This is a genomic window from Natronomonas aquatica (assembly GCF_024449025.1).
In the GTDB taxonomy this organism is placed as follows: domain Archaea; phylum Halobacteriota; class Halobacteria; order Halobacteriales; family Haloarculaceae; genus Natronomonas; species Natronomonas aquatica.
The window spans coordinates 31,924-79,030 of the sequence record NZ_JAHLKM010000012.1 but is presented as its reverse complement, the minus strand read 5'-3'; the positions used below and the strand labels follow the sequence as shown (position 1 = coordinate 79,030).

The window sequence follows — 47,107 nt, the reverse complement described above, 5'->3', positions numbered from 1 at the left end:
GAGTGTTGTTTGCCCTTCGGAGCTTACGCGATTCCCGCCCGCCGTGAACGGCGGGACTCCCTCGCTGATTTAGGTGGTCCCGCCTATCAGGCCCGGACCACACGGCCCGGAACCGCCCGGGGAACTGCACCGGGAGGGATCGACGACGGGCAACCGTTGACCTCCTCTCCGCGCTAGAGGGCGAAGATTCCCACGGCACCGCACCGCTTGGTTGGGAGTTTCAGGTTTGCAGGCCGGTCGGCATGACCGGACTGTTGGCGGGGCCAACCGCCGTTACTCCTATCCCGGCATGGGATTCAGAGTTACCGTGTGTGTTCGGGATCCACAGCCAGCGGCCTGAAGGGGATTCCTTCAGACGTGGCGTGGCCCGAATCCCGATATTATCCGTTTACGACGGCGGCGAAAGCCGCCTCGGTGTGATCACGCTGCCGTCTTGATTGAACATAAAACTCCCGTATGGAACTGTCCCGTAGATTGGTTCCTCGGTGGCGGCTTCGTCTCCGCCGGGAACGGCGAGGCTCTCGCCTCGAGTATTCGGTAAATACTGACGGGATACGACCGTCTTTGTGTGTCTGTGGCCGAAGAGCAACCGATGGAACGGCCACGTATCGCGCTGTTGAACGCTGCTCACGGGCCGGAGTCGACCAGCCGGAACTTCCGCCGCGAACTCGATGCGGACATTACCGAATTCCACTGTCCATCGGGGGAGTTCCCGGAGGGGTTCGACTACGACGGCTTCGTCGTGACGGGCTCTCGGGCTTCGGTCTACTGGGACGAGGAGTGGATCGGCCGACTCAAGGTGTGGGTCGGCGACGCGATCGAGGCCGGACTGCCGGGGCTGGGCGTCTGTTACGGCCACCAGCTTTTGGCCGACGTCCTCGGCGGACAGGTCGAGGCGATGGGCGAATACGAGATCGGCTACCGGACCGTCGAACAGGACGGCGAGAACCGCCTGCTCGAGGGGATCGACGCCGAGATGACCGTCTTTACGACCCACTCAGATCACGTCGTCGACGCGCCCCCCGGGGCGACGGTGTTTGCGAAAAACGATTACGGGATCCACGGCTTCCGGAAGGGCCGCGTCTTCGCCGTCCAGTTCCACCCCGAATACGACATGGAGACCGCCGAATCGGTCACCGAGGGCAAAGACGACCGGCTCTCCGAAGAGCGGATCGAGGCGGTACTGGAGGGGATCCACGCGGAGAACTACCGGGCCGCCTGCGAGGCCAAGCGGCTCTTCGATAACTTCCTCACGTACGTCACCGAGGTACGGACCGGGCGGATCGAGGCCGATTGACCGCAGGGACGAACGTCTATGTGCGAGGCCTTCGAAAGGCTGCCCATGACCGATACCGACGAGGCGGTCGAACGTTTCCTCCGGAAAGCCGACTCGACATACGAGGAGTACGAACAGGGCTACGCCGACGCCGACGTGACGCTCCGACGGCTGAAGAGCCACATCGACGCGCTCAGGGATGCGGTCGGCAATTGAGCCCGGGAGGCTCTACGCGCTCCGAATGAGGTCCAACACGCGCTCGTAGTAGCCGCCGAACTCGGCGTCCGATCGCGACCGGGGGCGGGGGAGATCGACCGGGACGGTCTCGCATATCCGTCCCGGCTCTTTGTCCATCACGACGATCCGGTCGGCGAGTTTGACCGCCTCCTCGACGTCGTGAGTGACGAACAGTACGGTCTTTCCGGTTTCCTCCCGGATCTCGAGCAGTTCGGTCTGGAGCATCTCTCTCGTCTGGGCGTCGACCGCGCCGAAGGGCTCGTCCATGAGCAAAAGCGCCGGATCGGCCGCAAGCGCCCGGGCGATCGCGACGCGCTGTTTCATCCCGCCGGAGAGCGCCTTCGGGTAGCTGTCCTCGAACCCCTCCAGCCCGACGAGTTCGACGAGTTCTTCGACGCGCGTTCGGCGCTCGGCCTCCGGGACGCCGCTTTTTTCGAGGCCGAAGGCGACGTTGCCCCGGACGGTTCGCCACGGAAAGAGGTGATACTCCTGAAAGACGACGCCCATGTCGGGGGTCGGGCCCTCGACCCGGTCGCCGCCGAGATACACCGCACCGTCGGTCGCATCGTCCAGCCCGGCGATGATCCGGAACAGCGTCGTCTTGCCACAGCCCGAGGGACCGACGATACAGACGAACTCGCCGTTGTCGACGTCGAAGGAGACGCCCTCCAGGGCCCGAACCACGCCGCCTTCCGCATCGTAGTGTTTCGAAACCCCCTCGATGCGGACGCCCGAGTCGGCGCTGGCGGCGTTCATCGCCACCGCAGCATCCTCCGTTGGACCGCGCGGAACGCCGTATCGACGAGCAGAAACATCAGGCTCAACACGAGGATGTACGCGATGACGACGTCGACCTGGAGGTTCTGACCCGCCCGGAGGATCTGCCGCCCGATGCCGGGGACGCCGAAGATCTCCGATGCGACGACGAGCATCCAACACCGGCCCAGCCCCGTCCGGATCCCGGTCATGATTTCCGGGGAAGCCGCAGGGATGACGACCGACTTGACGAGTTCGAGATCGCCCTCGACGCCGAGGCTGCGCGCGACGTCGAGTAGGTCCTCGGAAACACCTTCCACGCCGCCGTAGGCTGCATAGAAGTTGATCCAGAAGGCGCCGATCGCGATGATGAACGCCGCGCCGGCGTTGTTGATGCCGAACCACGCGATCGCAAAGCCGATGAGCGCCAGGGGTGGAACGGGTCGGAGCAACCGTACGACCGGCGCCGAGAGGTCGTCGAGAAGCGGGCTCCACGCCAGGGCGATCCCGACGGCGACGCCGAGTGTCGTCCCGACGACGGCACCGGGGAGCCAGTGTTGGATGCTCTGTCCGAGCGCCGTGATCATTTCGCCGCTCGCCGCCTCGGCGTAGAACGTCCCGCCGACCGCGAGCGGCGAGGGCAACACGTACGCCGGCTGAAACAGCGAAGCGACGTGCCAGAGACCGAGGAAGGCGACGACGCCGAGGCTACCGAGCAGCGCCCGGGAGCCGTCGACGCCGGCCAGCGGGAGTTCCTCGTCGGTCCTCGCCCGTTCGAGTTCGTTTCTGATGTCAGTCGCCATGTTTATTTTTCACTCTCCGGAAGCGATCACGCTTACAGATCATCGTAAACGCTGTAATCGAAGATCTGATCCATCGAGAGTGTTTCGTCTATCTGCCCGTTGTCGTGTGCGAACTCCGAAAAGATCTCGACACCGCTCTCGATTTCGCGGGGGTCGGTCACGAAGTTCGACAGCGGGCCATCGAGCGCCTGGCGCGCGAGGTCCCGATCCATCCCGATCCCGCTTTCAACGATATCCGCGGTCCCGTCGGGATTGTCGGCGATGAACTCCGTTGCACGGACGTGCTGTTCGAGGAGTTGTCCGGCGAGGTCGGACTCGCGAACCTCGTCGCTCATCAGGGTGACCGCCGCGGGCTGGCCGGGCATGATTTCGCTCGCGGTCCGGAAAGTTCCGACCGGCGAGTCCGCTCCCCCGAGTCTGGTCGGGACCGGTTCCATGATCGAGGTCCCGTCGATCTCGTCGTTGACGATCGCCTGAAACACGGCGTTCGCCCCGCCGATCTCGGTGATCTCGACCGCCGATTCGGGGTCGACGCCGGCGACCGCCGAGAGCCAGTAGCGCAACAGCACGTCCGGAACCGAGCCCTGCGGGAACGTCCCGAAACGGAACTTCCGGCCGTGTTCCTCCTCGAAGACACCGAAGGCGTCGGCGCCGTGTTCTTCCCACAGCGCCTGGAGCTCCTCGTGAGCCATGATCGCCATCGGCTCTCTGATGTTGGCCGCCGTGACCTTCGCGGGCAGTCCCCGATCGATGACGACCATCGACGGGACGATACCGAACATGGCGACGTCGAGTTCGCCGCCGCCGTAGGCCTGAACGATCGCCGGCCCGTCGGTGAACTCCCGGCCGTCGATCTCGGCGTCGACCGCATCGAAGTAGCCCTCGGACTCCATCACGAAGTACTGGAGATCGGGGAAGATCGGCATGTAGGCGACGGTCAGCTCGTCGATACTGCTTTCGCCCCCGCTACCGAAACCGAGACAGCCGGCGAGTCCGGCGACGCCGGCCGAACCCAATCCGCCGAGATACGTCCGTCGAGAAACCGTCAAATCACTCATCAACGGCTGTAGGCCCCAGAGCCATATGCCCGGACAGTTAGCGGTAGGGACGGCTTTGAGGTGTGATGGGGATCGAACCCCTGTGTCGACGGCTTGCCGGTACTCGGTCGGTTCTACGCCGGTTGCGTGAAAACAGTACTGTCTCAGAAAAAAGCAATAATTGCCGGTAAATGCGAGGACGTCGGGTCGACACGGCAGAATTATGCCGCTTCCGAACGGCGACGTGCGTATGGGTGAGTTTTCATCCCGCGTCGAGCGGATTTCGATCAGCGGGATCCGCGAGGTGTTCGAGGCGGCCGGCGAGGACGCGATCAACCTCGGGTTGGGACAGCCGGACTTTCCGACACCGGAGCATGCCCGACAGGCGGCGATCGAGGCGATCGAGGCCGGGAAGACCGACGGCTACACCTCGAACAAGGGAACCGAATCGCTCCGTGAGGCCATCGCCGCGAAACACGAACGCGACAACGGGTTCACGGTCGATCCTTCGAACGTCATCGCCACCGCGGGCGGCAGCGAGGCGCTCCACATCGCGATGGAGGCCCACGTCGATGCGGGCGAGGAAGTCATCATTCCGGACCCCGGATTCGTCTCCTACGAGGCGCTGACGCATCTCGCCGGCGGCGAGCCGAAACCGGTCGAACTGCGGGCGGACCTGACCCTGGATCCCGCGGCCGTCGAGGACGCGATCACCGAGGAGACGGCGCTTTTCGTCGTCAACAGCCCCGCGAATCCCACGGGTGCAGTACAGAGCGAGGCCGACATGCGGGAGTTCGCCCGGATCGCGGACGAACACGACCTCCTCTGTCTCTCCGATGAGGTCTACGAGCCGTTCGTCTTCGACGGCGAACACCACTCGCCGGCCGACTTCGCCGATCCCGACAACGTCGTCGTCGTCAACGCCTGCTCGAAGGCCTATTCGATGACCGGCTGGCGGCTCGGGTGGGTGGCCGGCTCCCACGAACGGATCGAGCGGATGCTCCGGGTCCACCAGTACGCCCAGGCCTGTGCCTCGGCGCCGGCCCAGTACGCCGCCGAGGCGGCGCTATCGGGACCCCAGGACCGCGTCGAGGAGATGCGGTCGGCCTTCGAGGAGCGCCGTGACGTGTTGCTCGAGGGTCTCGAATCGATGGGGCTCGAGGTACCGACGCCGCGGGGGGCCTTCTATGCGATGCCGCGGGTTCCCGAGGGGTGGACCGACGCCGTCATCGACCGCGGCGTCGTCGTCGTCCCCGGCGAGGCCTTCGGTGACGGCGGCGCGGGTCACGCCCGGATCTCGTATGCGACCGATCTCGAGACGCTCAAGGAAGCCATCGGGATCATGCGCGAGGCGACCGCGGCGGTCCGGTAGACGATAGCGTCCCCGGCCGTGGATTTATATAAGCGGGGGAACCAAGCAGAGATATGGCCGCTTACCGCCGGCCGGGACTGCGGAACCTCTTCGACGAATCGCCCACGCCCCACATCGCCCACCCGCCGCGAACCCACCGCCGGGACTTTTATATCGCGACGGACGGCTCCTATCGGGACGGCGACGACGGCGGCCTCGGCGTCGTGATCGAAACGCGCGACGGCGAGCGCGTCGCCCGGCTCTCGATACCGGATACGGTTCCGGACAACAACGTCGCGGAGTACCGGGCGCTCCACCTCGGGTTGGACGTACTCGCCGCGCGGGTGCCGGGCGACGCCAGAGTCGGGGTGCTCGTCGATCACGACGATCTGGCGGCCAACGTCAACCGGGCGACGCTGGCCGGGAAGGGACCGAACCCGCGGCCGCCGCACCCGTTCCGTGTCCCCGGCGAGACCGACCACCACTGGCGGGGGATCCGCGCCCGGGTCGCCGGGTTCGCTGGGCTCCGGGCGGCACGCATCGACAGCGGCGAGAACCCCGCTCACCCGCTGGCGAACGCCCCCGACCGGTACGCCCACGTCAACCGCGAGCCGGACCGGTGTGTTCTCCCCCGCGACGAAGAGCGGTGGCGCGCCCCCGGCGAGGATCGGTACCCGCCGCCGTCCCGGGCCGACCGGGAGCGCTCGAACGGGGTCGGCGGGGAGCCGGCCTCCGACTGACGCCGGCTATACTTCGTCCTCGACGCCCTCGAGGCCGCCGTCGGTGATCCGGAAACGCGCGGTCTCGCCGGCGGCCTTCGAGCCGTGTTTCTCCAGGGTGGCCCGTCGGTTCCCGCCCCGGAACCGCTCGAGTCTGACGACGACGCCCGACCAGTGGGTCAGGGTGTGGCCACCCAGCGCGCGGGCCCGCGAGGAGTCCGCGTCGGGGTCGGTATAAACCTGGTTCGTGATGAGGACGGCCAGTTTGTGTCGGCGGGCGAAGGCGAGCAGCTGGGTCACCTGCTTGGCGACGGCCCGGAGCGTCTCGCCGTCGTCCCCGTCGTCGCGTTCGAGCCGATAAAAACCCGTGGCGCTGTCGAGGACGATCAGATCGACGCTCTCGGCCAGATCGCCGGCGTCCCGGACGGCCTCCCGCTGTTCCTCGAAGTCCAGCGCGTCAGAGACGATAACGCGGCTCGCGATCGGCTCGATATCCTCGCCGTCGGCCGCCGCCCGGGCGAGCGCCTCGAACCGATCGACGGAGATCCCCTCGGTGTCGATGTACAGCGCCTTCCCGCCCGCGGCGGCGGCCTGAACGGACGTAGACAGCGCGAGGTTCGTCTTGCCCGCCGCCGGGGGACCGTACAGCTGTGTGACGACGCCCCGTTCGACGCCGCCGCCGAGCAGCCCGTCGATCGTCTCACACCCCGTCGAGATCGGCTCGTTCACGGTCGACCGTTCGGCGTGTTCGATTAAAAACCCACGCACACCGCCCGGAGAATCCGGTCGAGTTCGGGTTAATTCGCCCGGGTTACAGCGCCGGGTGGCCGGCGGTGGGGATGGGGGTGGAGCCGGGGGCGGCCCACCCGACAGTCCGCGCGGCGGTCCCGGCAACGGTAACTGCGGTCCCAGTAACGGTAACGGCGGTCCCGGCGGGGGCTGAGCGGTGATGCTATATCGGACCGGAGCCAAGCCGTCGGCGTGATCGTCGTCGCGACCGCGGATTTCGAGGTGTATCACGGGGTGGTCGGCGAGCTCCGCGAGCGCGGCGTCGCGTTTACGACGGTCGAGTCCGGCGCGGAACTCCCCGACGACGCGACGGTCGCGATCGTCGGTCCGGAGGACGAACACCCGCCGATCCGGACGGTCCGGGCCGACCCGGAGCAGCCGCGCCGGGCGATCGAGGAGGCGCTTTCGGTGCTCCGCGGCGGGGAGGGTCGCACCGTCGTCGGGATCGACCCCGGCGACCGGCCGGGGATCGCCGTGCTGTCGGGGGAGACGGTCGTGGCAGCGTTTCAGGTGCCGCTTTCGGGAGTCGCCGGCGTCGTCGCCCGCGAGACCGAAGGGACGGCCGACCCGCTGGTCCGGATCGGCGACGGCGCGCGGCTCAAAGGGGCACAGATCGTCGACGACCTCGAGGACGTCCCGGTCGAGCTCGTCGACGAGACGGGGACGACGCCGTATCAGGGGACCGGCGTCCGGGGGATGGGGGACATACTGGCGGCGGTGAACATCGCGCGCCTGGAGGGCGAGCAGATCGAGTCTCGCGAGATCGAGCCGACCGCCGGCGAACTCAGACAGATCAAGGCCCGCTCCCGGGAGCAAAGCGAAGACGACAGGAGCATCGACGAGGCCCTCGCCCGGAAGGTCGCGCTGGGCGAGCTGTCGATGGCCGAGGCGCTGCGGCGACACCGGAGGGAGTGATCGTCGGGCCGCCGTACGGCCGGCTTGGGCGATCCCAACCCGATCCATTCAAGTACGCGCCCGGACACGTTCCCGTATGAACCACGCTCGATCCGCGAAGAAGCGAACGGGTGGTCGCCGCCGGAACGTCCGCAAGAAGCGCAAACACGAACTCGGCTCGTCGCCGACCGAGACGGAGGTCGGTGAGGGGAAACTGAAGGTCGTCGAGACCCACGGCGGCAACCGGAAGGTCCGCGCCATCGCGGCCGACACGGCGAGCGTCGCCACCGACGACGGCGTCGAGAGCGCTACCATCGATGACGTCGTCGAGAACCCCTCGAACCCCAACTACGTCCGCCGGAACATCATCACGAAGGGCGCGGTCGTCGAGACCGACCTCGGGCGAGCGCGCGTCACCTCCCGTCCCGGGCAGGACGGTCTCGTAAACGCGGTGCTCATCGGGGAGTAGCGGCGCCTTTTATCGGCTCATAGCGGACACGCGCTCCGGACGCTCCGGAGTCGCCCCTTCAGGAAGCCGGAGACGGCACGTGTTTTCGAGGGACGGGGGATCCGGTCCATCTCCTCGTCGGTCAACTCGAAATCGAAGACCGCGAGGTTCTCCGAGAGGTGTTCGCGACTCGAGGCCTTCGGGACGGTGAGGACGTTCGGCTGCTGGAGGAGCCACCGGAGTGCGACCTGGGCGGCCGTCTTGTCGTACCGGACGCCGATCTCTTCGAGGACCGGATCCTCGAGGACGCCGCCGTGGGCCAAAGGCGAGTAGGCCGTCAGCGAGATATCGTGGATCCGACAGTAATCCAGTAGCTCCGACTGCGGCCAGTAGGGGTTGTACTGGACCTGGTTCGTCAAGATCCCGTGTTCGGAAAGCTCGCGGGCACGCGAAAGCCGGTCGAGATCGAAGTTCGAGACGCCGACGTGCCGAACCGCCCCGTCGTCGACGAGTTCGTTCATCGCGGCCAGCGTCTCCCGGAGCGGCGTCCGTAGGTTCGGCCAGTGGATCAAGAGTAGATCCACGTACTCGGTGCCGAGTTTCGCGAGGCTCTCCTCGACCGACCGGCGGACGTCGTCGTAGCCGCGACTCCCCCGGCCGAGTTTCGTCGTCACGAAGACGTCCTCCCGGTCGACGTCGCTGGCCCGGAGGGCGCCCCCGACCTGTCGTTCGTTGCCGTACGCCTGGGCGGTATCGACGTGCCGATAGCCGAGTTCCAGCGCCGTCCGGACCGCCCGCCGGCACGCCTCGCCGGTGAGCCGCCACGTTCCCAGCCCGACAGCCGGGATCTCGACGCCGCGAACGGTTGTCGTTTTGGCTTCGACGTCCATACGTCCGGTAGGGGATCGAGCCGGATAACTCCACGCTCAGCGAAAGCCTCTGAGCGACTCGAGGATCGAATCGAGCGAGTCGGTCGTCGTCGCGAGGGAGACGCCGTCGGCGTTCGCCAGAGCCGGGGCGTGCTCCCAGAGGTCCTCGCGCTCGAGGCCGTGGAGGACGACCGCCGAGGGCGTCGGCGTCACGACGCGCAACGCGACCAGCGGCGACTCCCCGCGGGTCACGCCGGTGAACACGAGCGCGCGGTTCGTCGACTGGCCGTAGAGCCGGTAGAACTCTTCGCTGGAGAGCCGTTTGATCGCCTCGACGCTGTTGATGACGGTGTGGCCGGCGATGGCGTCGTCGCCGCCGGTGGCGATCCGCTCGGCGCCGACCGAGGCGTAGAACCGAGAGAGGGGCACCGTCGTCGAGTACTCCCGGAGGTCGTAGACGACGTCCTGATCGAAGCCAGCCGAGATAACGCGGGCGTGCTGGCGGACGCGATCGCCGCCGCGGCGCTCGTCGATCGCCAGAAGTCCCTCGACGAACCGGCGGACGACGCCGATCCCGGGGTTCTCCCGGCGGCCGCTCTCGTAGTCGGAGACGACCGACGCCGACACGTCGAGTTCGCCGGCGAGGGTCGTCTGGGCGACGTCGAACTCCTCGCGCCACTTCCGGAGGGTCGCCCCCGGAGCGTCCGAAAGCGCCACCTCGCCGGCGATCCGCTCGGCGAGTTCCGCGCGTGGTTCGCGCATACCCCCGGGTCGGGGCGCAGACGGTATAAGCGTGCCCTCCGGCGCGACGGGACAACGCTTTGGACATCGAGACCAACGGCCACGTATGCCGCCGACACTGCTCAACGTCGCCGCCGGAACCCTCCTCGGGGTGGCCCTTCTGGGTGCGGCCTTCGATCGGCGGTCGATCGCGGTCGTGGCCCTCGTCGCGGCGCTGCCGGATCTGGACGCCGTCCTCGGACCCGTCGGGATCGGGGCAGCCAACGCGACGCTTCACTCCGTATTCCTCCCGATCGGGGCGGCGGCGTTGCTCTATTACGACACCGCCTACGGCGATCGATCGTGGCTCGCCGACCGCTACGGCTGGTACGGCGTCCGGGTCGCGTGGGTCGCAGTCGCCGCCTACGCCGTCGCGGGGATCGCCCCCGACCTGTTCAGCCCCGAAAGCGCCGCGTTCCTGTATCCGCTTTCGGACCGGTATTACGCCGTCACCGGCGGGTTTTTGCTCTCGACGCAGGAGGGGATCGTCCAGACGTACGTCGGCGTCGGCGACGGGTGGATCGAACTGGCGACGCCCGGTACGATCGAAACACACCACGTCGACACGTGGATCGATCCCGCGGGCGAGGAACGGCGACTCCGTCTCGTCGAATCGGGCTGGCAGGCGGTCCTCGTCGTGACCGCCGCGGTCGCCGTTCCGGTGAAAGGGCTCGTCGAACGGGGCGACCGCGCCGCGTTGGGGGGACGGTAATGCCCTCCTCGGTCGTCCACGGCGCGCTCGCCGCTCTGGTCGCCGTCGGCCTGCTCGGCCGCTTTTACGATCGGCGGGCGCTGTCGATCGTCCTTCTGATCGTCGTCGTACCGGAGGTCGACACTGCTTTCGGGTGGTTCATGGACGGCGCCCACCGGACGGTGCTGCACAACATGGTGTTTCCGGTCGTCATCGGGGGCCTTCTCTACTGGGAGACGGCTAGGGAGGGATCGTGGATCCGAACGCGGTGGGGCGCACGCGGCGTCCGGATGGTGTGGGTCGGGCTCTTCGTCCACACCCTCGTCCACATCTCTCTCGATTGGGCGCACCTGTCGGGAATCAACCTCCTGTGGCCCCTCGAAGACCGGTTTTTCACGCTCGATGGGGAACTCGCGCTGTCGACGACGGAGGGGTTCGTCCAGACGTTCGTCGAGATCAGTCGCGATCCCGAAACGGGAGGCGGGGTGGTCGACGCCGGCCAGGGCGGCACGCGGGCCGACACCCACGTCCCCAATCCCGCCGAGCCCTCCGACGAACCGGAGCCGGGACCGGTCGACAGGCGGTTCCCGATCGCTGTCAACGGCTGGCAGTTGTATCTGCTTTTCACCGGCGCGTTCGCGCTCGTCGCGAAACGGCTCCAGACAGCGCGGCCGCCGGAGGCCGACGGTGGAGGCCGAAAAGAGCGACAATAGCGCGACCCGACCGAACTACCGGTCGCTCGTCACCGCCGCGAGGACGCCACCGATCGAGCCGAAGACGGCGGGATAGACGAGGCCGGCAAGCAAGACCGCGGGAAGCAGCTCCGGCGCGCCGGAGGCACCGCCCACCGAGACGGTAAACAGGAAGACCCCGGCGACGGAGAGGACCAGATATCCCGGCACCACGAGCGCGCCGGTTATCGCCCCGCCGGTCGGCTCCGTGACGCCCCGATACCGGCCGAGTGCGAGCCCGGCGACGAGCAAAAGCGCCGGCGGGACGAGATACAGGAGGGCGGTAAAGCCGCCGTCGCCGCCGATGAAGCTCCGGGGCGGCGTGAAGATGCTGATGCCGGTATAAGAGATATCGACGAGGTGGGCGTTGTAGAACACCCAGCCGACGAGTTCGTATGTCACCGACCTGCCGTCGAAGGCTTCGATCAGGCGGTTCAGCGGCGACGATTCGAGATCAGTCGCGACGAGCAGGTACGTGAAGACGTATCCGAAAAGCCACGCCGCGGCGCCGACGCTGGCGCTTTCGAGAAACGGAGGGCTATCGGAGTCCAGTAGCGGAGACATTCCGTCAAAGGAGTGGCGTCGCGGGCGGAAAGCGCTTGTGTCTGGACCGTCAGCGTTTCGTCACGGCGGCGGTCCCACACACGTCACAGCTCGGATTCGTCGGCGTGCGAGCGGACCCATAGCTCGCCGATACGGGAGAGCCGCGTCCGGTAGGACTTGCCGTGTTCCTCCTGCTCGATGTATCCCTTGCCGCCGGGGCCGAGCCGGTCGACGTTGTAGATGACCTTCGAGCGGAACGAGTCGGTGTACTCCTCGCCGAGTTCGCGGGCGAGCGTCTGGGCCAGCTCGGAGACGGACTCGAACTCGCCGTGTTCGCCCAGCGTAAAGAGGATCAGCTCCTCGAAGGGCTTGACGTTCGAGAAGGAGGCGACCGGGAGTTCGATTATGTGGCTATCGCCGAACCGTTTGGCGCCGATCGTGGTGCCGCGCTCGTCGAACTCCGCGAGCAGATCGCGGGCGACCGAGAGCCGCTCTCCGATGCGGTCGTCGTCGACCTCCCCCTCCAGAAGGTCCTCGAGCAGGCCACACTGGGCCCGCAGTTCCTCGGCGAGTTCGGTCTCGAGGTACTTCTCGGGGACGGTGTAGTAGGTGTGGATCCGGTCGCGGTCGCCCTCGCGTTCGACCATGATCGAGTGGGCGGCGGTCGCGAAGGCAAACGAGACGGTGCGGGGCATCGCCGAGACGTTGACCCACACCTCGCTGCCGGTGTCGAGTTCGCCGTTGATCAGATCGTAGGCCTGCTCGAAGGCCGCATCGTAGTCGTAAACGTCCTCGACGACGTACTCCTCGGTTTCGGCGCCGAGCAGGTTGGTGAAGTCTTTCTGGAGCTTGGCGGCGAGGTTCCGCGAGTACTCGACGTTGGCTTCGCTGCCGACCGCCCCCTCCAGCAGGACGACCCGGTCGACGTCGAGTTGGTCCCGGACGAGCGGCGCGATGAGCCGATCGTAGTCGAACCCGACCGGCACGATGTGGGTCTGCATACGCGAGCAAACGGGACGGCGCGTAAATAAAGCACCACCTCCGGGCACGGTTATCGGACGCGTCGACAGCGACGTTACGGGAGCTTACGGCTCCGTTTCGGCGGTCAAGAGCGTGTTCGTCACCAGCGTGGTGATCCCCCGGCGGAGCCGTTCGGTCACGGCCTGATCCGAGATGTCGAACTCGGCGGCGAGTTCCTTCGTCGACACCTCGCGGGGCAGCGAGTAATACCCGGCCTCGACGGCCTGTGTGAGCGTCTCCCGCTGCGGCGTCGTCAGACCGAACCAGGGGCCGGCGTCCGGCTTCGTGGGGTTGTAGATCCGCAGGATCGTCACCTGAATCCCACGGTCGACGTAGTACTCCTGAAACTCCGAGAGGGTTTTGTGGTTCGGAAACCGGAGTTCGAGTTCCCACGCCTCGGTGGTGCCGGTCGCCCCCAGTACCGCCACGTCCATATCCAACAGCTTCCGGAACAGCGATCCCTCCGAGGGATCCCACTCGAACGCGTACAGCATCTCGTCGTCGTGCGAGCTGACCAGCTGGATATTCTGGACGGACGAGTGCTCACGAACGGTCCCTTCGAACGACTCCCGGCCGTCGTCCTTGAGTCGGATGAACGGCGTGGGCCGCCCGCCCAGCGGGACCAGCGTCTCGAGTCTGAGTTGGGTCGACGCTTCGACCCGTAAGATACGTCCCAGCTCGAACGCGTCCGATGGGAGGGTTAGTTCGATGATGACGCTCATTAGATATCAGGATATTTCATCTCAACTGCGTTAAAAGCTCGGTAGGGTCCCTCTGTCGGCCGAGAATCGAACATGGTGTGTCATGCTATTCGATACTACTATGACCGCCGAGAACATAACCGGCACCGAACGCAACGACGGGATTCCCTCGAGGATCCGGACAGGAGGGCCCACGCGACGACGGTGCCCAGCCGTGTCGGAACGAGTTTCACTACTATGACATCTGATTTCAGCTTCGACGGCGAGATAGAGAGTACCGAAGAGTTCGAAACCGCGATGAAGGAGTTGTTCCTCATGGCCCTTCGAAACGACGTCCAGCCGTGGGGGTCGTGGGTGCTCCGTACCGACGGGGTCGCCCAGGATCTCGAAGTCATGGTGTTCGAGTTGGGAGAGGGGGCCGGCTCTGACGGGATAAGAGAGGAGGAGTAACCGCGACAATCCCTGCGGGACACCGCCCGGCGGGCAGCAAACACTAACTCGAACGGGCGAGAGGGCGGTCCGGCCCGGCCGTTCGTGGGTCAGGTCCGACTACGCGTCGCGACGGCGGCGGCATACAGCTTTACTTGCCAGCCGATAGAAAGGTCTTCCATGGCAAACGAACTCCCCTCAGTCTACGGCGGCGAGGCCCTCCGGATCCACCTCGGGGACGGGGCGACCGAGACCGAAGCGATCGACCCCGGGGATGCCCGGCGTTTCCTCGGGGGCAACGGGTTCGCGGCGAAACAGATCGCCGAACACGTCCCGCCCGAGGCCGATCCGCTCGGCCCCGAAAACGTCCTCGCGATGGCGGTCGGCCCGATGAACGGGACGCCGTTCCAGTCGACCTCCCGGGGCGTTCTCGGGTTCGTCAGCCCGATGACGAACGGCTTTTTTGATTCGACGTTCGGCGGAACCCTTCCCCGCGCCCAGAAGACGACCGGCTTCGAGGTGATCACTCTTCACGGGGCGGCCGAGGAACTCTCGTACGTGTACATCGACGGGGACGGAGCGGAGATCAAGCCCGCCGGGGACCTGGCCGGGCTGGACACCTACGAGACCTGCGAGGCGATCCGCGAAGCCGAGGGCGAGGGCTACGACACCCACGTGTTGGCGATCGGTCCCGCCGGCGAGAACGAGGTCCGCTTTGCGTGTTCGCTGCACGATTCGGAGATCCGGGAGGGCGTCGCGGGCCGCGGCGGCAACGGGGCCGTGCTGGGCTCGAAGAACGTCAAGGCCATCGCGGTCAGCGAGGGGAGCTTCGAGCCCGAACCCGAGGGCGACCTCCGCGGGCGGGCGGTCCAGCAGATGGGCCGGCTGATGGAGGACACCGAGATGCTCCAGGAGTACGGGACCGCGGGGCTCGTCAACCCGATCAACGAGATGGGGAAACTCGGCCAGCGGAACATGCAGACCGAACAGACCGACCCCGAGAACGCCGAGGCGGTAAGCGGCGAAACGCTCAAAACGGAGTACGTCACGGAGGACACCACCTGCGCGAACTGTGCAGTCAAATGCGGCAAACACGTCACCGTCGAAAGCGAGGGGATCACCGACGCGAAGATCCCCGAGTTCGAGTCGCTTTTCGGCACCGCGACGCTACAGGAGGTCTACGAAATCGAGCGCGTGATCGCGGCCAACGACCTCTGTGATCGGCTGGGGATGGACACGATCTCGTGGGGCGTCACGGTCGCCTTCGCCCGGGAGTGTTCCGAGAAGGGCCTCCTAAGCGAGGAGTCGCCGCATCTGTCGTTCGGCGACGCCGACGGTCTCGTCGAACTCGCCGAGAAGACCGCCCACCGGGAGGGCGTCGGCGACCGGATCGCGGAGGGCTCGTTCCGGATGGCCGAGTCGCTCGAAGCGGAAGCCGAAAAGTACCTCTACGGCGCGAAGGGCCTGGAGTTCGCGGCCCACTCGGCCCGCGGGCTGAAGGGGATGAGTATCGGTTACGCGACCGGGACTCGGGGAGGTTCACACCACGACACCCGTCCGACGCTGCAGTACGACGGCAATCACGACGAGACGACCGAAGGAACCCCGGAGTTCGCCGCGCGCAGCCAGCACTTCACGGCACTCGGCGATTCGCTCACCCAGTGTCGGTTCGTCAGCGAGGGCGGCTGGGGCCCCCGCATCAACGAGAACTACACGGAGGCGATCAACCTCGCGACCGGCTGGGACCTCTCCGTCGAGGAGGTCGAGCGGATCGGCGAGCGGGTCTATAACCTCGAGCGGCTCATCAACGTCTCCCGCGGCGTCGCCGACCGGGAGGCGGACACCCTCCCCCACCGCGTGATGAACGAGCCGATCTCCGAGGGTCCCGCCGAGGGGATGTACTGCCCGCCGGAGGAACTGGAGTCGATGCTCGACGAGTATTACGCCGCCCGCGGATGGAACGACAACGGCCACCCGACGACCGACACCGTCGAGCGGCTCGACATCGAGGACGTCGCCGAGACCGTCTGATGGAGGTCGAACTCCGGTACTTCGGGACGGTCCGGGAGGCGGTCGGCGAATCGACGGAACGGCGGTCCGTAGAGGCGGGGACGACCGTCGGGTCGGTGCTGTCCGACCTCGAGGAAGAACATTCCGGGCTGGAGGGACTGTTGCTCGAAGACGGCGGCGTCGCCGGCGGCGTGACCGTCCTCCGGAACGGGACCCACGTGACGCACTTCGAAGGCGTCGAGACGGTTCTCGAAGGGGACGATCGGCTCTCGATCACACCGCCCGTCACCGGCGGCTGAACGAACGTCGGCCGGCGGTTCGGATCAGTCCGCCCGCAATCCGAAGTGGCCGTCGACGTTCGCGTCGGGACTCGGGGTCGTGACCGACGAGACGGCGACGGTCGTCGCGAGCCCCAGGAGCATACAGTAGATCGAGATCCCCCACCCGAGGTAGGCGTCCGAAAAGAGGACGATCGGGCCGGCCGCGGTCTCGGGCAGGAAGTTGAAGGCGAGATAGACGGCCTGTGGGACGACGATCCCGGCGGCCAGGCCCGCGGCGGTCGTCCGGCGCCAGTAGAGCGCGACGACGACCGGGAGGGTGAGCTGGGCGAAGCCGCCGAAGGCGAGATCGCCGATCTCGACGAGGACCGATCCGACAGTCACCGCGCCGAAGGCCTCGGCCTCGGCCCAGACGCTCGCGGCCAGGGCGGCGGTCGCGAAGACGACGACGCCGATCCGGCCGAGCCGGTCCTCCCGCCGTTCGGAGATCGAATCGTCGACGAGCGGCCGGTAGAGATCGCGGGTGAAATACGACGACCCCGAAAGCAGCATCGAATCCGAAGAGGACATCATCGCGGCGATCGCGCCGGCCACGACGAGGGCGGCGAACCACGGCGGGGTGTACTCGGCGAGGATCACCGGGAGGATGCTCTCGCCGGCGCCGATGTTCGCCTCGAGACCGAGCCCGCGGGCCCACGTGCCGAGCAGAAAAGCCGGGACGAAAAGCAAGAGAACGAGGACGGGCCAAAGCGCAAACGAGCGCTTCAGGACGCCCTCGGAGCCGGCGGCGAAGAAACGCTGGTTCACCTGCGGGAACATCGCGACGCCGAAGGCGATCGAGACCGCGAAGGTGAGCATCGTCCCCGGCGTGTAGAAGTCGCTACCGAGCGCGAGAAATTCGGGGTTCGAGGCCGCGAGTCCCGCGTTGATCGTCCCGACCCCGCCGTCGACCGCAGCGAGGACCCACAGGAGCGCGGTCCAGACCATAAGCAGCATGAACGCTCCCTGTAGCGTGTCGGTCCAGGCGATCCCGCGCATCCCCGCCAGCACCACGTAGACGATCATAAATCCCGTGATGAGCGCGGCCCCACCGGCAAAGGGAAGCGCCCCGTCTGTCAGCGCCGCAAGCGCGCCGCCGGCGCCGATCTGTTGGAGCATGACGTACGGGAAGAGCCAGAAAAGCGAGACACCGGCGACGAGCGCCCGGATCGCCCGCGAGCCGAACCGGTCGCCGAGAAGCTCACCGAGCGTGATGTAGCCGTGACGCTGGCCCAACAGCCACTGCTTGTAGCCGACGACGTACCACAGGACGGCGAAGACGATCCCGTCCATGAGCCCCATCACGAGGATCCACTCGGGACCGAACGCGTAGGCCGTATCCGGCCCGCCGAAGAAGGTAAAGGCCGAAAGCAGCGTCGCAAAGACGGTAAAGAGCAACACGACGGTCCCGAACGTCCGGCTCGCCAGATAGAAGTCCTCGGCGGCGCGTTCGGTCACCCGGTAGGCGGCCAGCCCAACACCGAGTGCGACGAACAGGTAGCCGACGACGATTCCGAGCTGTAGCGGCACACTCATGCGGTCTCACCCTCCGATTCGACGATCCACAGCCCCCAGGCCCGCCGAGCGAACAGCCGGAACGCGACCGCGGCAAGGAGCATCCACCCAACGTGCCACCACAGCCACAGCGGCAACCCGAAGGCGGTCCGGCTGTCGCCCCACAGGAACCACGGGATCGCGAACGTAATCAACAAACCAATCAATACCGCCCATCCATAGCGCTCCACCATCGAAGCCATGTCTTGAAGAATAATATTGACCCAGATCACTAAATAATATCGATTGGCAGTGATATCGTTCTATCGAAGATAAATATTCTTCAAAGCATGTCGGCGAGGGACGCGATTTCGCGGGGCGATCGAGGCCGCCGCTGTCGGACGCCGGTCGGTCGTCACACCGGTGACGGTCGGTCGTGGGGGCGTTCGACCCGGAGCCGCGGAGGTCGGGCCGACGGTCATCGCGCCGCATCATTTATACGTCCGAGCGGCCGTATTTAAATTAGCCATGGGAGCGCTCATGGGACGATCACTATCACCACCATCACCGCCCGGAGACGGGCAGATCACTAATGCAAGACACAGCCAAATATCTCGTTCACGCGGACATCACTGCCGACGGAATCGTCGAGCGATCGGACGTCGTGGGGGCCGTCTTCGGACAGACCGAAGGCCTGCTCGGCGACGAACTGGACCTCCGGGAGCTACAGGACGCCTCGAAGGTCGGCCGGATCGACGTCGAGATCGACTCACAGAACGGCCAGTCGTTCGGCCGGATCACGATCGCGACGAGCCTCGATCGCGTCGAGACGGCCATCCTCGGGGCGGCCCTAGAGACCATCGACCGGGTCGGCCCGTGTCGGTCGACGATCGAGGTCAGGAAGATCGAGGACGTCCGGGCCGCGAAACGCCGTGAGGTCGTCGAGCGGGCCAAGGCGCTTCTGACCGAGGGGTTCGCCGAGTCGATGCAATCCAGCCGCGATCTCGTCGAGGAGGTTCGGGAAGAGGTTCGTATCGAGGACATCACCGAATACGAGGGGCTGCCGGCGGGACCACACGTCGAGGACTCGGACGCGATCGTCGTCGTCGAGGGGCGGGCCGACGTCCTCACGCTGTTGCAGTACGGGATCAAGAACGCGATCGCCGTCGAGGGGACCGACGTCCCCGACGCCGTCGCGGAGTTGACCCGCTCTCGGACCGTCACGGCGTTTTTCGACGGCGACCGCGGCGGGGAGTTGATCCGCAAAGAACTCGCACAGGTCGGCGCCATCGACTACGTCGCGTTCGCGCCCGAAGGCGAGTCCGTCGAGGACCTCGATAGACGCGAAGTGATGGAGGCGCTCCGCGAGAAAGTCTCCTACGAGCAACTCGAGGAGGGAACGGCGGACGAGTCGGCCGAAGAAACCGACCCCGCCGACGCCGGAGAGCGAGCCGACGGCGCCGCCGAAACGGTTCCCCAGGAGGGCGCCGAACCGATGCCGACCCGCGAGGACGGGGACCCCCCGACGGAGGGTGCCACAGGGGATACCGCCGATACCCCGGACGTCGAGATCGAGCCGGTGACCGACGAGCCGGCCGACTCGAACGGGCGGGCGAGCGAGGAAGCCGGCGGCGGCGAGACCGACGACGCGCCGGAAACGCTTCGGGGCCACACCCGGGCGATCATCGGGGACGGTACGGGCCGCGTTCGACTCCTCGATTCGGCGTTCGGGACGCTCGCCGAGGGCGATACCGGGGAGGCGTTCGAACTGGTTTCGGACGCCGAGACGGTCCCGACGGCCGTCGTCGTCGACGCCGAACTCGATCAGCGGCTCCTCGATATCGCCGCCCAGCGCGGGATCGACCACGTCGTCGCCGAATCGACCGGCGAGTTCGTCAAACAGCCGACGAGCGTCCGGATCCGGACCGCCGATCAGCTACTCGCGCCGAACGAAGCGTAAGGCGTCGGCCCCGTCGGAATAAAACCCGGGGAGCCGACCGTCCGGTTCGAAGCCGATCGCCGTATAAAAACGTCGCGCCGCCGTGTCGTCGGCCGGCGTCGTAACCGCGATTGTTTCCCCTTCCGCACCGACCGCCACGATCGCTGCCTCGACGAGTGCGCGACCGTGGCCGCAGCGTCTGTGTTCGGGCGCGACAGCGAGTTCGGAGAGATTCGCGGGACTCCCCGGGAAAGCGATCGCGTAGCCGACGGGCCCATCGTCGACCGCGACGCGTCCGTGGAACGGCCCGTCGACGGCGGCCTCGACGAGGTCCGGATCGGCGTACACCAGGTGGGTCTGGAGGGCCCGAACCGCCGGCGTGTCGGCCGCCGTCATCGGGCGGATCATATCACGATCGAGACGACGCCGGCCGTGATCCCGGCGGCGAGCGTCGCCAGCAGATTGACGCCCTGATTGCCGACCCGTCCCCCCTCGAGGGTCGCACCGAGGATACTGTCGACGACCATGCCGACGATTCCGGCGCCGAGTACCGTCGCGACGGCGATCGCCTCGAACCCGAAGAACAGCCCGCCCAGCGCCGCGATGATCACGGCCCCCACGGCTCCGGCGGCGGCTCCCTGCCAGGTGACCCCGCCGTCGGTCCCGGGAGCGACGGGCTCGAACGTCGTGATGAGCCGCGGCGAATCGAAGAGCCCGCCGAACTCGCTGGAGAACGTGTCGGCAAGCGCCGCGGCGACGGCGCCGCCGAACGCGAACTGAAAGACCGTGGGGTCGACCCCGAGGTGATCGGAGGCGGCATAAGAGACGACGGCGACGAGCGCGACCGCCGAGTTCGCCAGGACGTTGCCGCCCCCGCGGGCGCCCTCGTTTTCCTCCGCGATGCCGCGTTCGAGTTTCTCCTCGTAGCGGTACTTCGAGGCGAGGCCGCCGAGCCCGAAGAAGGTCATCAGGAGGACGAACCAGCCGTAGCCGCCGAGGACGACCGCAAAGAGCGCGAGCAAGACGCCGGTGAGCATGCCCGTGACCGAGGCAGTCCCGAGCGCGTAGGCGACGTACCCGAGCGCGACGGTCACTGCGAGTCCGACGGCGATCCGGCCGGTCGTCGGCTCGAGATCGAGACCGAGCAGGAACCACAGCACGAGCGCGCTCAAAAGCAGCACGATCGGATCGTCGCGGGGAGTCAGCGTCGATCGGACGAGCGCCCCGAGGACGCCGCCGCTGGCGGCGACGAAGGCGACGACCGGAAGCGGGGGGACGGCGGCGCCGAGTTCGCCCGCCAGACGGATCGCCGCGATCGCGCCGAGCGTTCCGGTGGCGACGAACACTGCCGCCCCGGCGGCGGCCGTCCGTATCCACGGCCGGGCGAGAGTTCGACCGAGCCTCCCGACGGTCAGGACGAACACGGCGGCGACGAACGCCGCGACCGGGAGCGCGAACGCCACGGCGAGCACCGAAAGCGCCGTCACGGCGAGGGTGAAAGACGCGAGACTGTAGAGCCGTCCCTCCTCCCGGTCGTCGGCGCTGGCGAGGCGATCGAAGACCGGACCGCCCCGCGAACGTAACGCGAGCGCGGCGACGAGCGCGAGCGGAGCAACTGACCCGATGGCGGCCGCCGTATCGCCGACCCGCCCCTCGAGGATCGGCGGGAAGAACGCGAGGCTCCCGACGAGCAGATACCCGACGGCCCGGCTGGTGTCGCGTCTCACGGAGCGGGATTCCCCCGTTGTCCACTTAACCTTCCCGAAGGCCGGACCGATACGTTCACCCGGCCGGCGACGAACGTTCGGCTGTGGGCCTGTACGACCGGTATCTCGGCGCACGGATCCGCCTGAGCGACGCGGCCGTCCCGGAGCGGATCGCGCTCGTGATCACGGAACACGACCTCCTGGAACAGGGCGCCTACGGGACGCTCTCGTCGTTTCTGCGGTGGGCGTTCGACGCCGGAACGAGTACGGTGATGATCTACGTGAGCGTCCTCGACGAGGCCGCGATCCCGACGCTTCGGACGGCGCTGTCGGATCTCGACAGCCCCCGCGAGGTCTCCGTCCGCGGGCCGGACGCCGACTCGGCCGCCGAGACGCCGGTCCAGATCAGCATCGGCCTCGGGGGGCGACGGGAGTTCGCCGCGGCGGTCCGTCGGATCGCGGCCGACGCCGCCGAAGGCGAGCTGGACCCCGAAGAGATCGACGAGGACGAGATCGAACGGCGGCTGGTGTTTCAGTCCTCCCCCGATCTGGTCATCAAGACCGGCGCCGAACGGCTCTCGGATTTCCTCATCTGGCAGTCGGTCTACTCGGAGCTATACTTCACCGACGTCAACTGGCGGGACTTTCGCCGTCGGGACTTCCTGCGGGCAGTCAGGGAGTATCAGGAACGGAAGCGGCGGTTTGGCCGGTAGGCCAAATCTCGAACGGGGGTACCCGATTCACTCAGCCGGCCGGGGAGTTCCCGTCGTCGCGATCGTCGATGTCCTCGCAGTCGGTCTCGTATTCGGGGACCGACCCGCGGAACTGCCCGATGATCCGGGCCGCCTCCTCGAGTTCGACGTCGCTCACCGCGCCGACGAGGGCGGCCGCCCGCTGGACGCGGGTCCGGCGCCACGACTCCTGGCGGGACCTGTAGGTCCGGATCGCTCGGAGGAAATCGATCCGGGAGAACTCCGGCCAGTAGGGCGCACAGAAGTAGACTGCCGCCTCGTTACCGTTGGCGTGCCACGGGAGGAAGTTCGACGTTCGCTCGGCGCCGCCGGTCCGGATGATGAGATCGACCGCCTGCGTCGGCCCGGTCGTGAGCCGTTCCTCGATCTCCGCGACGGTTACGTCACCCGGATCCAGTTCGCCGGCGGCCGCTTCCCGGGCGATCGCCCGGGTAACGCCGAGCAGTTCCGCCCGGCCACCGTAGGCGAGCGCGACGTTCAGGTACAGTTCGTCGTAGTCGGCCGTCTTTCCCTCTGCGTACTCGATAGCGTCCTGAACCCGCTCGGGGAGCCGGTGGGTCTCACCGATGGCCCTGATCCGGACACGCCGGTCGTGAACCTCCGGTCGGTCGGCGAAGTCCCGGAGTTTCTCGGCGATGAGATCGAACAGCGCTTCCCGTTCCCCGTCGGGGCGCTCGAAGTTCTCCGTCGAGAACGCATACAGTGTCAGTTCCTCGACGCCGAGGTCAGAACACCACTCGAGTACCCGTTCGGTCGTGTCCGCGCCCGCCCGGTGGCCCTCGGTCGCCTCCTCGCCGTGCTCTCTCGCGTAGCGGCGGTTACCGTCCTGTATCACCGCGACGTGTGTCGGCGCCCCCGAGATTTCACGCTCTAACAGCCGCTCGTAGATCCCCCACACGGCCGCCCGGAGACGCCCTAGCATCTGTCAGGGCCGACGGGACCGACCTGTATGAGTGTTGCTTTCTTTTCCGGATCCGACCGGCAAGACAGGCCATAAGCTTATTAGTCACAACGTCTTGAGTCCGTCTGTATCGGATGTCATTCACCGAACTCATCGCGGGTGTCGAAGACCACGAGAAGGTGTTGACGGTCTTCAACGCCGACAAAGGGGTCACGTCCGCCCTCCGCGAGCAGTTCCACGACCGGAACATCTCTGTCTCGACCGAGCGGACATCGAGCGGTCGACCGAACGCGTTCGTGGTACTCTCGGACGACGGTGAGTTCGTCACCGCCGCCGACGCGGAGAACATTCTCGAACCCGACGAGGGACGGACCGATCCGGGCTTCGATGGCGACCCCTACCGACCGATCCTCGATCACCTCGACCAAACGATGTTTACCTCCTACGACATCGGCCAGATGGTCGCGGCCTCCCGGGAGATCGAGGACCGGGCCTGGCGGATCGGCAAGGGGTCGCTGCGCTCCGGATTCCAGCGGCTCTCGATCCTTCACGATCAGATGGACATCTACGAGCAGCTGGCCGAGAAGGGCTCTCTCGATGTCCACGCCTACGCCGTGCCCGACACCGAGGTACCGGAACACGACACCGGCCTGACGATCCACGTCGAGCGAAGCGACGAGATCGAGCGGTCGTGGTTCGTCGCCTACGACGGCGCCGGCGTCGACGTGAACAAGTGTGCACTCTTGGCCGAAGAACGCGAGGAGCGTTCGTTTTACGGCTTTTGGACCTACGATCCGGCGACTGTCGACTGGATCATCGACCATCTCGAGTCCACGTACGGACTCATAGAGTCACATTAACATTACCCTACGGCTGAAGCGTGGGTATCCTCGCTTTACTGTATGAGCCGACGGACCACACCGCGGTAGATACAGGCGTCTCCCCAGCCGGGTATCCCGGACGGACCGCCAGTACGGATCGGTTTCCGTCCCGAAAGGTACACTTGACCTCCTCCTGCGCCTGAAGACGCAGGAATCCCGACTGCACCGCAAGCGTTGGGATATTAGGGTTTGCGCATCACTCGGCGGGTGCTCGCGGTTGGAATCCACGAGTCCGGCTGAAGTGAATGACGCGAGGCTGGGCCAAACAGCCGTTACCGCTATCCCCAAGTGGGGGAGTCACGGGTAGCGTTTTCTGTCTGATATTATCGGCTCCATTCACGTCGCCATGCGCGACAACCCCACAGCGACCACACTTCCACAGTCCACGTTCAACACGACTGTCATCATCCTCGTTCCCACACACGCTACACGACGATGACGTACCGCGTTCGTCGGGCATTTCTACCTCGATGCCACGCTCTCGGGCTTTGTAGTCGATGAGGTTCATCAGCCGCTTGTACGCCCAGTTATCGAGGCGTTTGTTGCCGTGCCTGCCCCAGTCATCGTCGTCAACACCGCTCGGGTCGCCCACAACGAGCGTTCCAACGTCGTGGGCAACACATCGTTCAACAATGTCTTTCGACAGAGCGTGCAGGAAGTGGTCTTTCCGCCGTGACAGCTTCTCCCGTGCCCACTGTGCCATCTGACTGGGGCCATGCGGCCCTTCTGTCTGGTATTCTTCTCGCTGGAAGTAGTGCTTGTCTTCGCGCAACGTGTTCCCCGGATACAGTACGGCATCGTCAGGGAACGCGACAGCGGCGGGATTACAGATACCGAGGTCAACACCTGCGGTTTTCTCGCCGGGCGACTCTACGGCGATTTCTTCTTTACAGACGACGTGTAACTCCCATCGTTGTTTGGAGCGACACCAGACAGCACGCACCTGCTGGATGTTCTCCAGTTCGACTTCTGGTGGTGCTTGATACTCACAGAGGATGAAGTCATGTCCGTCTTTGTGGTTTTTTCCTTTGCCCAGACGGATTTTTTCGTGTTTGGTGTCGTGGCGGATACCTTTCTGCTTCCACGTCACCGTGCTTCGTGGGTGTTCTTCGTGGACTCTGTTGCCGTCTTCGTCGTAGTAGTTGGTTTTGCGGTAGCCCGGTGGGTTATCCCGGTTGTCGTCGGAGCCAAACCACGAACTGAACGCCTCAGAAAGCTCTTCTAAAACTTTCTGGCTGGACTGGCTATGCAGTCCTTTGTATTTTGGATACGTTTTCAGTTCGCGTTTGAGTTCATTTTCGTCGGGTATTTCGCCGGTTTCGTCCCACTGTTGGCGGGCGTAGTAGTTGGCGACGTTCCAGAGTTTGGATGCCGACCAGCCGTGTCTGTCGAGCGCACCAGCCACTTGCGTGTGGTTCTGGATGCGGCAGACGTAGGTTCGGCGTGTTGTCGGCATCCGTTACGTATTGTTATGAGCTACTAATTTTTAAATATCGTGGAATATCCAGCGATGGTGTAGCCGGTGGACTGTTTCATGGAGTGACGGCGCGTATCCACGCCCTGAAGGACGTGGTATTGCGCCTGCTCCACCTATAACCAGAAGGGCCCGAAGCTACTTACTGCACTACGGAAGACGTATCAGACATGCAGTCGGAGATCGCCAGCGAAGTGCCAGCCGTGGGGAGGGAGGCCATCGAAACGGTCACCCGACAGCCGGAACTCATCGCGGTGGTCGCGGCGGCGCTGGTTTTCGCGGGCGGGGTATGGTGGTATCTCCGTCCCGACAGCGGCGACCGGTTCGTCGACGCGATCACCGACCACGACCGGATCACCGTGCTCATGCACCCGAACCCCGACCCGGACGCGATGGCCTCCGCGATGGCGGTCGGCGCTCTCGCCAGGGCGGGCGGCACGGCAGCGAGCATCCAGTATCCGGGACAGATACGGCATCCGGAGAACCGCGCCTTCGAGACGGTGCTCGACTGTGAGTTCGAGCACGTCGAGGGGATCGAGGACCTCGCCGCGGAGACGGTCGTGCTGGTCGACCACAACGAGCCGCGGGGGTTTCAGGGGGCGGACGATATCGTTCCCCACGCAGTGGTCGATCACCACCCCGGAAACGGGGAGGGGGCGGTTTTCACCGACATCCGGACGGATCGCGGGTCGTGTGCGAGCATTCTCACCGACTACGTCCGCGAACGGGGCTGGTCGAACCGGCCGGACGCGGACGGTCAGTCCCTGACGCCGGTGCTGGCGACAGGGCTCCTGTACGGCATCCAGTCGGATACGACCTCGTTCACCCGTGGCTGTACGCACGCCGAGTTCGACGCCGCAGCGTACCTGTTTCCGGCCGCAGACCCGGATTCGCTGGACCGTATCGCGAACCCACAGGTCGACAGCGAGACGCTCGAAATCAAGGCCCGGGCTATCACCCGGCGGGAGATCGACGGGTCGTTTCTCGTCAGCCACGTCGGCTCGGTGTCGAACCTCGACGCGCTCCCGATCGCCGCCGAGGAGCTGATACGCCTCGAAGGGATCACGGCGGCCGTGATCACCGGCGAACACGAGGGAACGCTGCACATCTCCGGACGGTCCCGCGACGACCGCGTCCACATGGGAAAATCCGTTTCGACGGCCCTGAACGTCATCCCGGACGCCAGCGCCGGCGGCCACGCCCGGATGGGCGGCGGTCAGGCGATGCTTCCGGCGTCGGCTCCCGACTGCGACGGGCAGGGCGAACTACGGGAGCGATTCTTCGCCGCGATGAGCGGCGAACTATAGGACACCACCGGTCGCCGCCGGCTCGGCCCGCACGGTGGGATCGAGCGAGGGGCTTATTTCGCTGACGTCCCTTGGGACGGTAATGAGCGAAACCGCCGGACTGGATCGGATCGACCGCGCCGTCATCAACGCCTACCAGGGCGGGTTTCCGGTCGTCGAAGAGCCGTTCGGGCCCGCAGCGGCGGCGCTCCGTAACCGCGGGGTCGAGATCACCGCCGGAGAACTCCTCGATCGCGTGCGGACCCTCGAGGAGAACGGCACCCTGACGCGGTTCGGGGCGTTGATCAACGCGGCGGCGATCGGCGGCGCCGCGACGCTGGTGGCGATGCACGCCCCGGAGGACCGCTTCGAGGAGATCAAAGAGCAGGTCAACGGTCACCGGGAAGTCGCCCACAACTATCGGCGCGAGCACCCCCATCTGAACATGTGGTTCGTCGTCTCGGTCGCCGACTCCGACACCATCGGGCGGGTCCTCGGAGAGATAGAGGCCGAAACCGGTCAGGAGACCTACAACCTCCCGAAACGGCAGGAGTTCCGCGTCGAGGCGAAGTTCTACCTCGAGGGGCCGATCCCCGACGGTGACGTCGACCGTTCGGATCTCGGACCGACGGTCGAGCCGACCGAAAGCGAGACGCTGACCCCCGACGAACGCGACCTCGTCGTCGAGATCCAGGACGGCTTGCCGGTCACAGCGACACCGTACGCCGACGTCGCCGAACGGCTCGGCGTCGACACCGGGTGGGTCCTCCGGACGATGAAACGGTTCGACGCCGAGGGGAAGGTCCGCCGCGTCGGCGTCATCCCGAACCACTACGCGCTCGGGTACACCGAAAACGGGATGACGGTCTGGGACGTCCCCGACGAACTGCTCGATGCCGTCGGCCCCGAAGTCGCGTCACTGCCGTTCGTCACCCACTGCTACGAGCGGCCGCGACACGAGGGCGTCTGGCCGTACAACTTCTTTGCGATGACGCATGGCCGAAGCGAGGCCGAAAGCGAACGGCGGATCGGACGGATCGAGGCGGTGATGGAGGAACACTTCGAGGTCGACGGAGACGACTGGGCGACGCTGTTTTCGACGGAGATACTGAAAAAGACCGGCATCAGACTCGGGGAACGAGCCGAGGCCAACACGGGCGAGAGATGATTCCGCTGTACCACGATTTTACCGGTGAAACCGTCCTCGTCTTCGGCGGCGGCCCCGTCGGCGCCCGGAAGGCCCGCCGGTTCGCCCGCGAGGCCACAGTCGTCGTGATCAGCCCGGCGTTCCCCGCCGAGGCGTACGGCGACGCCGAGCGGGTCCGGGCCGCGCCGGCCGCAGAGGGCGTCCCCGGATGGTTCGAGCGGGTCGAACCGGCGCTCGCGATCGCCGCGACGGACGATCCGGGGGTAAACGAGGCGATCGAATCGACAGCCCGGACACGGGGCGTTCTCGTCAACCGGACGGACCGTTCGGGCCGGCGGGACGCCGGCAGCGTCGTCGTCCCGGCGACCGTCCGGGACGAAGACGTGGTGGTCGCCGTCTCGACCGGGGGACGGAGTCCGGCCCTGGCGAAGGAACTCAGAGAACGGATCGAAGACGAGATCGACGGAGCCGACGAACTGGCCGAGTTGACCGCCGAGATACGGACATCGTTACAGGAACGCGGCGTCGATCCGGCGCTCCGTCGGCGGGCTGTCGGGGAGGTCGTGCGATCGAAAGCGGTTTGGAAGGATTTAGGTAAGGGTGACTCAAACCCCCGACAAACAGCCGACGCCGTCGTCGAGGCGGCGCTGGGTGATCGGACGTGAAAACAGGAACAGACATCCTCGCCGGCGTCAGCGTCTCACACAGCGACGCGTCGGTCGAAGCGATCGAGCGGGCGGCGGTCGACTCACAACACGCGGCGATCGAGGACCTCCTCGATCTGCCGTCGGTCTCGGAGGCGCTGGTCCTCCAGACCTGCAACCGGGCGGAGGCGTACGTCGTCACCGAAACGCCCGAGGCGGGAAAGGAAGCCCTCGCGGCGTATCTCGGCGACGTCGATCCCGCCGTCGTCCGGACCCTCGACCACGAGGAGAGCATCCGCCACCTCATGGCCGTCGCCTGCGGTCTCGAATCGCTCGTGGTCGGCGAAGACCAGATCATCGGACAGCTGAGAGACGCCTACGAGGACGCACGCGGCGTCGGGGCGATGGGACCGGTGCTCGACGACGCGGTGCTGAAGGCGCTCCACGTCGGCGAACGGGCCAGAGACGAGACGGCGATCAACGAGGGCGTCGTCTCGCTGGGATCGGCGGCAGTCCGCTTTCTCGAGTCGAAACGCGACCTCGAAGAGGCGGCCGCCCTCGTCGTCGGGGCCGGCGAGATGGCGCGGCTGGCCGCCGAAGCGCTCGATCGGGCGGTCGATCGGATCCTCGTCGCCAACCGGACGCTTTCGCACGCCGAACACCTCACCGAACAGCTGGAGAGCAACGCCGAGGCCGTCGGACTCGACGCGGTCGCGACCGCCGCCGACGAGGCAGACGTCGTCGTCTCGGCGACCGGGAGCTCCGGGCACGTTGTCGACGTCGGGGACTTCAAGGACGCCGGCCGAACCCACGTCGTCGATATCGCACGGCCGCGGGACGTCCCGCCGGCGGCCGACGGAATCGAGGGCGTCTCTGTGTACGATCTCGACGCGATCGAGGCGATCACCGACGAGACGAGACGGAAGCGGGAGGCCGCCGCCGAGACCGTCGAGGCGATGATCGACGAGGAGTTCGACCACCTCATGGCCCAGTACAAGCGCAAGCGGGCCGATCAGGTCATCGGCGCGATGTACGAGGGCGCCGAACGGATCAAGGCCCGCGAGCTCCGGACCGCCCTCTCGAAGCTCGAAAACGAGGGCGGCGTCTCCGAAGCCGAACGGGAGATCCTCGAATCGATGGCCGACGCCCTCGTCGGACAGCTGCTCTCGGCGCCGACCGAGAGCCTGCGGGAGGCGGCCGAAAACGACGAGTGGTCGACGATCCGGACCGCACTCGAGCTGTTCGGACCGGCCTTCGAACTCGAACCCGCCGAGCCACCCGCCGAACCGGACCGCCCCGGATCGATCCCCGAGGAGATGCGCGATCGGATGCCCGCCCACGTTATCGATCAGCTACGGACCGAAGACGAGTAACGCCGACGCGCTTTCGGTTCTGTTTATCGCGATATTTCTCGCCCAGCTGTGGCTCGCGTAGCGTTTCCTCGCGTTTGCCACGAAACGGGAGGCCGGATCCGGTGGGATTCGAGCGTCTACAGTTCGTTGAGCTTCCGGAGGAGCTGGCCCTCGTACTCGGCGTCGGCGCGGATCTCCTTCTTTTCGAGGACGTTACGCTCGAGTTTGTCCAAGGCGACGCGGAACGCCGTTTCGGCACCGTACCCCTCACCGGAGCCGGCGATCTGGCCCCGGTTCGTCCGGAGCCGGGTCTGACAGTGGATCAGCGGGGTGCCACGGAGCCGCTCTTTGTGCTCGCTGAACCGGACGTGGGCGTGGTGGACCTGCATGTCCTGGTACTTGTCGGCGACCTCGGTGATCGCCCCCTGGATCATCTCCCGGGAGATCGTATCGAGGAGGTCGATGTTGGTGATCTGGACGTCCATGCTTTCCTCCTCGGTATACGTCAACGCTCTGAGCACGTCGGTCTTGGTGAGGATTCCGGCGACAGCAGTGTCGTCGTCTTCGGGCGTGACGACGAGCCCGGCGTAGTCGTGTTCGAACATCCGCTCGACGGCCGTCTCGACCGACGCGTCGCCGGTGATCGTCTCGACCGGGCTGTTCATCAGATCGTAGACCGGGAGATCGAGCATTCGATCGGTGTCACCCGACCGGTCGCCGGAGTGTTGTCGCTCCATCGTCCGGACGGCGAAGTCGGCGATGTCGTGGGTCGTCACCATCCCCGACAGCCGCCCGCTGTCGTTGACGACGGGGAGCCGGGAGATGTCGTTCTCGCGTAGGTAGTTGATCGCCTTCCCGAGGTGGTCGTCCTCGCGCAGCGTGATGACCTCGTCCGTGTAGATCTGTTCGACGGTGAGTACGTCGAGGTTACCGAGCACCGCCCGGAGGATGGCGTCCTCGGTGACGATCCCCCACAGGTCGCCGTCCTCGAAGACCGGCGCGACCTTCGTACCGCCCTCGACGAGCATGCGGGCGACCTTCCGGACGTCGTCCTCGCGGCCGACCTGGGGGATGTTGTTTCTGGCCAGCACCTGTACCTTCGCGTCGTCCTCGATGTGTGACTGCAGGAGCTGTCGTTCCGTGAGGATTCCCGAATACTCGCCGCCGTCGGTCACGACGATCCCCTTCGGGTTCTCCCGATCGAAGAGCGACCGCACCTTCCCGAGCCGCTCGTCGGCGTCCACCTCGAGGTACTCCTCGGTGGCGATGTCTACGATGTTCATCTCTATCCCGGAGGTTAGCCACGACGGCTCTTGAAACTACCTCACTGTCCCAAGAAACGAGCCGTGCGAACGTATCACGTCGTGACTCCGAGGTCAGTTGTGGTTTCCCTCGAGCCGATAGCGATAGGGTCGGTCCCTGATCACCTCGACGTGGCCGATCTCGGCTTCGCGGCCGAGCACCGTCGCCACACGGTGGGCGCTGTCGAACTCCTCGCCGTGTTCCTCCAGGAGATCGAGGATCTCTCTGGCGGTCAGTGGCTCGTCGGGGTCGGCCTCCGAGAGCACGGTTCGGATACGTTCGAACTCACCCCGGCGTATGCGCATACAGGTACACACGGGCTCACATACCATAAGTATCCGTCAGACAGATGTCAGACACGCGTTCGTCGAAAACCGATAGCAGGGAGCCGATTGCTTCGTCCGACACGGGCGCGAGTGTCGTGTGACAGACGTTCACGATCGGCGCCTGACAGCCACCGCCGGTTCCTCAAGCGGGGGTGTCGAACTCCGAATCGAACCCGCGCTCGCGGCGGTACGCATCGACGAACGCCCCGACATCGAACTCGAGCATCTGCTGTTCGAACTGTGTGGCGGTCCCTTCGTCGCCGTGGCTGGCGGCGTGTTCCATCAGCTCGACGAGCAACTCGACGACGATCTCGTGGAGCCGGCGGCTATCGAAGTCACACACCCACAGGAGCGCGTATCCGACCCGGCCGTCCTCGGAGACGTCCTCGGTCGCGACCGCGTCGGGGAACTCCTCGGTGACCATCCCCATGGCGTGGACGAGGCCGAACTCCTCGAACTCGTCGGCCGTCTCGATCGCGGCCCGGAGCGTCTCGACGACCGACTCGGGAACGAACCGCGAGAGCGGATGGGCGTCGACGACGACGGCGTGTCGGTCGCCGCAGTCGCATTCGAGATCCCGAACGCCCATATCGAGATCGACGGGGCGGACCGTCTCACCGCAGGGGAGTTCGAGACGATCGTCGTCGCTGCCGGGAACACGCGGCGCTGGCATTACAGACAGTGAGCCGTCGACGCGGTTAAAAACAGCGTTCGGTTACCGGGTGAGATCGTCGGGACCCAGCGCGGCGTCGTAGGGATCCTCGGGTTCGGCGTCGACCGGCTCGGCCTCGCTCTCGTCGATCTGGACGTACGCCCGGGTCACGACGGCGGCCCCGAAGGCAGAAAGCAGCCCGCCGACCGCGGCCGCCGCGACCACGCCGCCGATCGTCGAGAGAGTGCCGACGGCGACAGCACCGAGCTGTTCGAGCTGGGAGACGACCACGAGGATTGCCCCGACGAGAAACACCTCCACCCGGTGGCCCTTCGTGAGTCGCCAGGAATCGGCCATCGCCTGCACGAAGTTCTTGTCCTTGAGAGCGATCTCCTGTCTGAGGAAATAAAACAGGACGGCGAGGGCGATCCCCGGGATCACGAGGAAGACCAAGCCGAGGAGGATCAGCCCCCAGACGACGACCGCGCCGACGAACCCGTTCAGCGTGGCCAAAACGATGTTTCCGGTAACGAGGTCACTCGAGACCGCTTCCCCGTCGTCGGTCGCGAAGACGCGGACGGCGACGATCGAGACCGCCTCGCCGACGAGCACGAGCGCCACCAGTCCGGCGGCGGCGGCGCCGGCCGAAAGATCCAACGCGAGCGGCGCCGTCCCCCGGGCGTTCTCGGCGGCGGTTTCGAACTCGGTGACCGCCTGATCGTACTCGGCCTGCGTCATCCCGAGTTCCGCCGGTGACGCGCTCTGGACGGTCGAGAGCATCGTGTCGACGACGGCAGCCGAAAACGTCTGGAACAGTACCGTCGTGAGGAGGGCGATACCGGCGAAGACGGCGGCCAAAATCAGCCCGTGCGTTCCGGCCGTACGGGACGCCCCTTCACGGAGCGCTTGACCGATGTCGAGACCCATGTTCACCCTCGCGTTCGCCGGCCTCTTAAGGGTAGCCGAAGGCTGCCGGCGAACGGTCCGGGGGCGGTTGCCGGGGTCCCAGGCGAATCATCGCACGATCGCAGTGCGATCGAAGTGTAAGTAGTTGCGATGGTTACTATAGGAGAGGCGACGACAGACTCGACCTACGGCCAGTCGTCGCGCTGTTCGGGCTCGGGGTCAGCTGTGTCCTCGGCCTCGTCGATTGCCCACCCGGCCGCCTCGGCGGCCTGCTCTAGGGGCAAAAACTCCCAGTCGACGGACTCGGCGAGTTCCTCGTCCTCGTCGGTGAGGCCGACGAAGACGTGTCGGTCGGTCTGGAACTGCGATCGGACGTTCTCGAGGCTCTCGGCCCGGCCACGGGGGCCGGAGAAGAAGTCCTGTCTGATCCGGTTCTTCCGGGTGAAGTTCGTCACCACGTACGTCGGTTTCTCGGAGATGACGCCCACGTACTCGCTCCAGGAACGGGCGTCCGAGAACACCGCCTCGGGGTCGGTCAGTTCCTTGAGTGCTTCCAACTCGAACGCGAGTGTCATATCAGTCGAGCCGCCGCCATCCATACTCCAAGAAGAGGAGCGACCGGAGAAAGTCCTGTCGGATCCGACCGTCGGGGACGGCTACCCCATGGTGTCGGACCGCGAGACGGTCGACGGTATCCTATCAGTTCGCCGTCGCGGGTTCGAACGCCTCGATATCGACGCCTTGCTCTAAGAGGAGGTCGGTCCGATCGGAGACGTCGATCTGCTTTCTCGCGAGCTTTTTCAGCACCGACTGCGCCGAGAGATCGCCGATGAGCACGCCGCCGATGACGCGGCCGTCCTTGAGCGCGACGCGGCGCCAGGTCCCGTCCTCGTATTTGTGTTCGACCGAGTCGTCCCCGCGGGTCGGGTGACCGAACGAGAGGAAAGGGAAATCGAAGTGCGTGATCGAATACGAGGAGACCCACTGGAACTCCGCCTCGGGGGCGTCGGCGACCATGTTCTGGCCGGCGATCGAGCCCTGTTCTTTGGCCGATCCCCACGCGCCGTTCTGTGCGCGATCGCCGAGGATCACGTCGTGGAACTGGGTAATGTCGCCGGCGGCGTAGACGTCCTCGGCGTTCGTCCGCATGTACTCGTCAGTGATGATGCCGTTGTCCGTCTCGATGTCGGTGTTCTGAATGAACTCGATGTTGAAGTCCAGCCCGATGGCGACGCCCGCGAAGTCGGCCTCGAAGCGCTCGCCGTTGGGGTCGACCGCGGCGGTGACGTGGCCCGACTCGTCGGTCTCGAAGCGGTCAACCCCGGAGTCGAAGACCGGCGTGACGCCGATCTCCTCGAGGGCGTCGTGGATGATCCCGGCGCCGTCCTGCGAGAGCGCGTAGCGCCACCACGACTGGCCGCGCATCAGGTAGTGTGCATCGACGTCCTGTGCGCCACAGATCGCCGCGAGGTCGATCCCGAGCAGCCCCGCGCCGACGACGACGCCCGTCTCGGCGTTCGCCGCGCTCTCTTTGATCGCCCGGGCGTCCTCGAACGTCCAGAAGTGATGGATCCCCTCGGCGTCGCTGTTCTCGACGGGCAGCTGGATCGGCGTCCCGCCGGTGGCGATGAGGAGTTTGTCGTACTCGATGACGTCCCCCCCGTGGGTGTGGATCTCGTGGGCGTCCGTCTCGACGTCCGTGACGACGGTATCGAGCCGGAGTTCGATGTCGCGTTCGTCGTACCACTCGGGGTCGTGGATCGAGACCGGCGCCTCCGGGAGTTTCCCCTTGGCGAACTCCTTTATCAGGATCCGGTTGTACAGGGCCTCCCCCTCCTCTGTAACGACGGTGATGTCGGCGTCCGGGTCGGCTTCCCGAACCGTCTCGGCGGCCGAGGCTCCGGCGATGCCGTCACCGATGATTACGTGCGACGCACACATGCGCGGAAGTAGGCCACCCGGGTTAATGTGGATTGCCATCTGGGGCTCGGAGAGCCGTACGAGGACACCGCGCGTAGAGAGCACAGTGGACGGAAAGTCGGAAATCTATCGGTTAATACAGCGTTCGTCGTCTTATCTCCCGAATGTGTCCGGTAATGCCGGGGGCGTGGGCAGTCCGAAACGTTCCGGGAACGGACGCTTGAAGACGGACCGATACGTACCCGGTAGTATGAAGATCGTCCAGAACCCTCGCCACTGGGCCTCGAAGAAGGCGCTGACGACGCCGGGTATCCGGAGCGTCGCCAACTACGCGCTGGTGAAGATGCACACGCGAATCTTCCTCGAGAAGGCCGACGCGGACCGCCGAGAGGAGCGCCGGGAACACCTCGATGTGTTCTTCGAGGCGACGATGGACGCCTACGTCGCCGCGCTCGAGTCGGGCTATACGGAGGCCGAAGCCAGGGAGATCACTCACATCCAGGCGAACTTCGATTTCTTCAACCACGGCTGGACGGAGATGATGGAGATCCCCGGCGGGGAACTGGAGGACCACTACCGCCGGTACGAGGAGTTCTTCGAACGGTATGGGATCTCGATCGACGACCCGCTCGGGACGTTTTCGCCCGACGACGGCGTTCCGGCCGCCCCCGCGACCCCCGGAAAGCTCGAGACGCCCGAATACGAGAACGCGATCGCCGGCTTCGCCGACGACGTCTACGTCGAGACGCCCGACGGCGAGACGGTCGGCGGCGGAGACACCGAGGCTCCCGATGGGATCGATCCACGGGACGCCCCCGGCGTCGATCCCGACGACGTGAGTACTGAGTGACGCGACCGGTCGCGACGGGAGGGGATCGATCACGGTCGTCCCCACCAGACTTTCGTTCCCGCGGCCGAAGCCGGCCCATGGATACGGACCCGGTGAAGATCACCGTACTCGACGACGACGCCCACGGGATTCCGGCGGCCGAATACGCCGAGACGCTGCGGGATCGGCTCCCGGACGCCGAGGTTTCGCTGGCGAAGACCCCACCACAGGAACGACGGCTCGTCCCGGACGCGACGGTCGTCACCGGCGCAACCCTCGGCGAGGACCTGATCGCCGACGCCGGGAACCTCCGGCTTTTCGCGTGTCGGAGCGCCGGCGTCGATCACCTGCCGCTCGAGACCTTCGAAGAACACGGGGTCGCCGTGACGAACGCCTCGGGGATTCACGGGCCGAACGTCGCCGAACACGTGCTCGGCTGGCTGTTGATGTTCACCCGCCGGCTCGACGAGGGGCTACGCAGACAAAAGCGCCGGGAGTGGCGCCGGTATCCGTCCTTCGGCGAACTGACGGGAAAGACGGTGACCGTCGTCGGACTGGGGGCGATCGGGGAGGCGGTCGTCGAGCGTCTCGAGGGGTTCGGCGTCGGGACGATCGGCGTCAGGTACACTCCCGAGAAGGGCGGCCCGACCGACGAGGTGATCGGGTTCGACCGCAGGGACCTCCTCGCGGCGCTGGCCGAAACGGACTTTCTCGTGCTCGCGTGTCCGCTGACCGAGACGACCGAGGGGTTGATCGGGGCGACGGAACTGGGCGTGTTGCCGACCGACGCCGTCGTCGTCAACGTCGCCCGCGGGCCGGTCGTCGACACGCCCGCACTGGTCGAGACGCTCCGGGACAACCGCCTTCACGGCGCCGGGCTCGACGTCACCGATCCCGAACCCCTGCCGGAGGGACACCCGCTGTGGGGGTTCGAGAACGTCTTTATCACGCCCCACGCGGCGGGACATACGCCTCGTTGCTGGGAGCGGCTGGCGGATATCGTCGCCGAGAACGTCGAGACGGCGAAAGCGACCGGCGAGTACGACGGCCTGCGGAACCAGATTGTTTAGAAAGGGTCGGTGCCCTCGAGGGTGTGCTCGGCGACGACGTCCTCGTCGAGTTCGATCCCGAGTCCGGGCGCTTCGGGCACCTCGATGGAGCCGTCCTGAATCAGCGGCTCGTCGTTCGTGTGCAACTCGTCCCACCAGTCGACCTCCAGGGCGTGATACTCCAGCACGTCGAAGTTCGGGATCGCCGCCCCGAGGTGGACACAGGCCATCGTCCCGATCGGGCTACAGACGTTGTGCGGCGAGACCGGGATGTACTGTTCTTGGGCCCGATCGGCGATCCGCATCGTCTCGGCGAGCCCGCCGACGGTCGTCGGATCGGGCGTGACGATGTCGACGCCGTACTCGTAGAGCAGCTCCGAGAGCTCGTGGACCCGAAACCGGTTCTCGCCGGTGGCGATCGGCGTTCGGGTGTCCTTGGTGACCTCGATCTGGGCGTCCATGTTCTCCGGCGGGATCAGGTCCTCGAGCCACATGAGATCGAACGCCTCGAGTTCGTGGGCCAGCCGCTTTGCGCTCTCGACGGAGTAATCCCAGTGGCAATCGAAGGCTAAATCGACGCCGTACCCGATCTCCTCGCGGACTGCCGCGACCCGCTCGCGTTTGCGCTCGATGCGGTCGTTCGTCAGCCGGCCGTTCGTCCGGTCGGGATCGTTGTCCTCGGGCAGATCGAGATCGAACTTCAGGGCCGAAAACCCCATCTCGACGACGTCGGCCGCCGCCGCGGCGTAGGCGTCCGGCGAATACGCCGACTCGTCGGCGTAGGCAGTGGCGCCGTCCTCGACCTGATAGGCCTCGCCAGCGTGGGTGTCACAGTAGATCCGCACCTCGTCGCGGTACTTCGAGCCGAGGAGTTCGTAGATCGGCAGCCCGAGGATCTTCCCGGCGGCGTCCAGACAGGCGATCTCGATGCCCGAGGCGGCGGTAACGACCTTGCCAGTGGTACCGCCGTGTCCGGACATCTCCTGGACGATCCGCTGGACGATCCGCTCGTGATCGAGGGGGTTCTCCCCGAGCAGGAAGCGTTTCGTGTACTCGACGATCCGCGGGATCCCGCCCCCGCGGTAGGCCTCGCCGATCCCGGTGACGCCGGCGTCGGTCTCGATTTTGATGAGGTTCCACTCGAAGTTACCCTCGACGACACAGGTGTCGATGTCGGTGATCTCGACCTCTCGGTCGGCGGTTCGCGTCGCGTGGTTGCCGTAATCTCTCATGGTGTATGCTCTCCAATATTGCTCATACGCGGTACTCCTGTAGAGCGTTTTCGTCCAGTTCGACGCCGTGTCCGGGATCGTCAGGGAGCGGTATAGTTCCCTCGGTGTCGGGTTCCAGGGGGTCTTCGACCACGTCGTCGAAGACCTTCACGTCCTGATCGCGGTAGAAGTACTCGACCCACAGCCCGTTCTCGATCGCACCGAGCAGGGAGGCGTGGATGTTCCAGTTGTAGTGGGGGGCGATCGGGACGTCGTAGGCGGAGGCGTAATCGGCGATCCGGAGCCACTCGGTGACCCCGCCACACACCGTCACGTCGGGCTGGAGGATTCCCGCGGCGCCCCGGTCGTAGAGGTCGGCGAAGCTGTGCCGGGTCCCCTCCAGTTCGCCCGTCGCGACCGGGTAATCGATCGCCTCGTTGACCTGCGCCATCGTCTCGACCCGGTCGATCATCACCGGCTCCTCGATGAAGTAGGGGTCGTAGGGTTCGAACGCCCGGCAGGCCCGGATCCCCTCGGGCGCCGAGGACCAGACGCCGTTGGCATCGAGCAACAGCGTCCGGTCGGGGCCGATCTCCTCGCGGACGGCCGCCACCCGGTCGACCTCCTCGGGGATCGATCGACGGCCCACCTTCATTTTGACGACGTCGTGGCCCTCCTCGAGGTAGCGGTTGATCTCCGATCGCAGCCCCTCGTGGCCCTTGTCGTCGCGGTAGTAGCCGCCGCTGGCGTAGGAGGGGACCGCCTCGGCGTGGCCGCCGAGCAGTTTATACAGGGGCTCGCCGGCGGCTTTGGCCTTCAGGTCCCAAAGCGCCATATCGACCGTCGAGATGGCCCGGAGGAACAGCCCGGTCCGGCCGATCTGGACGTTGTCCTCGTACATCTCGTGCCAGAGCCGCTCGGTGTCGCGGGGGTCCTCCCCGAGGACGACCTCGGTTAGCCGCGAGTCGACGGCGCCGGCGACCAGTTCGGCGGCCTCGTAGCCGAGCGAGTACCCGACACCCTCGAGCCCGCTGTCTGTTCGGACGTGCGTGATCGCGTGATCCCGGAAGTGCAGCGTCCGGTTCGAAAACGACACCGGCTCTTCGAGGGGGATCTCGATCGCGTAGGATTCTACGTCGGTGATCTCCATACCCGAGCGGCACCACATACCCATAAACAGCCTCGTGTTGTGGCAAGTACTGTCGCATTGTGTGGCGGATCGTGGGAGGGTCCGAATCGGACATCCCCACCGAGGAATGCTATCTTGCCACGGAGGGAAACGTTTTCATACCGCTCCCTGATTGGGTCGTATATGGACCTAGAGATTGACGGCAACGCGGCGCTCGTAACGGCATCCTCGAGCGGTCTCGGCAGAGCATCGGCGAAGGCACTCGCTCGCGATGGGGTAAACGTCGTGCTCAACGGCCGCGACGAGGAGCGGCTGGCCGACGCACGCGCTGAGGTCGAAGCCGTCGCGGAGGGCGAAGTCGTCGTCCAGCCGGGGGACCTCACGGAAGCCGACGACATCGAGGCGATGGTCGAACGGACGGTGGATGAGTTCGGCGGCCTCGATCACCTCGTTACCAGCGCCGGGGGACCGCCGTCGGGTTCGTTCCTGGACACCGACGACGAGGACTGGCAGCAGGCCTACGAACTGCTCGTGATGAGCGTCGTCCGCCTCGCGCGGGAAGCCCACCCCCACCTCGCGGCCGGCGAGGAGACCGGGACGATCGTCAACATCACCTCCCGGAGCGTCAAGGAGGCGATCGACGACCTCGTGTTGTCGAACTCGGTCCGGATGGGCGTCATCGGGCTCGAGAAGACCCTCTCGAAGGAGTTCGCTCCCGATATTCGCGCCAACGCGGTCCTCCCGGGCCCCCACGAGACCTCGCGCATTCAGGACCTCGTCGAGGCGGCCGTCGAGCGCGGCGAGTACGACTCCTACGAGGAGGGACTCGACGAGTGGGCGGGCAACCCACTGGAACGGATCGGCGATCCGATGGAACTGGGCAACACCGTCGCGTTCCTCTCCTCGCCGAAGTCGGGCTTTATCAACGGCACCGCGATCACGATCGACGGCGGCACGACCGGGGCGAACCTATGAACCCCGTGTCGTTCGACGACGCCGAGACGTACGAACCCGAGGCGGGGTGGCGCCGCGTTGCCATGGCCGGCAGCGACCGGTTCTCCTTCGAGTGGTTCGAAAAGCCCCCGGGCCACAGTTCCCCGATGCACGACCACGAAAACGAGCAGGTCTGTGTCTGTCTGGACGGGGAGTTGACCGTCGCGACCGAAACAGAGGAGGTCCGGCTGGGCGAGTTCGATTCGGTCCACCTGGAGTCCAACGAGACCCACCGCGTCGAGAACACCGGCGAGGAGACGGCGATCGGGCTGGACGTGTTCGCGCCGGGGCGGTCGTTCGACTTCTGGACCGACCGGGAATGAACGCCACGTACCTCGCCCGCACCGCGACCGGCGAGCCGATTTTGGGCGACGAGGCGGGCTTCGTCCCGCTTTCGAGCGTCCACCCCGGACTCGGAAGCGTCCGGGCGGCGCTCCCGAAGGCCGCATCGGGAGGCCTCGGCAGTCCGGACGACGCGGTGGCCGATCGGGTCCCGCGGACGGATCTCTCCTTTGGACCGCCGCTTGCCGAGTTCGGCAAGCTCTGGGGGATCGGGCTGAACTACGCCGAACACGCGGGCGACCTCGACGAACAGCGCCCCGACGAGCCGGCGAGCTTCATGAAGCCGAACACCGCACTCGCGGGGCCGGGCGGTCCGATCCGGCTACCGCCGACCGACCGGAGCCAGCGGGTGACCGCCGAGGCCGAACTCGGCGTACTGGTCGGTCGGACCTGTCGCGATATCGAGACAGCCGACGTCGAAGACGTGGTCGCGGGGTATCTGCCGGTCATCGACATGACCGCCGAGGACGTCCTCCAGCGGAACCCACGCTTTCTCACGCGCGCAAAAAGCTTCGATACGTTCCTGATCCCCGGACCGGCGATCGTCGTTCCCGAGGAGTCCGTGGAGCTGTCGTCGCTCTCGGTCCGGACCGAGGTGAACGGCGAGACCGAGGCCGAAAACCGAATCGAGAACATGCTGTTTCCGCCCGCCGAGATCGTCGCCTTCCACTCGGGAGTGATGACGCTACAGCCCGGCGATCTGTTCAGCACCGGTACGCCGGGGGCGGCCCCGATCGAGCCCGGCGACGAGGTGCGCGCCGTCGTCGAATCGGTCGGGACCGCGTCGGCGTCCGTACGGAGGTGAGGTCGACGGGCGGTCGGCGCGTCCCGTAGTCTTTTGCGACGGGCCGTCGAGGGCAGGGTATGAACCGCGGACAGGCGTTCCTCCTCGTCCTCATCGGGCTCGTCTCGGCAGTGACGCTTTTCGTCGTCGTCCCGTTTCTCGAGTACGTCATCGGGGCACTCATTCTCGGGTACGTCCTCTATCCGGTTCATCGACGGCTCGAACGCCGGATCGGCGGGGTCGCCTCGGCGGTCACGCTCATCACCGGGACGGTCGTCGCGGTCATCGTGCCGCTGGCGTACATCGTCTCGGTATTCGTCGCCGACCTCCGGGCGCTTTCGGCCGGCCAAACGGGGCTGGATACCGCCGCAGTGGAGCGTCGGCTCTCGGAGCTCCTCGGCCCGGATGCCGAAATCGAACTCGGCGATCTGCTCGCGGCGGCCGGCGATCAGCTCATCAGGGTACTCTTCGGCAGCTACGCCGGCATCGTCACGTTCGCGCTCCAGGCCGGCATCGGAACCGCGCTCATGCTGTTTCTCGTTTACTACCTGTTGCGGGACGGCCCGGCGTTCGTCGCGTGGGGGAAAGAAACCGTTCCGCTGCCGCCGGACGTCACCGAGGATCTGCTCTCGAAGATCGACGCGACGACGTGGGGCGTCGTCATCGGGCACATCGTCGTGGCGGTGCTGCAGGCGCTGATCGCCGGCATCGGGCTCTGGGCCGCGGGAATCCCGAAAGTGATCTTCTGGACGTTCGTGATGGCGGTGCTGGCGCTGCTGCCGCTCATCGGGTCGTTTCTCGTGTGGGGACCCGCGGCGGGCTATCTCGTCGTCGTCGACGAGGTGACGGCAGGGGTCGTTTTGGCCCTCTACGGGATCGTCGTGGTGAGTCTGTTCGACAACTACGCCCGTCCGATCCTCATCGACCAGCAGGCGGGGCTGAACCCGGGGGTGATCCTCGTCGGCGTCGCCGGGGGGATCTACTCGATCGGTTTCACCGGTCTGTTCGTCGGACCGATCGTCATCGGCGTCCTCGCGGCGACGCTCGAAACCTTCCGAACTGAGTACGACCGGATCTAGCCGACAAGCGGTCGCCGCGTCGAAAGCGGATACCTTTATCGGGGGGCGTCCGGATGTTCCCAGCATGGTAACGGTGCGGGCGCCCGCTACGAGCGCGAACCTGGGGAGTGGCTACGACGTCTTCGGGGCGGCGCTGGGCCGGCCGGCCGACGTCGTCCGGGTAGAGAAAGCCGACCGCACCACGATCGACGTGACGGGCGTCGGCAGCCAGTACATTCCCGAAGACCCCGAAAAGAACACTGTCGGTGCGGTCGCGGAGGCGCTGGAGGCGCCGGCCCACATCGAGATCGACAAGGGCGTCCGGCCGGCCTCCGGGCTCGGCTCCTCGGCGGCGTCGGCGGCAGCCGCCGCGGTCGGACTGAACGAACTCTACGGGAGGGGGCTGACGCGGGAAGAGCTCGTCCCGATCGCCGCGGAGGGTGAGGCGGTCGTCTCGGGGGCCGCCCACGCCGACAACGTCGCCCCGTCGATCATGGGGGGTTTCACCATCGCCCGTCACGACGGCGTGACGTCGGTCGACGCGTCGATCCCGCTCGTGACGTGTCTGCCGGAGGTCGTCATCTCGACGAGGGACGCCCGGAAGGTCGTCCCCGAGACCGCGAGCATGACCGACGTCGTCGAGGTAGTCGGCAACGCGTCGACGCTGGCCGTCGGGATGGCCCGGGACGATCCGGCGCTGGTGGGCAGAGGGATGGAGGACGCGATCGTGACGCCGGCCCGGGCGGAACTGATCACTGGATACGCGGCCGTTCGGACGGCCGCCCTCGAGGCCGGCGCGACCGGCGTGACGATCTCGGGGGCCGGTCCGGCGATCATCGCCGCCTGCCGGGAGAGCGACCGGCGGACGATCGCGAGCGCGATGATCGACGCGTTCGCCGAGGTCGACGTCGAGGCGCGGGCGTACCAGACGCGGATCGGGGGCGGTGCAACGGTTTTCGAGTGAGCCATCCGACCGACGAAGTTTATAAATCGTGTAGATCCTTTCGCTAGTAGCTAAAATTCCTTGCTAAGTTGGGGAAGATTAATATGCCGATACGGCGTATATTTGGGCATGAGAAAAACAATCCAAGAACGGTGGTATAATGTCAAGTGATAACGTCTCTCCGAGCCCGAATACACGTCGAAGCAACCGGGATTGGTGGCCGAACCGCCTGGACGTCGATTTTCTCAAGCAGAACGCCCGTGACCCCGGACCGCTAGACGAGGACTTCGACTACGCGGAGGCGTTCCAGGAACTCGATCTCGACGAGGTCAAGGCCGATATCGAGGAGGTCATCACGACCCCGAAAGAGTGGTGGCCGGCCGACTACGATCACTATGGGCCGTTCATGATCCGGATGGCGTGGCACAGCGCCGGCACCTACCGCGCGTACGACGGGCGCGGTGGCGCGGCCGGCGGCCGGCAACGGTTTGCCCCGATCAGCAGTTGGCCGGACAACGCCAACCTCGACAAGGCTCGGCGGCTGCTCTGGCCGGTCAAACAGAAGTACGGCCGTAGCCTCTCGTGGGCCGATCTCATAATCCTCGCGGGAAACGTCGCCGTCGAGTCGATGGGGTTCCGTACGTTCGGCTTTGCCGGCGGGCGTGAGGACGATTTCGAGCCCGACGAGGCCGTCGACTGGGGCCCCGAGAAGGAGTTCGAAATGCAGCAACGTTTCGACAAAGCCGGCGAGATCCAGGAGGGTCTCGGGGCCTCAGTGATGGGCCTCATCTACGTGAACCCGGAGGGGCCGGACGGACAGCCGGACCCGATGGCGTCCGCCGAAAACATCCGACAGACCTTCTCCCGTATGGCGATGGACGATACACAAACCGCCGCGCTGATCGCCGGCGGCCACACGTTCGGAAAAGTCCACGGCGCCAACAGCACGGAGGAGGCACACGGCCCCGAGCCCGAGGCGGCCCCGATCGAGAACATGGGGCTCGGCTGGCAGAGCGGGGAGGAGGCCGCCGAAGAGGGGGTCACCACGAGCGGAATCGAAGGCCCGTGGACGTCCTCACCGACCGATTGGGACATGGGCTACGTCGACAACCTCCTCGAATACGAGTGGGAACCGGAGAAGGGTCCCGGCGGCGCCTGGCAGTGGACGCCGAAAGAGGGAGAAGACGTCGAATCGGCACCGGACGCCCAGAACCCCGATCGGGAGGTCACGCCGATGATGCTGACGACCGACATCGCGCTGAAGCGGGACCCCGAATACCGCGAGATCATGGAAACGTTCCAGGAGAACCCGATGGAGTTCGGGATGGCCTTCGCGAAGGCCTGGTACAAGCTGACCCACCGAGACATGGGACCGCCCGAGCGGTTCCTCGGTCCGGAAGTCCCCGAGGAGACGATGATCTGGCAGGATCCGATTCCGGACGCCGACTACGACCCCATCGGGGAGGAGGAAATCGCGGAACTCAAAACCGAAATCCTCGACTCGGAACTCTCGACCCAACAGCTCGTCAAGACGGCCTGGGCGTCAGCCTCGACCTATCGCGACAGCGACAAGCGGGGTGGCGCGAACGGGGCCCGGATCCGTCTCGAACCCCAGCGGAGTTGGCAGGTCAACGAACCCACCGAACTCGAGACTGTCCTCGAGACCTACGAGGGAATCCAGGCGGAGTTCAACGACTCCCGCTCTGACGGGACGCGCGTTTCGATCGCTGATCTCATCGTACTGGGCGGGAACGCGGCGATCGAGCAGGCTGCCGCCGACGCCGGCTACGATGTCGAGGTCCCCTTCGAACCCGGACGGACGGACGCCGCCGCCGAACAGACCGATACCGAGTCTTTCGAAGCGCTCAAACCGGAGGCTGACGGCTTTCGGAACTATATCAAAGACGGTCTCGACAGGCGGGCGGAGGAGATCCTCGTCGATGAGGCCGATCTGCTGGACCTGACGCCTGAGGAGATGACGGTACTCGTCGGCGGGATGCGTGCGCTCGGCGCGACGTACCAGAACTCCGATCTCGGCGTCCTCACCGACCGCCCCGGGACCCTGACGAACGACTTCTTCGTGAACCTACTGAGCATGGACACGGAGTGGCAGCAATCGCCCGAGTCGGACCAGGTCTACGACGGGTACGACCGACGGACGGGCGAGCACAAGTGGCGCGGAACCCGCGCAGATCTTATCTTCGGGTCACACGACGAGCTCCGCGCAATCGCGGAGGCGTACGCGGCCGACGACGACGAAAAAATGTTCGTCGAGGACTTCGTGGACGCCTGGAGCAAGGTAATGAAGCTGGACCGCTTCGACCTCGAGTAGATCGCCTCCGCCGTCCGACCGCCGCCGGCGATTACGCGGAAATCGGCTCCGTGTTCATCGATACTACCCGCCGAGAGCCACGGAAACTACGAAGTGGATGAGAACCGAAGCGACGGCCGAAAGATAGGTTCGACGGGGAGACACCCGTATCGTTCGTCGTTTCGGAGTACGATCGACCCGCCGCGAAACAGCGCAAAAACAGTCGTGAACGGTTTACTATGTTTGAACGGTCAGAACGGCGTCCCCGGTTTATGTGATCCGCTGGCGATCGGAACGGTATGCAACGCAAGGTGCTCGTTCTCGTGATCGCCCTGTCCGTCGCCTTCGGTGCGGCGGCAGTCGCGGCCACGGACCACGCGTCTGTCGAGGTAGCCCAGGAACCGAACGAACCGGCGACGGTGACAGTCGTCGATTCGGGCGGACAGGCGGTGGAGAACGCCTCCCTGACCGTCGAGTCCGTCGATGAGAACGTCACCTACGACGGGACCGGGGACTACACGACCGACCGAAACGGAACCGTCGAACTCCCCGCACCCAACGAGACGGTCGATATCCTCGTCACCGCGACGGTCGACAACGAGACGGTGTCCACGGAAGCGACACTGGAGTACCGGCCCGAACTCGATCTCTCGGTCGAGGGGGCGACCGGCCAGCCCGCCACGGTGACTCTCACGGCCGACGGCGAGCCGGCCGACAACGCGACGATCGACGTCGGGACGATCGATGAGAACGCCACCTACGACGGGACGGGGACGTACGAGACCGACGCGAACGGGACCGTGGAACTTCCGGTTCCGAACGAGACGGTCGATGTGAACGTCTCCGCCGAGTATCGGGGCGCATCGACGTCCGCCGAGGCGACGCTAACCGCCCCGCCGGACCTCGCCGTGGCCGTCGATCAGGACCGCGGTCGTCCGGCGACGGTGACGGTGCTGGCCGACGACAAGCCGGCCGAGAACGCGACGATCGACGTCGAGACCGTCGATGAGAACGCTACCTACGCCGGGACGGACGCGTACGAAACCGACGAGAACGGCACCGTCGAACTCCCCACACCCGAGGAAACCGTCGCGGTGAGCGTCACCGCCGAGTTCCAGGGTGCCTCGGATTCCACCGAAACGGAACTGAAAGCCGCGCCGGAGCTGAACGTGAGTCTCGCCCAGGACGGGCCGGGGCTGCCGGCGACGGTGACGGTGCTGGCCGACGACAAGCCGGCCGAGAACACGACGATTGACGTCGAGACTGTCGATGAAAACACGACGTACGCCGGGACGGGCGCGTACGAAACCGACGAGAACGGCACCGTCGAACTCCCCGCACCCAACGAGACGGTCGAAGTGACTGTCACGGCGAG

At 66.1% G+C, this 47,107-nt stretch carries 49 protein-coding genes and 1 pseudogene; 27 read left to right on the top strand and 23 right to left on the bottom strand.

The annotated features are described in order from the left end of the window. Positions 1 to 592: 592 nt before the first annotated feature. Both KM295_RS10195 and KM295_RS10190 read left to right on the top strand, forming a co-directional pair. Entirely contained in the window at positions 593 to 1,297 is a 705-nt protein-coding gene (locus KM295_RS10195; protein WP_256029848.1) for a type 1 glutamine amidotransferase, read from the top strand. A 45-nt stretch (positions 1,298 to 1,342) separates the two neighbouring features. Next, complete coding sequence (locus tag KM295_RS10190) at positions 1,343 to 1,492, top strand: hypothetical protein (protein WP_256029847.1); 150 nt, start codon at positions 1,343 to 1,345, stop codon at positions 1,490 to 1,492. Between the two features lie 12 nt (positions 1,493 to 1,504). Here the strand turns inward: KM295_RS10190 and KM295_RS10185 are convergent, their stop codons facing one another. The 3 genes from KM295_RS10185 to KM295_RS10175 are packed head-to-tail and all read right to left on the bottom strand — an operon-like array spanning position 1,505 to position 4,130. Beyond that, complete coding sequence (locus tag KM295_RS10185; RefSeq protein WP_256029846.1) at positions 1,505 to 2,269, bottom strand: ABC transporter ATP-binding protein; 765 nt, start codon at positions 2,267 to 2,269, stop codon at positions 1,505 to 1,507. Then, on the bottom strand, positions 2,266 to 3,072 hold the full coding sequence (locus KM295_RS10180; protein WP_256029845.1) for an ABC transporter permease: 807 nt from the start codon (positions 3,070 to 3,072) through the stop codon (positions 2,266 to 2,268). Before KM295_RS10180 ends, KM295_RS10185 begins: the two co-directional genes overlap by 4 nt. 32 nt (positions 3,073 to 3,104) lie before the next feature. After that, positions 3,105 to 4,130 (bottom strand): ABC transporter substrate-binding protein, encoded by a 1,026-nt coding sequence (locus KM295_RS10175; RefSeq protein ID WP_256029844.1) that lies wholly within the window; start codon positions 4,128 to 4,130, stop codon positions 3,105 to 3,107. A gap of 229 nt (positions 4,131 to 4,359) precedes the next feature. Here KM295_RS10175 and KM295_RS10170 point away from each other — a divergent pair, with 229 nt between their 5' ends. Continuing rightward, positions 4,360 to 5,481 carry a pyridoxal phosphate-dependent aminotransferase gene (locus KM295_RS10170; RefSeq protein WP_256029843.1) on the top strand — a complete coding sequence of 374 codons (1,122 nt, stop codon included), beginning with the start codon at positions 4,360 to 4,362 and terminating at the stop codon, positions 5,479 to 5,481. Positions 5,482 to 5,534: 53 nt separating this feature from the next. Further along, positions 5,535 to 6,200 (top strand): ribonuclease H family protein, encoded by a 666-nt coding sequence (locus KM295_RS10165; protein ID WP_256029842.1) that lies wholly within the window; start codon positions 5,535 to 5,537, stop codon positions 6,198 to 6,200. 6 nt (positions 6,201 to 6,206) lie between these two features. On the opposite strand, the gene radB is transcribed toward KM295_RS10165, so the two are convergent. Further along, positions 6,207 to 6,908, bottom strand: a complete 702-nt coding sequence (gene radB, locus KM295_RS10160) for a DNA repair and recombination protein RadB (RefSeq protein ID WP_256029841.1) — start codon at positions 6,906 to 6,908, stop codon at positions 6,207 to 6,209. A gap of 252 nt (positions 6,909 to 7,160) precedes the next feature. Here radB and KM295_RS10155 point away from each other — a divergent pair, with 252 nt between their 5' ends. Beyond that, positions 7,161 to 7,883 carry a hypothetical protein gene (locus tag KM295_RS10155; RefSeq protein WP_256029840.1) on the top strand — a complete coding sequence of 241 codons (723 nt, stop codon included), beginning with the start codon at positions 7,161 to 7,163 and terminating at the stop codon, positions 7,881 to 7,883. Positions 7,884 to 7,959: 76 nt separating this feature from the next. After that, a complete protein-coding gene (locus KM295_RS10150) occupies positions 7,960 to 8,331 on the top strand; it encodes a 30S ribosomal protein S8e (protein ID WP_256029839.1) in 372 nt (123 codons plus the stop codon). Between the two features lie 17 nt (positions 8,332 to 8,348). Here KM295_RS10150 and KM295_RS10145 read toward each other — a convergent pair whose 3' ends face one another. Continuing rightward, on the bottom strand, positions 8,349 to 9,200 hold the full coding sequence (locus KM295_RS10145) for an aldo/keto reductase (protein ID WP_256029838.1): 852 nt from the start codon (positions 9,198 to 9,200) through the stop codon (positions 8,349 to 8,351). A gap of 36 nt (positions 9,201 to 9,236) precedes the next feature. After that, on the bottom strand, positions 9,237 to 9,941 hold the full coding sequence (locus KM295_RS10140) for a helix-turn-helix domain-containing protein (RefSeq protein ID WP_256029837.1): 705 nt from the start codon (positions 9,939 to 9,941) through the stop codon (positions 9,237 to 9,239). Between the two features lie 85 nt (positions 9,942 to 10,026). Between KM295_RS10140 and KM295_RS10135 the strand changes: the two genes are divergently transcribed. Next, positions 10,027 to 10,671: a hypothetical protein gene (locus KM295_RS10135; protein ID WP_256029836.1), complete on the top strand. Its 645-nt coding sequence runs from the start codon at positions 10,027 to 10,029 to the stop codon at positions 10,669 to 10,671. Beyond that, positions 10,671 to 11,363, top strand: coding sequence for a metal-dependent hydrolase (locus KM295_RS10130; RefSeq protein WP_256029835.1), 693 nt, complete (start codon positions 10,671 to 10,673; stop codon positions 11,361 to 11,363). Before KM295_RS10135 ends, KM295_RS10130 begins: the two co-directional genes overlap by 1 nt. Before the next feature lie 15 nt (positions 11,364 to 11,378). On the opposite strand, the gene KM295_RS10125 is transcribed toward KM295_RS10130, so the two are convergent. The 3 genes from KM295_RS10125 to KM295_RS10115 all read right to left on the bottom strand — a co-directional run bounded on the left by KM295_RS10125 (position 11,379) and on the right by KM295_RS10115 (position 13,666). After that, entirely contained in the window at positions 11,379 to 11,945 is a 567-nt protein-coding gene (locus tag KM295_RS10125; RefSeq protein ID WP_256029834.1) for a DUF7978 family protein, read from the bottom strand. Positions 11,946 to 12,028: 83 nt separating this feature from the next. Further along, the gene (locus KM295_RS10120) at positions 12,029 to 12,925 is read right to left on the bottom strand and encodes an HFX_2341 family transcriptional regulator (protein WP_256029833.1); all 897 of its coding nucleotides are present in this window, start codon (positions 12,923 to 12,925) and stop codon (positions 12,029 to 12,031) included. 84 nt (positions 12,926 to 13,009) lie between these two features. Further along, positions 13,010 to 13,666, bottom strand: coding sequence for a helix-turn-helix domain-containing protein (locus KM295_RS10115; RefSeq protein ID WP_256029832.1), 657 nt, complete (start codon positions 13,664 to 13,666; stop codon positions 13,010 to 13,012). A gap of 216 nt (positions 13,667 to 13,882) precedes the next feature. On the opposite strand from KM295_RS10115, the gene KM295_RS10110 reads away from it, so the two are divergent. The 3 genes from KM295_RS10110 (at position 13,883) to KM295_RS10100 (ending at position 16,383) form a co-directional block, all read left to right on the top strand. Further along, on the top strand, positions 13,883 to 14,095 hold the full coding sequence (locus KM295_RS10110; RefSeq protein WP_256029831.1) for a hypothetical protein: 213 nt from the start codon (positions 13,883 to 13,885) through the stop codon (positions 14,093 to 14,095). A 159-nt stretch (positions 14,096 to 14,254) separates the two neighbouring features. Next, positions 14,255 to 16,105, top strand: a complete 1,851-nt coding sequence (locus tag KM295_RS10105; protein WP_256029830.1) for an aldehyde ferredoxin oxidoreductase family protein — start codon at positions 14,255 to 14,257, stop codon at positions 16,103 to 16,105. After that, complete coding sequence (locus tag KM295_RS10100) at positions 16,105 to 16,383, top strand: ubiquitin-like small modifier protein 1 (protein ID WP_256029829.1); 279 nt, start codon at positions 16,105 to 16,107, stop codon at positions 16,381 to 16,383. Before KM295_RS10105 ends, KM295_RS10100 begins: the two co-directional genes overlap by 1 nt. A gap of 24 nt (positions 16,384 to 16,407) precedes the next feature. Here the strand turns inward: KM295_RS10100 and KM295_RS10095 are convergent, their stop codons facing one another. Together KM295_RS10095 and KM295_RS10090 are read right to left on the bottom strand one after the other, a co-directional pair. Further along, complete coding sequence (locus KM295_RS10095) at positions 16,408 to 17,937, bottom strand: sodium:solute symporter family protein (protein WP_256029828.1); 1,530 nt, start codon at positions 17,935 to 17,937, stop codon at positions 16,408 to 16,410. Continuing rightward, a complete protein-coding gene (locus tag KM295_RS10090) occupies positions 17,934 to 18,158 on the bottom strand; it encodes a DUF3311 domain-containing protein (protein ID WP_256029827.1) in 225 nt (74 codons plus the stop codon). The genes KM295_RS10095 and KM295_RS10090 overlap by 4 nt, the downstream gene beginning before the upstream one ends. A gap of 329 nt (positions 18,159 to 18,487) precedes the next feature. Here KM295_RS10090 and dnaG point away from each other — a divergent pair, with 329 nt between their 5' ends. Further along, on the top strand, positions 18,488 to 19,855 hold the full coding sequence (gene dnaG / locus KM295_RS10085; protein ID WP_256029826.1) for a DNA primase DnaG: 1,368 nt from the start codon (positions 18,488 to 18,490) through the stop codon (positions 19,853 to 19,855). Here the strand turns inward: dnaG and KM295_RS10080 are convergent. After that, positions 19,832 to 20,242, bottom strand: coding sequence for a GNAT family N-acetyltransferase (locus KM295_RS10080; RefSeq protein ID WP_256029825.1), 411 nt, complete (start codon positions 20,240 to 20,242; stop codon positions 19,832 to 19,834). The genes dnaG and KM295_RS10080 overlap by 24 nt on opposite strands. Next, entirely contained in the window at positions 20,239 to 21,561 is a 1,323-nt protein-coding gene (locus KM295_RS10075) for a DUF92 domain-containing protein (protein ID WP_256029824.1), read from the bottom strand. Before KM295_RS10075 ends, KM295_RS10080 begins: the two co-directional genes overlap by 4 nt. A gap of 83 nt (positions 21,562 to 21,644) precedes the next feature. Between KM295_RS10075 and KM295_RS10070 the strand changes: the two genes are divergently transcribed. Then, positions 21,645 to 22,253 carry an undecaprenyl diphosphate synthase family protein gene (locus KM295_RS10070; protein ID WP_256029823.1) on the top strand — a complete coding sequence of 203 codons (609 nt, stop codon included), beginning with the start codon at positions 21,645 to 21,647 and terminating at the stop codon, positions 22,251 to 22,253. 31 nt (positions 22,254 to 22,284) lie between these two features. Here the strand turns inward: KM295_RS10070 and uppS are convergent, their stop codons facing one another. Then, complete coding sequence (uppS, locus tag KM295_RS10065) at positions 22,285 to 23,214, bottom strand: polyprenyl diphosphate synthase (protein ID WP_256029822.1); 930 nt, start codon at positions 23,212 to 23,214, stop codon at positions 22,285 to 22,287. A gap of 113 nt (positions 23,215 to 23,327) precedes the next feature. Here uppS and KM295_RS10060 point away from each other — a divergent pair, with 113 nt between their 5' ends. Next, positions 23,328 to 24,053 (top strand): DICT sensory domain-containing protein, encoded by a 726-nt coding sequence (locus KM295_RS10060; protein ID WP_256029821.1) that lies wholly within the window; start codon positions 23,328 to 23,330, stop codon positions 24,051 to 24,053. Between the two features lie 217 nt (positions 24,054 to 24,270). Here the strand turns inward: KM295_RS10060 and KM295_RS10055 are convergent, their stop codons facing one another. After that, positions 24,271 to 25,530 carry an RNA-guided endonuclease InsQ/TnpB family protein gene (locus KM295_RS10055; protein ID WP_256029820.1) on the bottom strand — a complete coding sequence of 420 codons (1,260 nt, stop codon included), beginning with the start codon at positions 25,528 to 25,530 and terminating at the stop codon, positions 24,271 to 24,273. Between the two features lie 188 nt (positions 25,531 to 25,718). Here KM295_RS10055 and KM295_RS10050 point away from each other — a divergent pair, with 188 nt between their 5' ends. The 4 genes from KM295_RS10050 to hemA all read left to right on the top strand — a co-directional run bounded on the left by KM295_RS10050 (position 25,719) and on the right by hemA (position 29,998). Next, positions 25,719 to 26,855: a DHH family phosphoesterase gene (locus KM295_RS10050; protein WP_256029819.1), complete on the top strand. Its 1,137-nt coding sequence runs from the start codon at positions 25,719 to 25,721 to the stop codon at positions 26,853 to 26,855. A gap of 82 nt (positions 26,856 to 26,937) precedes the next feature. Beyond that, positions 26,938 to 28,002 carry a siroheme decarboxylase subunit beta gene (ahbB, locus tag KM295_RS10045; RefSeq protein WP_256029818.1) on the top strand — a complete coding sequence of 355 codons (1,065 nt, stop codon included), beginning with the start codon at positions 26,938 to 26,940 and terminating at the stop codon, positions 28,000 to 28,002. Next, entirely contained in the window at positions 27,999 to 28,646 is a 648-nt protein-coding gene (locus KM295_RS10040; RefSeq protein ID WP_256029817.1) for a precorrin-2 dehydrogenase/sirohydrochlorin ferrochelatase family protein, read from the top strand. The genes ahbB and KM295_RS10040 overlap by 4 nt, the downstream gene beginning before the upstream one ends. Continuing rightward, positions 28,643 to 29,998 carry a glutamyl-tRNA reductase gene (gene hemA / locus KM295_RS10035; RefSeq protein ID WP_256029816.1) on the top strand — a complete coding sequence of 452 codons (1,356 nt, stop codon included), beginning with the start codon at positions 28,643 to 28,645 and terminating at the stop codon, positions 29,996 to 29,998. Before KM295_RS10040 ends, hemA begins: the two co-directional genes overlap by 4 nt. 116 nt (positions 29,999 to 30,114) lie before the next feature. Here hemA and KM295_RS10030 read toward each other — a convergent pair whose 3' ends face one another. The 6 genes from KM295_RS10030 to KM295_RS10005 all read right to left on the bottom strand — a co-directional run bounded on the left by KM295_RS10030 (position 30,115) and on the right by KM295_RS10005 (position 35,104). Then, a complete protein-coding gene (locus tag KM295_RS10030; protein ID WP_256029815.1) occupies positions 30,115 to 31,260 on the bottom strand; it encodes a CBS domain-containing protein in 1,146 nt (381 codons plus the stop codon). A 93-nt stretch (positions 31,261 to 31,353) separates the two neighbouring features. Next, entirely contained in the window at positions 31,354 to 31,584 is a 231-nt protein-coding gene (locus KM295_RS10025) for a hypothetical protein (protein WP_256029814.1), read from the bottom strand. Between the two features lie 163 nt (positions 31,585 to 31,747). Beyond that, entirely contained in the window at positions 31,748 to 32,278 is a 531-nt protein-coding gene (locus tag KM295_RS10020; protein ID WP_256029813.1) for a DUF5815 family protein, read from the bottom strand. A gap of 42 nt (positions 32,279 to 32,320) precedes the next feature. After that, entirely contained in the window at positions 32,321 to 33,184 is an 864-nt protein-coding gene (locus KM295_RS10015) for a DUF7847 domain-containing protein (RefSeq protein WP_256029812.1), read from the bottom strand. Between the two features lie 164 nt (positions 33,185 to 33,348). After that, positions 33,349 to 33,762 carry a DUF7124 domain-containing protein gene (locus KM295_RS10010; protein ID WP_256029811.1) on the bottom strand — a complete coding sequence of 138 codons (414 nt, stop codon included), beginning with the start codon at positions 33,760 to 33,762 and terminating at the stop codon, positions 33,349 to 33,351. Between the two features lie 100 nt (positions 33,763 to 33,862). Further along, positions 33,863 to 35,104: an NAD(P)/FAD-dependent oxidoreductase gene (locus KM295_RS10005; RefSeq protein ID WP_256029810.1), complete on the bottom strand. Its 1,242-nt coding sequence runs from the start codon at positions 35,102 to 35,104 to the stop codon at positions 33,863 to 33,865. A 229-nt stretch (positions 35,105 to 35,333) separates the two neighbouring features. On the opposite strand from KM295_RS10005, the gene KM295_RS10000 reads away from it, so the two are divergent. After that, complete coding sequence (locus KM295_RS10000; RefSeq protein ID WP_256029809.1) at positions 35,334 to 35,933, top strand: DUF6149 family protein; 600 nt, start codon at positions 35,334 to 35,336, stop codon at positions 35,931 to 35,933. A gap of 77 nt (positions 35,934 to 36,010) precedes the next feature. Beyond that, complete coding sequence (locus KM295_RS09995) at positions 36,011 to 36,982, top strand: D-2-hydroxyacid dehydrogenase (RefSeq protein WP_256029808.1); 972 nt, start codon at positions 36,011 to 36,013, stop codon at positions 36,980 to 36,982. Here KM295_RS09995 and KM295_RS09990 read toward each other — a convergent pair. After that, a complete protein-coding gene (locus tag KM295_RS09990; protein WP_256029807.1) occupies positions 36,979 to 38,193 on the bottom strand; it encodes a mandelate racemase/muconate lactonizing enzyme family protein in 1,215 nt (404 codons plus the stop codon). The two genes, KM295_RS09995 and KM295_RS09990, sit on opposite strands and share 4 nt — an antisense overlap. Positions 38,194 to 38,215: 22 nt before the next feature. Then, positions 38,216 to 39,322, bottom strand: coding sequence for a mandelate racemase/muconate lactonizing enzyme family protein (locus KM295_RS09985; RefSeq protein WP_256029806.1), 1,107 nt, complete (start codon positions 39,320 to 39,322; stop codon positions 38,216 to 38,218). A 162-nt stretch (positions 39,323 to 39,484) separates the two neighbouring features. Here KM295_RS09985 and KM295_RS09980 point away from each other — a divergent pair, with 162 nt between their 5' ends. The 7 genes and pseudogenes from KM295_RS09980 to KM295_RS09950 form a co-directional block, all read left to right on the top strand. Continuing rightward, a complete protein-coding gene (locus KM295_RS09980) occupies positions 39,485 to 40,276 on the top strand; it encodes an SDR family oxidoreductase (protein WP_256029805.1) in 792 nt (263 codons plus the stop codon). Next, a complete protein-coding gene (locus tag KM295_RS09975) occupies positions 40,273 to 40,617 on the top strand; it encodes a cupin domain-containing protein (protein WP_256029804.1) in 345 nt (114 codons plus the stop codon). The genes KM295_RS09980 and KM295_RS09975 overlap by 4 nt, the downstream gene beginning before the upstream one ends. Further along, positions 40,614 to 41,441 carry a fumarylacetoacetate hydrolase family protein gene (locus KM295_RS09970; protein ID WP_256029803.1) on the top strand — a complete coding sequence of 276 codons (828 nt, stop codon included), beginning with the start codon at positions 40,614 to 40,616 and terminating at the stop codon, positions 41,439 to 41,441. Before KM295_RS09975 ends, KM295_RS09970 begins: the two co-directional genes overlap by 4 nt. A 59-nt stretch (positions 41,442 to 41,500) precedes the next feature. Continuing rightward, positions 41,501 to 42,499 (top strand): AI-2E family transporter, encoded by a 999-nt coding sequence (locus tag KM295_RS09965; protein WP_256029802.1) that lies wholly within the window; start codon positions 41,501 to 41,503, stop codon positions 42,497 to 42,499. 64 nt (positions 42,500 to 42,563) lie between these two features. Beyond that, complete coding sequence (locus KM295_RS09960) at positions 42,564 to 43,442, top strand: homoserine kinase (protein WP_256029801.1); 879 nt, start codon at positions 42,564 to 42,566, stop codon at positions 43,440 to 43,442. Positions 43,443 to 43,581: 139 nt separating this feature from the next. After that, positions 43,582 to 45,753 (top strand): catalase/peroxidase HPI, encoded by a 2,172-nt coding sequence (gene katG / locus KM295_RS09955; RefSeq protein WP_256029800.1) that lies wholly within the window; start codon positions 43,582 to 43,584, stop codon positions 45,751 to 45,753. 278 nt (positions 45,754 to 46,031) lie between these two features. After that, positions 46,032 to 47,107 (top strand): annotated as a pseudogene (locus tag KM295_RS09950) (collagen-like triple helix repeat-containing protein); the annotation flags it as partial.

What these genes read in the sequence shown, in the direction of transcription:
- KM295_RS10195 (WP_256029848.1), top strand. Translation starts at nt 593, where the DNA reads ATGGAACGGCCACGTATCGCGCTGTTGAACGCTGCTCACGGGCCGGAG.
- KM295_RS10190 (WP_256029847.1), top strand. Translation starts at nt 1,343, where the DNA reads ATGACCGATACCGACGAGGCGGTCGAACGTTTCCTCCGGAAAGCCGAC.
- KM295_RS10185 (WP_256029846.1), bottom strand. Translation starts at nt 2,269, where the DNA reads ATGAACGCCGCCAGCGCCGACTCGGGCGTCCGCATCGAGGGGGTTTCG.
- KM295_RS10180 (WP_256029845.1), bottom strand. Translation starts at nt 3,072, where the DNA reads ATGGCGACTGACATCAGAAACGAACTCGAACGGGCGAGGACCGACGAG.
- KM295_RS10175 (WP_256029844.1), bottom strand. Translation starts at nt 4,130, where the DNA reads ATGAGTGATTTGACGGTTTCTCGACGGACGTATCTCGGCGGATTGGGT.
- KM295_RS10170 (WP_256029843.1), top strand. Translation starts at nt 4,360, where the DNA reads ATGGGTGAGTTTTCATCCCGCGTCGAGCGGATTTCGATCAGCGGGATC.
- KM295_RS10165 (WP_256029842.1), top strand. Translation starts at nt 5,535, where the DNA reads ATGGCCGCTTACCGCCGGCCGGGACTGCGGAACCTCTTCGACGAATCG.
- KM295_RS10150 (WP_256029839.1), top strand. Translation starts at nt 7,960, where the DNA reads ATGAACCACGCTCGATCCGCGAAGAAGCGAACGGGTGGTCGCCGCCGG.
- KM295_RS10145 (WP_256029838.1), bottom strand. Translation starts at nt 9,200, where the DNA reads ATGGACGTCGAAGCCAAAACGACAACCGTTCGCGGCGTCGAGATCCCG.
- KM295_RS10140 (WP_256029837.1), bottom strand. Translation starts at nt 9,941, where the DNA reads ATGCGCGAACCACGCGCGGAACTCGCCGAGCGGATCGCCGGCGAGGTG.
- KM295_RS10135 (WP_256029836.1), top strand. Translation starts at nt 10,027, where the DNA reads ATGCCGCCGACACTGCTCAACGTCGCCGCCGGAACCCTCCTCGGGGTG.
- KM295_RS10130 (WP_256029835.1), top strand. Translation starts at nt 10,671, where the DNA reads ATGCCCTCCTCGGTCGTCCACGGCGCGCTCGCCGCTCTGGTCGCCGTC.
- KM295_RS10125 (WP_256029834.1), bottom strand. Translation starts at nt 11,945, where the DNA reads ATGTCTCCGCTACTGGACTCCGATAGCCCTCCGTTTCTCGAAAGCGCC.
- KM295_RS10120 (WP_256029833.1), bottom strand. Translation starts at nt 12,925, where the DNA reads ATGCAGACCCACATCGTGCCGGTCGGGTTCGACTACGATCGGCTCATC.
- KM295_RS10115 (WP_256029832.1), bottom strand. Translation starts at nt 13,666, where the DNA reads ATGAGCGTCATCATCGAACTAACCCTCCCATCGGACGCGTTCGAGCTG.
- KM295_RS10110 (WP_256029831.1), top strand. Translation starts at nt 13,883, where the DNA reads ATGACATCTGATTTCAGCTTCGACGGCGAGATAGAGAGTACCGAAGAG.
- KM295_RS10105 (WP_256029830.1), top strand. Translation starts at nt 14,255, where the DNA reads ATGGCAAACGAACTCCCCTCAGTCTACGGCGGCGAGGCCCTCCGGATC.
- KM295_RS10100 (WP_256029829.1), top strand. Translation starts at nt 16,105, where the DNA reads ATGGAGGTCGAACTCCGGTACTTCGGGACGGTCCGGGAGGCGGTCGGC.
- KM295_RS10095 (WP_256029828.1), bottom strand. Translation starts at nt 17,937, where the DNA reads ATGAGTGTGCCGCTACAGCTCGGAATCGTCGTCGGCTACCTGTTCGTC.
- KM295_RS10090 (WP_256029827.1), bottom strand. Translation starts at nt 18,158, where the DNA reads ATGGCTTCGATGGTGGAGCGCTATGGATGGGCGGTATTGATTGGTTTG.
- dnaG (WP_256029826.1), top strand. Translation starts at nt 18,488, where the DNA reads ATGCAAGACACAGCCAAATATCTCGTTCACGCGGACATCACTGCCGAC.
- KM295_RS10080 (WP_256029825.1), bottom strand. Translation starts at nt 20,242, where the DNA reads ATGATCCGCCCGATGACGGCGGCCGACACGCCGGCGGTTCGGGCCCTC.
- uppS (WP_256029822.1), bottom strand. Translation starts at nt 23,214, where the DNA reads ATGCTAGGGCGTCTCCGGGCGGCCGTGTGGGGGATCTACGAGCGGCTG.
- KM295_RS10060 (WP_256029821.1), top strand. Translation starts at nt 23,328, where the DNA reads ATGTCATTCACCGAACTCATCGCGGGTGTCGAAGACCACGAGAAGGTG.
- KM295_RS10055 (WP_256029820.1), bottom strand. Translation starts at nt 25,530, where the DNA reads ATGCCGACAACACGCCGAACCTACGTCTGCCGCATCCAGAACCACACG.
- KM295_RS10050 (WP_256029819.1), top strand. Translation starts at nt 25,719, where the DNA reads ATGCAGTCGGAGATCGCCAGCGAAGTGCCAGCCGTGGGGAGGGAGGCC.
- ahbB (WP_256029818.1), top strand. Translation starts at nt 26,938, where the DNA reads ATGAGCGAAACCGCCGGACTGGATCGGATCGACCGCGCCGTCATCAAC.
- KM295_RS10040 (WP_256029817.1), top strand. Translation starts at nt 27,999, where the DNA reads ATGATTCCGCTGTACCACGATTTTACCGGTGAAACCGTCCTCGTCTTC.
- KM295_RS10030 (WP_256029815.1), bottom strand. Translation starts at nt 31,260, where the DNA reads ATGAACATCGTAGACATCGCCACCGAGGAGTACCTCGAGGTGGACGCC.
- KM295_RS10025 (WP_256029814.1), bottom strand. Translation starts at nt 31,584, where the DNA reads ATGCGCATACGCCGGGGTGAGTTCGAACGTATCCGAACCGTGCTCTCG.
- KM295_RS10020 (WP_256029813.1), bottom strand. Translation starts at nt 32,278, where the DNA reads ATGCCAGCGCCGCGTGTTCCCGGCAGCGACGACGATCGTCTCGAACTC.
- KM295_RS10015 (WP_256029812.1), bottom strand. Translation starts at nt 33,184, where the DNA reads ATGGGTCTCGACATCGGTCAAGCGCTCCGTGAAGGGGCGTCCCGTACG.
- KM295_RS10010 (WP_256029811.1), bottom strand. Translation starts at nt 33,762, where the DNA reads ATGGATGGCGGCGGCTCGACTGATATGACACTCGCGTTCGAGTTGGAA.
- KM295_RS10005 (WP_256029810.1), bottom strand. Translation starts at nt 35,104, where the DNA reads ATGTGTGCGTCGCACGTAATCATCGGTGACGGCATCGCCGGAGCCTCG.
- KM295_RS10000 (WP_256029809.1), top strand. Translation starts at nt 35,334, where the DNA reads ATGAAGATCGTCCAGAACCCTCGCCACTGGGCCTCGAAGAAGGCGCTG.
- KM295_RS09995 (WP_256029808.1), top strand. Translation starts at nt 36,011, where the DNA reads ATGGATACGGACCCGGTGAAGATCACCGTACTCGACGACGACGCCCAC.
- KM295_RS09990 (WP_256029807.1), bottom strand. Translation starts at nt 38,193, where the DNA reads ATGAGAGATTACGGCAACCACGCGACGCGAACCGCCGACCGAGAGGTC.
- KM295_RS09985 (WP_256029806.1), bottom strand. Translation starts at nt 39,322, where the DNA reads ATGGAGATCACCGACGTAGAATCCTACGCGATCGAGATCCCCCTCGAA.
- KM295_RS09980 (WP_256029805.1), top strand. Translation starts at nt 39,485, where the DNA reads ATGGACCTAGAGATTGACGGCAACGCGGCGCTCGTAACGGCATCCTCG.
- KM295_RS09975 (WP_256029804.1), top strand. Translation starts at nt 40,273, where the DNA reads ATGAACCCCGTGTCGTTCGACGACGCCGAGACGTACGAACCCGAGGCG.
- KM295_RS09970 (WP_256029803.1), top strand. Translation starts at nt 40,614, where the DNA reads ATGAACGCCACGTACCTCGCCCGCACCGCGACCGGCGAGCCGATTTTG.
- KM295_RS09965 (WP_256029802.1), top strand. Translation starts at nt 41,501, where the DNA reads ATGAACCGCGGACAGGCGTTCCTCCTCGTCCTCATCGGGCTCGTCTCG.
- KM295_RS09960 (WP_256029801.1), top strand. Translation starts at nt 42,564, where the DNA reads ATGGTAACGGTGCGGGCGCCCGCTACGAGCGCGAACCTGGGGAGTGGC.
- katG (WP_256029800.1), top strand. Translation starts at nt 43,582, where the DNA reads ATGTCAAGTGATAACGTCTCTCCGAGCCCGAATACACGTCGAAGCAAC.